This is a genomic window from Janthinobacterium goodfellowi (assembly GCF_051380695.1).
Lineage (GTDB): Bacteria > Pseudomonadota > Gammaproteobacteria > Burkholderiales > Burkholderiaceae_D > Janthinobacterium.
The window spans coordinates 832,810-887,695 of sequence record NZ_JBNYXN010000002.1 but is presented as its reverse complement, the minus strand read 5'-3'; the positions used below and the strand labels follow the sequence as shown (position 1 = coordinate 887,695).

Below are 54,886 nucleotides of genomic sequence, written 5' to 3'. Positions count from 1 at the left end.
TCAAAACGGTGCTGGCCAGCGATGACGATCAATGGAAGTACTTTGTGTTGCAGGGCATCGTGCGCCATTCACGGGAGCTGGCATTCGAATTGGACGGGGAATTGCAACGCTTCGCCCATGCACCGACAAGGGGAGAACTGGAAGAAGGCGTGGCCGAGGTGGCCCGGGAAATTCTGCAATGCCAGATAATCACCGTGGTCGGCCAATAATCAGGGTCATTATTGTAAGAAATCAGTATTGAATGTGCGTGCGTGTGGCCATTCCTGTAATAGATAGGGGACAATCCGGGCCGAATATATTTCGACCTCCGGGTTGTAAAACCCTCCCTACCATTTAACAGGAAGATTACATGGGCAATTTTAGTATCCCGCAAACCAATAAAGCACTCGCCGTGTATTTTCATGGCAAGACGGTGCCTATGCTGTTTGCGGTATTTGCGGCGATCCTGGCGGCAGTTGCAGGTTTTGTGCTGTACCTGAGCACGACCATGTCCCAGAAAACACTGACCGATACGCAGGCCATGACCTTGCGTAACGGCGCCAGGCTGGGCACGCACAGCAATTTGACTATTTTGTACGGCACGGCGGCTTTTCTATTGCTGCTTGCCGTGCTGGTGCTGGTCATGCGCGCGGTAATGCTCAAGCGGCGGAAAAGCCGTTTTGAATTGCATGAAGACGGTGTGGTGCATGAATTGAACGGCATTCGCAGCTACGCCGCCTTTGCCGATATCGAAGACCTGTATCTGTTTGCCGGCGGTTCCACCGCCATGACCGGCATGATCAATAACCTTGCCTACCGCACGGGCGCCGACCACCCCTGGATATGGGCTACCGGAGAACTCAAGCGCTTTGACGAGTTCATGGACGGATTTCGCTCCCGTTACCTGGAATACCGCATGCCCGTCTTGAGGCAGAAGCTGGCGGACGGCGAGCGCGTGACTTTCCGCTACATCAGCAGCGGCGACGTGTACAAGAAGCGCTTGTTCGGTAATTTCCTGAATGTCAAGACACAGGAACTGGCCTTGTCGGCGCAGGGCTTGCATGTGGACGGCGTCACCTGGCCTGGCGCCAGCCTCAAGTGCATGAATCAGAATGACTGGACCGAGAGATTGACGATCAAGGATGCGGCGGGTACGACCGTATTTTCATGCATCGGCACGGGTATCCTGAGTTTCGACCTGTTCGCCAATATGATAGACGACGAGATGACTCAGGCCGGGTAAAAAAATCCGGCGAAAATATTCCTTCCGATACGGGGAGGCTTGCGACCGGGTTATCCCGGTCGGCGGCCAAATTCAGATAAAGAATGAAAACACATTTACTGTCGAATAAGGAATATTAAAAAAACATTTCATGCGCCTATGGCCTGACTTGCCCGCCATTACCCCATCGTCTACACTCGCCGCATGAAAAATTTGGCTATGTCACCGTCAAATGTGGGAATGCTCCCAGTGTTGCCTTCAATAATGTTTCCGGCGAACAGATGCGCCCGGCGTCGAGTATCCAGCGCCAGCCCAGGTAATTCGGCAGGTAGCGCGTCGCCACGCCGTGAAAGGGGCGTAGCCATTCCCGCAGGCGGCTGTGATAGGCATTGACGTTCTGCACATGCACGGCGCCCTGCACCCGGATGCCTGCGCGCAAATTGACGGCCTGGTGGCTGATCCCCGCTTCACGGGCAAAGGCGCGATAGGCGGCATGGCCATCGGTGACCAACAGGATATCCTTGTCGATCATGGGCAACAAATAATGGCGCACCTGCGCCTTCGTCAGCGCCCCTTTTCCCGTGACGAAATCGAGGGTCTGTCCTGTGCGGTCGCGCGCCACCAGGATGCAGACCTGCTCATCGGAAATGCCACGTTTGCTGGCATGACCGCCCCGGCGGCGCGCCGGACGGGTCAGATGTCGCGCTCCCTTTTCCGATTCGAGCACATACAGTTCGTCCGCTTCGGCAATGCCATGCAGGCAATGCGGCCGGTCCGTCTTTGCCAACGATAAAAACCGGTGGCGCCAGCGAAAGGTGGTGTTGCGGTGCACGCCCAGCGCTAACGCCGCCTTGCGCACGGAATCCGATGCCAGCAGGCAATCAGCGTAATCGAGCCACAGTAATTTATGGCGCAAGCGCGCCAGCGGCGTGCCGGTGAGCGCATTGAAAGTGCGGCCGCACGGCACGCAACGGTAGCGCTGCAGTGCGTGCGCATGGCCATGCCGGTGAGCATGATTGCCATTGCAGGCAGGACAGTGCAATCGCTGCCGGGCCACGCTTTCGACTAGTGCCACGGCAGCGTCCTGCGGTGCGCTTCCTCGCAGCAGAGCGATACCCGCCAGGCGCTGGCGACGGTTCAGTGCGGCGAACTGGGCGATGAAGGTGTGCCATTGACCGGTCTGCATGGAAGGCTCCCGTTTGTCTGCGATGCACAGTCAGACAGCAAGGACACAGGAAGATTCCCGGACTTCCCCTACTTAGCGGGGACAGAGCCAAAAATTTTGAAAAGCGGCGCGACCGCTACGACTTGTTCCGCGCGTTTGACAATCCCCTCGTCAACATCAACTTCCAGCTCGACGTGCCGGATTTCCGGCCCTGGTGCAAGGAACGGAACATCCCCGTGTTTCACTTTTTCCTGTTTTGCCTGCTCAATACGGTCAAGGATATCGACAATTTCATGTACCGCATCTGCCAGGGCGAAGTGATCCGTATCGACGATTTCCCCGCGTCCTACACCGTCATCAATGGCGACGAGAACCTCAATTACACGCGTTTTACCATGACGGACCAGCTCGATCTCTTCATCGAACGCAGCCTGGAAGCCAAGCGCCTCGCGGAAGCGAGCACCGCGCTGATCAACACGGGCGAGGGACAAAGCGAACGCGAGCAGCGCAACAATATCTTCATCACCTGCCTGCCATGGCTGGAGCTGGCGGCCATCGAGCACCCGGTCTGCCGCCACCGCGACGCCGACATCCCGACCTTTACCTGGGGTAAATTCGGCCCCGCGCAGGACGATGGCCGCATGCGGATACCGTTTTCCGCGCAGGCCCACCATGGCTTTGTCGACGGCTACCATGTGCAGAAACTGGCGCAGGCACTGGCGCGGCGCATCGCCGCCATCATTTCCTAAGCTAAATAGTCGCTGGGCGCCTGGCCCAGCACGCGGCGGAAGGCGGCCGTAAAAGCGCTGGGACTGGCATAACCGAGATCGAGCGCGACCCGGGTGACGGCTTGCCCCTCGGACAGCCGCGTGATGGCGGCCAGCAGGCACGCTTGCTGGCGCCATTGGGCAAAGGGCAGCCCCGTCTGGGCGCGGAATTGCCGGGTGAACGTGCGCCGGCTCATGCCTGCCTGCGCCGCCATCGCGTCGAGGCCGCTGTCCAGGCTCGGTTGCCGCAGCAATTCCATGCACAGCCGCGCCAGCCTGGCGTCCTGCGGCAGGGGCGCGCTCAGGGGCAGGGGCCTGGCAGCGGCGATCTCGTCAAGCAGCAAGGCCATCAATCGTCCGGCGCGCGATGCCTGCACATACAAGGCATCGACGGTCACGGCCTCGGCCAGCAGCTGGCGCAGCAGCGGCGTGGCATCGAGCACCTGGCAATCGGGCGGCAAATCCATGCCGGCGACGGCGTGCGGATCGATAAACACATTGTGCATGGTGACGGCGCCCTGCATGCGCATGCCGTGGACGAGTCCGGCCGGTACCCAGCAAGCGCGTTGCGGCGGCACCAGCCAGTTGCCTTGCGGCGTGTGCACGCTGATGACGCCGCGCGCGGCATAGGCGAATTGCCCGCGTGCATGGCTGTGACTGGGAAATATCTCGCCGGGAGCATGGTCGCGCGCGGTGGCGATCAGTGTTCGCGGCACTTCTGTATAAAAATCATCCATGGCCCGTACTCTACAGTATTTGACCTTCCATCGAAGGCGGGCCGTTGCCTGTGCCACTACCATGCAGACTTTTCCTTCAAGGATGCATATGCACAATACCTATCATCGCGTGGGCCATGGACCCCACGCCGTCATCGTCCTGCACGGCTGGTTTGGCGACGCGCACGCGTTCGCGCCGATGGAAACGGCCCTCGATGGCGGCGCCTTCAGCTATGTCTTCATGGACAATCGCGGCTATGGCGGCATGCGCGGCGCGGCGGGCGAGTATTCGATGGAAGAGGTCGCCCGTGACGCGCTGGCCTTGGCCGATGCGCTGGGCTTTGCCACGTTCAGCGTGGTCGGTCACTCCATGGGCGGCATGGCGCTGGAACGGCTGGCCTTGCTGGCGCCTTTGCGTTTGCGCAAGCTGGTGGCCGTGGCGCCCGTACCCAGCTGCGGCGTGGCGTTCGATGGGGCGGCCCGGCAACTGTTTCTCGCTGCCGGCGCGAATATCGATGCGCGGCGCGCGATCATCGATCGCAGCACGGGCGGGCGCTTGTCGGGTACCTGGCTGGACTGGAAGGCGCGGTATTCGTGGGAAAGTGCGGATCAGGCCGCGTTTGCCGCCTATTTTCTCGCGTGGAGCGAAACGGATTTCAGCGGCGAAGTGCGGGCAACGGCGTCGAAACTGCCCTTGCTGGCGCTGGTGGGGGAGCACGACCCCCGCTTCGATGCGGACTTAATGCGCCGCACGTATCTGGCGTGGTACCCGCAAGCCCGGCTGGAGGTGCTGGGCAATGCGGGACACTATCCGATGAATGAAACGCCGCTGGCCCTGGCGGCCAGCATCGAGGCGTTTCTATCGGCGCAGTGACCTTATGCTGCCTTGCTGCGCAGGCGCAGCAAGCTCAGGCCCAGCAGCACGAAGGCGCCGCCCGTGATGCGGTTGAACAGCTTGGCGCGGCCCGGCGTGGCCAGCTGGGTTTTCAGCAGCCGCGCCAGGTTGGCGTAAAACAGGTGGGCCAGCATGGCGCAGGCGACAAACGAGGTCGTCAGCACGGTGAACTGGATGGCCACCGGTTCGCCCGGCGTGATGAATTGCGGAAACAGGGCCGAAAAGAACAGGATGGCTTTCGGATTGGTCAGCGCGACCGTCAAGCCCTGGCGGAAGAGTTTCCAGAATGAATTGGGATTCGCCGCGCCTTGCATCACGGGGGCCTCCGCCACGACGCTGGTCTTGCTGCGCCATTGCTTGATGCCCAGGAAGACCAGATACAGGGCGCCGGCCAGTTTCAGCAGCATGAAGGCCGTGGCCGAGGTGGCCAGCACGACGCCCATGCCGGCCATGGCCACGCCGGAAATGATGAACAAGCCAAAACCATTGCCCATGCTGCTGATCATCGCGCGGCGCGGGCCGACGGCGATGGCATTCGAGATGGCCAGCAAGACGGCCGGACCGGGAGAAAACGTGACGAGCAGGGCGACGCTGCAGAAAAGCAGCCAGTTCGAGAGGTGCATGGATGTTCCTGGGTGGGGCCGAAGCCGGATTGGGGAGTCAAAACACCTGTATTGTACGAAGTTTTCGGCTCCCGTGTCAGCGGCCCCGGCCTGAATCAGGCTCAAGGTCAGGCAAACAGGCTGGCGACCACATGGTTGATGGCGGCGCCGCCGGCGATCAGCCAGCAGAACAGCAGGCCGGCCAGCAGCAGGGGCTTGATGCCGGCGCGGCGGATGGCCGACATGTGCGTCGTCAAGCCCAGGGCCGCCATGGCCATGGCCAGCAGGGCCGTGTCGAACTCGGTAATGTTGGCCACGGTGCCGGCTGGCAACAGGCCCAGCGAATTGAAGGCTACCACGCCGATGAAGATGAAGGCGAACCAGGGGATGGCCAGCTTGGCCGCCTTGTCGTGTCCACCGGCCTTGGCCTTGCCGCGCGCCAGCACGGCCGACAGGATGACGAGGAAGGGCGCCAGCATCATCACGCGCACCATCTTGGCGATTACGGCCGCATTCGCCGCCTCTTGCCCGATCGACTTGCCCGCCGCCACCACTTGCGCCACTTCATGCACGGTCGAGCCGATGTACACGCCAAAGGCCGTGGGCGTGGCGCCCAGCACTTGCCAGCCCAGGTTCAGCTGGTACAGCACGGGGTACAAAAAGATGGCGATAGTGCCGAACACGACGACGGTGGAGACGGCGACAGTGACGTCTTCGCTGCGTCCCTTGACGACGGGCTCCGTCGCCATCACGGCCGCCGCGCCGCAGATCGAACTGCCGGCGCCGATCAGAATGGCGCTGTTGCGTTCCAGCTTGAACACCTTGGTGCCGAGGAACATGGCCAGGCCAAACGTGGACGTCAGCACCAGCGCGTCGATGGCGATGCCGGCCAGGCCCACTTGCCCGATATCCTGGAACGTCAATCGGAAGCCATACAGGATGATGCCAAGACGCAATAACGTCTGCTTGGAAAAGGCCACGCCCGCGCCGCAAGTGGGTGCCAGGCGGCCATACACGCTGTTGCCCAGCACAATGCCCAGCATGATGGCCAGGGTCAGCGCGCTCATGCCATGGCTTTGCATCCATTCCAGCTTGCCCAGCACGATGGCGCCCCAGGCGATCACGCCGCTCAGCAGCAGGCCTGGCAAGAGGCGGCCATAGCGGTCGCTGAAACCGGTGGTATTAGTTGTTGAGAGAGAAGACATGCCGTACTCCATGGTTCTTGGTTCGTATGGCATGACTGTACAGTTCGTCGATTAAATGGTAAAACGGATTGTTTTTGTATGTTTAACCTATTAAATGAGTATATGAGATGGCGCTTACGTTACGGCAACTGCAGATTTTCCTGGCCGTGGCGGACACGGGCAGCACCAGCGCAGCCGCCGAACAGATTGCTCTGTCGCAATCGGCCACCAGCGCGGCCCTGAACGAGCTGGAAACCCTGCTCGGCGCGCAACTGTTCGACCGCGTGGGCAAGCGATTGCTGCTCAACGACAATGGCCGCCTGTTGTTGCCGCAGGCGCGGCAGATGCGCGACGCGGCGGCCAGCATCGAGCGCCAGTTCGCGGGCGCCGACCCGTCCGTGCCCGTCAGCCTGCAGATCGGCGCCAGCACGACCATCGGCATCTATCTGCTGCCGCAGATCCTGGCCCAGGCGGCGCAGCAGTACGGGCGCAGCATCCCACAGGTGACGATCGCCAACACGGCCGACATCGCCGCCGCCGTGGCGGAATTCCGTGTCGATATCGGCCTGATCGAAGGGCCGTGCCACGAGCCGGGCTTGCTGGTGGAGCCGTGGCTGACGGACCAGATGCTGATCGTGGCCGCGCCCGCGCATCCGCTGGCGCAGCTGCGCCACCTGCTCAGTTTTGCGGAACTGAACCAGGCGGGCTGGCTGCTGCGCGAGGCGGGCTCGGGCACGCGCGAAGCGGTGGAGCAGGCGCTGGTGCCGTACCTGCACTACCTGCGCGCTGCGGGCGAGTTCAGCAATTCGGAAGCGATCAAGTATGGCGCGGCGGCCGGTCTCGGCATCGCCTGCCTGTCGCGGGTCGTCGTGGCCGATTTGCTGGCCAGCGGGCAACTGGTAGAGTTGGAAACCATGCTGCCGCCCCTGGAGCGCAATTTCTATCTGATCCGCCAATCGAAGAAAATCCTCTCGCCCCGTTTGACGGGTTTCTTGGAATTGTGCCGCCATGCATCGCGCATGGCAGGTTGAGAGGGGAAAACTGCTTGACTGTTTTCCATATGCGGAATAAATTCCCATATATGGAAAATCTAATGCCCGCAGAAAGCGATACGGAACAGCGGCTGTCGACGCGTTTGAGGCAGTTGCGCGTGGAGCGAGGTTGGTCGCTGGACCAGCTGGCCAGCGCCAGCCAGGTCAGCCGCGCGACCTTATCCCGCCTGGAAAATGGCGACGTCAGCCCGACCACGGCCGTGCTGGGCAAGCTGTGCGCCGCTTACGGCCTGGCCATGTCGCGCCTGCTGCGCATGGTCGAGGACGATTTTCCACCCCTGCTGCGGCGGGCTGAGCAAACCGTGTGGACGGATCCGGACACCGGCTTTGTCCGCCGTTCCGTCTCGCCCCCGTCACGCGCGCTGGCCGGCGAGGCGCTCGAATGCGAGCTCGGCGCGGGCGTGACGATCAGCTATGCCGCCTCGCCCCGGCCCGGCATGGAACACCATCTGCTGCTGCAAGACGGCAAGCTCAGCGTGACGGTCGACGGCCGCGCGCACGATTTAATGCCCGGCGATTGCCTGCGCTACCAGTTGCATGGCGCCAGCGCATTTACGACGCCGGCCGACAGCGGCGCCCGCTATTTTTTGTTCATCGTCTGAGGTTGATATGTCCCTGTCGCTACGCCATTTCTCATCCACCGATATTCTCGAACGCCTGCCGGAACTGGGCGCCTTGCTGCAAGACTGTGTGCACGCCGGCGCCAGCATCGGTTTTATCTTGCCCTTCGACACGGCGGCCAGCCAGGCGTTCTGGACGGACAATGTATTGCCCGCCGTGACGCGCGGCGTGCGCCTGCTGCTGGTGGCCGAAGTGGAAGGCAAGGTGGCGGGCGCCGTGCAGCTGGACTGGGATACCAATCCCAACCAGGCGCACCGGGCCGAAGTGCGCAAGCTGCTGGTCGCGCCCGCTTTTCGACGGCACGGCATCGCCCGCCAGCTGATGCGGGCGATGGAAGAGCAGGCGCGCCAGCTGCCGCGCAGCCTGCTGACCCTGGACACGCGCAGCGGCGACCATGCCGAACCGCTGTATTTGTCGCTCGGCTACGTGGTGGCGGGCAGCATCCCCGGCTATGCGCTGGCGCCGGCCGGCGACCAGCTGGACGCCACCACCATTATGTACAAGCAGCTGTAGCATGAGCAATAAGCGGTAAGCGGGAACTCAGGCTTTCAGGCGCGCTCTAACGGCAGGACGGCGCGACCGTGCCGGCGCGGTTCTGTCACGCGTTTTGTCGTGCGCCGCGACAAGGCTGATGGCCGGCGCCGCCTGCCGGGGCGCTGTCTCGTTGCCCAAGGTGAAGATGCCCACCGTGCCTGACAGCAGGGTGGCGCGCTGCTGCATGCTTGCCGCGGCCGTCGATGCCTGTTCCACCAGGGCGGCGTTTTGTTGCGTCACATGTTCCATCTGTACGATGGCGGCATTGACTTGCTCGATGCCCGACAATTGCTCGCCGCTGGCCAGGCTGATCTCGCCCATGATGTCCGTGACGCGGTGCACGCTGGCCACGATGTCGCGCATGGTGGCGCCCGCCGTATCGACCAGGCGCGCGCCCGCGTCGACCCGCTCGACGGAGTCGCCGATCAATTGCTTGATTTCCCTGGCGGCCCCGGCCGAACGCTGGGCCAGGGTACGCACCTCGGACGCCACGACGGCAAAGCCGCGCCCCTGCTCGCCGGCCCGCGCCGCTTCCACGGCCGCATTCAGGGCCAGAATATTCGTCTGGAAGGCGATGGCGTCGATCACGCCGATGATGTCAACGATCTTTTTCGACGACGCATTGATCGAGCTCATGGTATCGATGACTTGCGCCACCACCGTGCCTCCTTTGCCGGCCACTGCCGCCGCCGATTGCGCCAGCTGGTTGGCTTGCCGTGCATTGTCCGCATTTTGCTTGACGGTGCCCGTCAGCTCTTCCATCGCGGCGGCCGTCTGTTCCAGCGAACTGGCTTGCGCCTGCGTACGCTGCGACAAGTCCAGATTGCCGGCGGCGATTTCGCCCGAGGCGCCCGCGATATCCTGCGTGCCGCCGCGCACGTCGCCCACGATATGGATCAAGCTGGCATTCATGTCTTTCAGCGCCTGCAGCAGCTGGCCCACTTCATCGCCGGATTCGACGCGGATATTGCCGCTCAGGTCGCCGCCAGCCACCTTGCGCGCCACCTTGACGGCGTGCCGCAAGGGCCGCACGATGCCGCTGCTGATGAACCAGGCCGTGACCAGGCTCAGCACGCCGCCGACCAGGCCCAGGGCGATGATCAGCACGCTGGTATCGTGCGCGCGGGCCATGGCCGCCTCGGCCGCCGCCCGCATCTGCGCCGATTGCGCCGCGATCTGCCGGTCGATCTCGCGCAGGGCAGGCTGTTCCTGCGTGCTGTTGCGCGTGGCTTGCAATTGCGCGATGCGCGCATAGCGCTGGTTCACGCTGCTGTCGATTTCCCCGCTCACCGTGGCCAGTTGCCACGTGCTGATGCCAACGACGACCGCCAGCAACAGCGATGCCAGCAAAAAGCCTGTGGTCAGGCGTACACCGATGCGTATGTTTGAAATATTCATGTCCCCTCAGCTGTTGTCCCATGGTGGGCGCTACCCATGCGGGCGGCACGGCGCGGCGCTGTTGCCCCTGATGTTGCCGGGGTGAAATGAGTGTAGCAGTGCGGTACTAAGTAATCTATAAATATTTCCATATTGGAATTAGTCACTGCCTGTTTAGCAACGGCAGGCAATGATGTGCTGGCATGGGCATCCTCCCGGGGGATTGTCATTGCCAGATAAAATCACCCGTCTTATTACAGAGTCTTCCTACTTCCATACCCGGTATCGTCCGACTGGCGCGTGCCGGTGCCGCGCCTACACTGTTCCTTGCACAGACCCGGTGGCGGGTCATTCTTCTTATCCAAGGGAGGTTGAGATGGCGAATATCCAGGCAGGATCGGACGGTGCGGCAAAACAGGAAATGACGGCCAAGCGCCTGAACGTGGTCGACTGGATCTCGATGATCCTGTTGATCGTGGGCGGCTTGAACTGGGCGCTGGTGGGCCTGTTCGATATCGATATCGTGGCCCGTATCCTGGGCGCCATGACGACGGCGTCGCGCGGCGTGTACGTGCTGGTGGGGCTGGCGGCGCTGTATTCCATCTATCTGTGCGTGCGCAAGCTGCCAGCCAAGCCCTAGGGGAAGCAGATGCCTGTCGGTGCCAGTCCCAAGCGCGAGCGCGAGTTCAGGAAGCTGGAAAAGGAGTTCAAGCAGGAAGGACGCTATCCGGGCCGCGAGGACGAAGTGGCCGCGCGCATCGTGAACAAGCAAAGGGCGCAAGCGGGCGAAACGCAGGAGGCGGCCGACCGGGAGCGGCCGGGCAAGCCTGCGGCCAAGGCGGCTGCCGCACCGGCGGTACGCGACTTGCCGATTGCCGGCTATCAGCACCTGACGGTGGCGCAGATACGCGACAAACTGGGCGGCCTGTCTGCTGCCCAGCGCAAGCGCCTGCGCGAGTACGAGGCGGCGCACAAGAAGCGCAAGGGCGTGCTCGATGCCCTGGATAGCTAAGCGCCATGCTTCTGTTTTGCTTGTGTCTGGCCAGAAGCCTTGCACTTGCGTTTGACGTTTTTACCTCTGACTGCGACGTCTGACTGCGACGTTTTACTGCGTGCGCAGGTAGGCCAGCAAGTCGGCCACTTGTTGGGCATTGCCGATGCCCCAGAAGCGCATGTTATTGCCGGGAATGAAGTCGCTCGGTGCTTGCAGGAAGCGGGCCAGGTTTTGCTCGGTCCAGATGATATTCGCATTTTTCATGGCCGCCGAGTATTTATAGTCGGTGGTGCTGCCGGCCTTGCGGCCGATGACGCCCGTCAGCTTGGGGCCGAAGCCGCCGCGCGCCGATGGTCCCACCTGGTGGCAGGAGGTGCACTTGCGAAACGCGGCCTTGCCCGCTTCCGCATTGCCTTTCAGGATAGGCGGAGCGGCAGGCGCGGCGGCGTTGGCCATGGCGGCTGGCGCCAGCAGCAGGGCTGCCGCGCTTAGAGAGAAAAGCAAGCGAAAAGGAAATGGGGATGTCATGGGCGAGACGGAAATGGACTGAATGGACTGAATGGACTGTATCGCAAGCGATGACGCATTTTACAACCGGGCATCAAAACCTGCCCGCCAGCTGTGCAGGCATCGCTGCCGGAGGCAGTGACTAGCGCTAGCGCTTGCTGCCCTGGGCGCCGAGCGCCGCCATGGCCGACGCGAAGACGATGCAGGCGATGGCCAGCCACTGAGTCAGGCTCAGCAGTTCTCCCAGCACCGCCATCGCGGCCAGCGCGCTGACGGCCGGTGCCGCGCTGCTGAACATGCCGAACACGCCTTGCGGCAAGCGACGCAGGGCAAAGATTTCCAGCGAATATGGCAGGGCGCTGGACAGCATGGCAATGGCCAGGCCCATCAAGGCAATCGATGGCGCCAGCAGGGCCGTGCCCGAGTACGCAACGCCGATGGGCACCGTCACCATGGCCGCCACCGTCATGCCCCAGGCCACGGCTTGCCCTCCCTGCAAGGTCGAGGCACGCTTGCCGAAGATGATGTACAGCGCCCAGCACAGGGCCGCGCCCAGCGCGTACGCCACGCCGACGGGGTCCAGGCTGCCCGGGCTGCCTTGCAGGGGCAGCAGCAAATATAATCCGAACGCGGCACAGGCGACGGCGAATAAGTCGCGGGGCCGGCGCGACGACAGCATGGCCACGGCCAGCGGCCCCGTCACCTCGATGGCGACCGCGATGCCGATCGGTATCAACGCAAACGCCCGGTAAATCAGCAAGTTCATCAATCCCAGCACGGAACCGTAGACGAGCAAGTTCAGCACATCCTTGCGCGTCAGGCGGTAGCGCCATGGCCGGAAGATGGCCAGCAGGATCAGCGCCGAAAACCCCACGCGATACGCCGTAATCCCCTCCACGCCAATGACAGGAAACAGATTCTTCGCAATCGCCGCCCCCAGATTGACGGAAATCTGCCCTCCCAGTACGGCCAGGGAAGGGAGCAGAATGCTGTCGGGCAGGGGGGAGGTCGAGGCGGGGGAGGTCATGGGGCGCCATTTTAATACGCCACAGTCCGCCCGTCGCTGGCAGATCTGCAACGGACGGCAATTTGGCCGCCCGCATTGACAGGCGATGGAGAGCGGGCACTGTCGAGGTAGTGCAAGTATTTTCTGATAATGCTATTCTGCCTGCACACCCGGAACCGCCGGGCGCCACCCCGATTCTTCATCTTGATGGAGCCGTCCCATGAATTGCAGAAGCATGGCAGTGACCCTCGTTTTGGCGTGTACCGCCGGCATGGCCGGTGCGCAGGCCTTGCCGCCGCAGGCGCAATTGCCGACCTGGGCAACGCAACAGCTCGATAGCCTGGCCAAGCGCGAAGCGATCGAGGTCAGCGCACGGGTAAATCCCTTCGTCCTGCGCGGCGACTTCGATGGCGACGGCAAGGGCGACCTGGCTATCCTGATCAAGAACAAGGACAGCAAGAAAGAGGGCATCGTCTTCCTGTTCCGGCAAAAGACGGCGCCCGTGATCGTGGGGGCGGGGCATGTGTTGTCCAATGGCGGCGACGATTTCGCCTGGCTGGAAGTGTGGCAGGTGGAAGACAAGGGCTCGCTCCAGCGCAGCTACCATGAAAAATCGCTCCGGCTGAAAACGGACGGGATCGTGGTGGCGAAAGAGGGTTCCGCCAGTGCCTTGATCTATATCAAGGGCGGCAAGGCGGTGTGGCAACAGCAGGGCGATTGAATCATTCCACGCGGCTGTCTGCTGGCCGATGGGGGGCGTTCTATCGAGCCGTATAATTAACGCGTCTACAGGAGTAGCAGGGCAATGACTGTGTTCCGTATCGGCGACACCAATTTTGAAGTGGATGTCGCGAAATCACGCATCAGTCTGGCGCCACGTGCCGATGGCATGCGGGAAATCAATCTCAGGATCGAGGCCGACGACGAGGTGTTCATGCGGCTGACGGAAGACGACGATGCGCCCTGGTCGTGGGCGCTGTATCCGCCGTCCTTCCTTTTGCAGGGATTGCTCGTCGCGGGAACGGATGACGGACCCGTGCAGATGCTTGCCGTTGACGCCGGCAATACGGACTGCGAATCCGCGCTCTACATGATGGAATACCACGATGTGGCGGACCTGTGCCTGGTGGAACTGTCGGCGCAACGGTTGGCGCTGACGGGCAAGGTGGATTTTTTTGGCGAAAGCCTGCCCTTGGTCATCGATCTGCCGCGCGCGGCGTAGCGCCTGTCTTTCGCGCGGTGGCAAGGGCGGCCTGTGCGGGCCGCCCCTGTGTCACTAGTCCAGCTTCAACGCCTTCGCCACGTCCCCCCACGCCACATACTTGAAGTTCTGCGGGCCGTCCGGCAAGCGCTTGTAGCCGTCCTGGATCACCAGCATGCCTTGTGCATACGCGCCGCCCAGGTTGGCGGAGGTGACGTCGAGGCCATCCGTTTCCGAGGTGCCGTCTATGCCGGCGGGCAAGTTGAAGCCCACCTTGAAGCGGCCGCGCACTGTATATGGCGCTTGCGCGTCGAGCACCACGTAGCTGCTGTCGCCCTGGCTGGAGACGATCAGATAGCCGGTGTCGGGCTTGGCGCCTGGCTGGCGGTAGATGGCCATGCCTTCCACATCCGCCGTCAGGTGCGCTCCCACGGGCAAGACCATGGTGAGGGCGTCCGGCCTGGCGGCGTCGGCCGAGGTGGTCCAGATGCCGCGCGTTTCTTCGCCGAGGAACAAGCGGGCGTTGGCGTCGTCGGCCACGCAGCCTTCCGGCTGGGTGGCGACCTTGAAGCTGCGCAAGAGGGTGGCGCTGAATTTGTTGCCTTCCAGGCCGATGCTGTATTGCTGGAAGGTGCCGTCCTTGTCGTTGATGAACGCTTGCACGCCGCCGCTGGCCGGCTGGTACAAGCACATGCCGTAGATGCTTTTCAGACCGGTAGGAAAACGGCCCGCTTCCGCCACCTCGCCGCTGGCATTGATGGTAAATAACATCATGCTGTTGTCGTCGCGCTGGGTGGACACGGCCAGGTCGACCTTGCTGCCGCCCAACTGGATGTTTTGCCGCACGTCGACGTTGTTCAGGCGTCCCACTTCCAGCAGCTGCGTCTGCTTGCCTTGCAGATCATAGACCAATAGCCCCTGTTTCTTGTTGGTGCCGAGGATGCGCGCATCGGCTGGATTCCTGGACAGCCAGATGGCCGGGTCGTCGGCCGCGTCGCCCTGGCGCGCCATCGGCTCGGTCTGCGCTTGCGGGGCGATGATGGCCACCGCTGCTTGGGTTTCCGCCTTGCCACTCCATTTCATCGGCCGCGCCTGCCAACCGTTCTTGCCGCGCAGCAGCAAGGCATCCTTGTCCAGCGCCAGCTGGCTGTCGCCCTTGCGCACGTTCAAGGCGACGGTCTGGGCTGGCTGCGCCGTCCACCGGCCGTCCTGGTGGGCAAACAGGTGCAGCTTGTCCGCCTTGCCGTCGAGAACGGCCACGCCGCCCGGCAGCACGGCCAGCGCGCCGGCGCCGCCGTCCAGCTGGCCATACGGCTTGCGCAGGGCCACCACTTCGCGCTTGCCCACGCCTTCGGACTCGGCGTCATACGCCCACACGCCCATGTTGGACTCGCTCACCAGCAGGCGCTGCGCGCCATCGTCGACGCGGCAATGTTTCGCGTGCGGCGGCAGGGCCAGTTTGCGTACCAGGCTGCGCTGCTCGCCCTGCATGACCCATTGTTCGGCTTGGCCATCCTTGCCGATCAAGAACAGGTGATCGAGCTGCTGGGCGTCGCGGTACAGGCAGGACGCTTCCACGGAAAACGCCGGCACGGGAAACGGCGCCAGTTTCACGAGCTTGCCGGCCTGCACATCAACGGAGACGGGCAGCGGGCGCTGCGTGTCCGCTTCCAGGAAGACGGCCAGCACCTTGCTGCCATCGATGCGCGTGTCGAGCTGCTTGGCGCGCACGGCGATGCGGTCCTGTTCCTGGCCGGCCGCATTGAACAAGCGCAAGCCGTGCTTGTCCAAAGTCAGCCAGCCGCCGGGCAGGCGCGCCAGTTCCTCCGCTTCCTGCGTGAATGAAGGCAAAGCGTTGGACGCGACGGGGGCGGCTTGCGCCGTGCCGCTGATGCAGAAGGCAGCCAGCAAAGCGCTGCAGAGTACGGTTTTTTTCATGTTATTGAGAATCATCATCAGAAGGCGCTGGCTTTCAGGCTCACCTTGAAGGTGCGGCCATATTGTTCGTTTTGCACGTTGTATTGCTTCGTGCCCTGGTAGACATAGTATTTCTCGTTGTTCAGGTTGGCTGCCTCGAACGTCACCTGGAACTGCTTGTTGATCTGGTAGGACAGCGAGAAATCGAGCTGTTTCTGGCTGTCCACGATACGGTCCTGGCGTTGGTCGAGGATATCGCCGCCCATTTCCAGCAGGTAGGGCGACTTGTAATTGAGGGCCAGGCGGGCGCTGACGGGCCCCGTTTCATAGCCCAGCATCAGGTTCATGACCTGGTTCGACTGGCCCGGCAGACGGATGTCGCGGTTCATCTGCTGCTTGCTTGCCTTGTCGTAGCGGCCGATTTGCGCGCGCGAGGTGCTCAAGGTACCGTTGACCCCGACGAGGAACTTGTTGAAGGGCGCCGGCAGCATGCGCAGCGGCTGCATGTAAGCCAGTTCGATGCCCTTGACTTTCGCCGCGTCGCCGTTCGCATACGAGGTGGCCGTCGTGTAGCCAGCCCATGCTCCCGTGCCGGCCAGGTTGGTCGTGTACGTGAAATTCTTGATGTCCTTGTAGAAGCCGTAGGCCGACATCACGCCGTCGTTGCCCAGGACTCTTTCGATACCGAGGTCCAGGTTATTCGCTTTCAAGGGTTTCAAGTCCGGGTTGCCGATCACGGCTTCCGTGTTGCTGGCCAGGCTGATGCCGGGCGCCAGCTGGCTGAAGTTGGCGCGCACCACGGCTTGCGTCCAGGCGGCCCGCACGCTGGTTTTTTGATCGACGTCATATCGGGCTTGCAGGTTCGGCAGCCAGTTGGTGTACGAGCGTTCGCGCGTCAAAGGCGTGGCGACGCCGGCGCTGTCCACTTGCGAACCGGCGGCCTCGAAACTGGTGCGTTCGGCGCGCACGCCGCCCAGGATGTGCCAGGCGTCGAAATCATAGCTGTTTTGCACATACATGGCGTTGATGTCTTCATGCATGCGGTAATCGTTGATGACCGATTCCGTGGCCAGGCGCGCCTTGTCGCGGTCCAGGCCGGCGACCCTGGCGCGTATCAGCGCCGGGTCCAGCGCCACGCCGATGTTGCCCAGGTCGTAGTCGAGATTGTGGCCTTGCACGAAGGCGCTCATCGAGGTGGAGCCGGCGCCCCAGTAATTGCCGCTGGAAGCCTTGCTGCTGTTATACGCCCATTGATCCGTGTCATTGGTTTTTTCGCGGCGGCTGACTTTCGCGCCGAATTTCAGGGTGGCGATGTCGAACTTGCGCGCCAGGTCGATGCGCGCATGGTGCTCATTGTCCTTCGAGTAGCGCTTTTGCAGGGTGATGGCGTTGAGGGCGTAGCTGGCCGGGTCGTACAGCGAGGCGGGGCCGCTCAACAATGGTTGCTCGGTGCCATTGAAACTGATGCCGGCGAAATTGCTGATGCCGCGGAAACGGCCGTCGTTCAGCGATTCCGGCGTGTCCTCCGTGGCGCGGCTCAGGCCGCCTTTCACGTCCAGGGTCCAGTCGCCCGATTTCTGCTGCGTGCCCAGCACGAGCGAGCGCACTTGCTGCGTGTACTTGCGCTGGCGGATGCGGCGCTCGGCGCGCGCGCTGGCCGTCTCGCCTTCGGCCAGGCTGCCGCCGGCGATATTGCTGATGGTCAGGCGGTCGCGCACTTCATTGTCGGAAAATTCGCTGACGAACGAGCGCAAGAACCAGCTGTTGCCCGCTTCCGGGCGGTAGTCGAGGTTGACGGCCAGGGCGCCGCGCTTGCGCACGGGCAGGTAGTCGCGCAATTCCAGGCCCGACAATTTGCCCTTGCTCCAGGCGCCGCCCGTTTCCACGTCATCGGAGCCGAACGAGCGCTTTTCCGCGCTCAGGCCGGCGGCCACGCCCAGTTTGCCATCGAGGAAGCGCTGGGCCCACAGGGCGCCGCCGCTGGGGCTGGTCTTGCCCGTCTTTTCATCATGGCTGGCGGCCACGTTGGCCGACAGCAGCTTGCCCGGTAAGTCGAAGGCAGACAGCGATTTGACTTCGATGGTGGCGCCCAGCGAGTTGGCGTCCATTTCCGGGAGCAAGGTCTTCGAGACTTCCAGCGTGCGGATCAGGCCGGCAGGCAGGATATCGAGCGCCACGGCGCGGCGGCCCGCTTCCGGCGACGGCACCAGCGCGCCGTTGATGGTGACCGCGTTCAGGTCAGGCCCCAGACCGCGCACCGTGATGTAGCGGCCTTCGCCCTGGTCGCGCTGCACGGACACGCCAGGCAAGCGGGCCAGCGCCTCGGCTGCGTTTTTATCGGGCAAGCCGCCGATATCGTCGCTGCTGATGACGCTGATGATGTTGTCGGCTTTCTCTTGCGCGGCGATGGCGTTGCGCAGGCTGGCGCGCTGGCCGCTGACGACCACGGTGGCGGCCGGCTGGCCGTCGTCCTGTGCCTGTGCTTGGCTAGCGCCGCTGAAGACGGTCATGATGGCCAGGGACAGGGCCGTCAGGCGCAGCGGGGAGGGGAAGGAAGTGTGCATGGTTTTCATGAAGAGCTCGGTTAGGAAGGAAGGAACCGGGCGGATTCTAGGCAGCAAATATGACGGTTGCGTGACAGGCAAGGGATTGTCACCCTGAAAACAAGGGCGGGGGAACGCTTTCCGACCGGAAATTAACCGTGGTGAGCTGAAATGACCTGCCGGCGCAGGGCGCATGGGCAATGGCTTGCCGCATTTGCATCCGCCGCGTTGGTAATGATGAGCCGTTTGCACCTGCCGCACGGGCTTGGCGCATGTCATCGTGCCGTCATGGGCGGGCGCTATCGTGGCGACAGCACCACTTTTAAAGGTTCCCCACATGCTGCCGTTGCACCGTAACAGCCTGATTGCCGCCGCGCTGGCATTGCCCCTGTTCTTTTTCCTGTACGCTACACTGGGCCACGTTAAACCGTTTGCCATCTGGAAGTGGATGGATATCGTCTGCGAAGGCGGCACGGCCGTCATGGCGGGCATCTGGTTTTTGTTTACCCTCAGCAGCCGTCCACGGGGCCGGGTGACGAGCCTGATCGCCGGCGGCCTGTGCGCCATCATGCTGGGCTCCTGGGCCGATTGCCTGGACGAATTCTTTGCCGTCGACAAGAGCGCCGTGTGGGATAACTGGCTGGAAGCCCTGATTCCGTTTGGCATGCTGGTGCTGACGATCGGCATGTATTACTGGCGCCAGGAACAGTTCCGCCTGAACGAACACCTGCAAAAGCGCGAACGCCTGTTCCGCGACCACCGCGCCTTCGACCGCATCACGCAACTGGCCGACGCCAGCTACCTGCGCACGCAGATGCGCCTGGAGCAGGAACGCCGCCCCGGCTTCGATTGCGCGCTGGTCTTGCTCGACATTGACAGCTTTCACCTGATTAACCGCGAATACGGCCACCGCGAAGGCGATCGCGTGCTGCAAGCCGTGGGCCACATGCTGCTGTTGAACTTGCGCAATGACGATTTGCTGTGCCGCTATGCGGGCGACCGCTTTGCCGTGCTGATGCCGGGCGTGTCGCGCGAGGATGCGGCCGTGAGGGCGCGCCACCTGTGCGTCATGGTGGGGCAGATGCGCCACCACGCCAACGACAACCGCGAAATCCGCCTGAGTCTGCGGCATGCCTGCTCGCTCACCGATGGCGTGCCGGAAGTGGTGTTGGCCGAGCTGAGCCGGGCCGTGGAAACACCGGGCCGCAGCGCCAGTCCCAGGGCCAGCAGCGCCGCGCCCGCCTGATGCCGCTGAACCAGCAGGGCGACCCCAGCATCGCGGCCCATCACCAGCCGGCGCTGGTGCTCGATTACGCGCGCAGCCGCGACCTGGCCACGGCACCGCTGCTCAAGGGAACGGGCCTGGACGGCGGCGCGCTGCCGTCCGCGGAAAGCCAGGTCAGCGCCGCGCAATACCTGCAATTGCTGGCCAACGTGGCGCGCGGCCTCGACAGTGCCGACACCAGCTTCATGCTGGGCCAGCAGATGCTGCCGGGCCATTACGGCGCCGCCAGCCACGCCTTGCTGCAGGCGCAGAATCTGCGCCAGGCCTTGACCATCCTGTGCGACTTTCGTACCTTGCTGTGTCCGCTGCTGCAGCCCCGGCTGCGTGTCGCGGGCGACATGCACGTGCTGTACTGGGTCGATGCCTTCGGCGCACCGAGCCAGCTGCCGTTTCTGGTGGAAATGCACATGACGGCGTTGGCGGCCATGTGCCGCTGGCTGGCGGGAGAGTCTTTGCCATGGCGCTTCTGTTTCAACCGCGCGCGGCCCCGCCACGTGGAGCAGCACGAAGTGCACCTGGGCCAGGCGCTGCGTTTCGATTGCCAGGTGGACGCCATGCTCATCGATTCGAGCTGGCTCGACAAGCCCTGGCCGCGCGGCAATGCCACGGCGGCGGCGCTGGCCCTGCGCGCGGCCGCCCTGGCGCCCTTGCCGGCAGTGAGTCTGCTCGGTGCGCTGTACGACTATCTGCTGGCGAACATCCGCTGCGCGCCCACCCTGGAGCGCACGGCGCAGGAATTCGGCGTCAGTCCGGCCACACTGAAACGCCATTTGGCGCGCCATGGCACGCATTTCCAGGCCGAGCTGGACCAGGTGCGCGCGCACAAGGCGATTTATCTGTTCCAGGCGCATGGCTACGACAACGATGCTGTGGCCGCCTACCTCGGCTTTCATGATGCCACCAACTTTCGCCGCTCGTTCAAGCGCTGGACGGGGCAAACGCCGCAGTTGCTGCGTCATGCTCTGGCTCTGTTTGTTGCGGGATGATCGCCGGCGTTGCGCGCCAGCGCCACGGGCAGTTGTTCCTGAGGGAACAATTGCCCGTTCTGCTACATCCATAGTACACTCGATCAGAGAGCGAACAGACGCGCTTTGAGGCGCTCCGGCACGGCGTCACGCGACGCCGCAATACCGCCATCATGATGGCGGGCCGGCGGCAGACGACCGGTGTGCCGTGCCTTAACCCAGCCTGGAAACTGGCGTCACCAGTGTGGTGCGCCGGAAACCGGGCAACTTGATAATGCTCAATCGTGTATTCACAATCGCAGATCGATCCAGTCGTCAGTTTCCGCAACACCCAGGGTGAGGCGGTGCGTGGCACGATTTTCAACTTGCAGCGCAATTCGCTGGTCATGGAAATCTATAATCCATACTCGATTGTGCAGGTCAGCGAGGTGCTCAATGACGTGACCGTGCGCATGGGGGCGAAAAACGCCTACGTGGGCAAGGCCGTCGTCATCAGCAGCGTCAACACGGGCCTGACCGCCATCGTTTCCGTGACCCTGATCGACGAGTGGCGCGAGCTGAGCGACGTGGTCGTCGTCAAGGGCGCCGTGTTGAAAGAGTCGAGCGCCTTTGTCGCCGGCTGGGGCGAGCGCTTCCGCATCCGCCGCGACTACCAGATCGTCGTCAACGAAATGCGCGCCTTCCTGTCGGAAGTGGCGCGCTGGGTCGAGCAGGTCGACCTGTCGGACTCGCTGCCGAAGGAAAACGGCCGCCTGCGTCCCGATATCTTCGACGAGCTGGCTTTGCCGCTGATGGAGCAGACCCAGCTGTACCTGCGCCAGCTCGAGGTGGAAGCCTCGCTGGTCGAGGAAGAGCGGGCGCCGGCCCACCGCGCGTTCGCCCAGGCGGCGCTGCACCCGCTGATCCTGCGCGCCCCGTTCGTCTTCCGCACGTTTACCAAACCGCTTGGCTATGCGGGCGATTACCAGATGGTCAACCAGCTGCTGGACGATCCGCGCCAGGGCCCGAGCACGTATTTTCAGATCGTCAATGCGGCCTTCCTGCAGGCGGCCGTGGCCACGGCGCACCGCAACCGCATCGATATCCTGACGGAATTTTTGGCGCAAAAGGCGGCCGCCGCGCGCGCCGCCGGGCGGGTGTATAAAGTGCTCAACGTGGGTTGCGGCCCGGCCATCGAGGTGCAGCGTTTCCTCGACACCTGCCCCGATGCGCAATGGCTGGCCTTCGAACTGGTCGACTTCAGCAGCGAGACCCTGGACTGGACGCGCGCGCGCCTGACCACCATCATGCAGCGCACGGGGCGCGTGGTCGAGATCGACTATGTGCACGATTCCGTGCACAACCTGCTCAAGCGCCGCCACGGCTCGGGCGCCACGGGCTTGCCCGGCAGTTTCGACGCCGTGTATTGCGCCGGCCTCTTCGATTACCTGTCCGACAAGGTGTGCGCGCGCCTGCTGATGCACTTCGCTTCGCGCGTGGGCCCCGGTGGGCGTTTGCTGGTGACGAATGTGCATGCGGATAATCCGGGCAAGTTCGGCATGGAGCATTTGCTGGAATGGCATTTGATCTATCGCAATGAAGCGGGCCTGTCGGCCTTGCTGCCCGAGCATGCGACGGACCCGAAAATCTATGTCGACGCCACGGGCGTGAATGTGTTTGCGGAAGTGAGCATTCCTTGATGATGGATACCCCAGGCCTGCACGCCGGCTACACGGCGGTTTTGCGCGATTTCCGCCTGGAATTCAGCCGCGGCGGGGCCTACACGGGCATCGTGCTGATCCTGCTGGGCATGGGCCTCGATTCGGCCCTGTATCCGGACAAGCAGTCGGCGTTTACCAGCGCGCGCATCCTCGTGTCAGTGCTGATCTTTTGCGTCGTGCTGGCGATGCGCACGCGCTGGGCGCAAGACCGCATCCAGGGGCTGACTTTTGTCTGGCTGATCCTGCCGCAAATCATGATCGCCTGGATGATCGCCGTCACGGAAGGCGCCACCTCGATCTATTATGTGGGCATGACCCTGGCCATCTATTCCTCGGGTATCGTGCTGGCCTTCGGCCTGTGGCAAAATATGGTCTTCGGCGCCATTTCCTGCCTGCTGTACGTGGCTGCCTGCGCCTGGCATGCGGGCGGCTTCGACTTGCCGAGCACGTTTGTGGTCAACTGTTTGTTCCTCATCATGTCGGCCAGCATCAGCGCCGTATTTACCTATTTTAACGAACGCGCCCGCTTCATGCTGTTCCAGCTGAAGGCGGAAGTGGCGCAAAAGAACACGCAGCTGGAAGAAACGAACAAAAGCCTGGCCGATATCAAGGGGCAGATGCTGCAGCAAGAGAAAATGGCGGCCATCGGCACCCTGGCCGCAGGGATGTTGCATGAAGTGAATAATCCCGTGAATTTCTGCATGATGGCCATCGAAGTGGCCATCGAAGATCCGGCCGCCAAGCAAAGCGCGCTGGTGAGCGAATGCCTGGCCGACGCCAAGCAGGGCATGCTGCGCGTGCAGCACATCGTGTCCGATTTAAAAACCTTTGCCTACCGCAAGAGCGGCAACCAGCTGGAAACGGGCCACTTCCAGTTTCGCAGCGCGCTCGACGCGGCCATCCGCCTGGTGGGCCACGAAACGAAGAATGTCAGCATCAGCCACGACTTGCCCGTCGACACCCTGGTGCGCGGCGACGAGGCGGCCATCGTGGGCGTGCTGATCAATTTGCTGGGCAATGCCGTGCTGTCCATGCGCAAGGGCAATGCGCCGCCGTTCGAGATCCGCATCACGGCCCACTGGGACGACAACCGCCTGCGCATCAGCGTGCGCGACAACGGCCCCGGCATCGCCCCTGAAAACCTGGCGCGCGTGTTCGAGCCGTTCTTTACCACGCGCGAAGTGGGGCAGGGCCTGGGCCTGGGCCTGAGCATCAGCTATGGCGTGATCGAGCGCCACGGCGGCACCCTGAGCGCTGAAAGCGTGCTCGGCGAATGGGCCAGCATGAATTTCGACTTGCAGCGCTCCGATTGGGAGGGCCGCTAGCATGGACAACGATAGCCGCGCCAGCGTACTGTACGTGGACGACGAAGCGCTCGCCTGCAAGTATTTCGAGCGCGCCGTCGGCCAGCGCTACCGCGTGCTGACGGCGCAGAGCGTCGATGCGGCGCTGGCCTTGCTGGAAGACGAGGCTGGACACATCGACGTGCTCGTCACCGATTACCGCATGCCGGACCGCCTGGGCAGCGAATTGCTGCAGGAAGTGGCGCAGCGCTATCCGCACATCGTCTGCATGCTCGTCACCGCGTATGCGGACAAGGACGTGCTGCTTGAGCTGATCAATGGCGGCACCTTGTTCCGTTTGCTGGAAAAGCCGCTCGATCTGGCCGCCATGCAAACGGCGCTGCAGCTGGCCGTGCAGACGGGGCGCGAGCGCGCCGCGCGCCGCCAGGGCCTGGTGGCGATGGAGGAATCGCTGGCTTTTCTGGCGCATGAATTGAACACGCCGCTGGCGGCCATCGCCAATTTTGCGCGCGGCATCGCGCGCCGCGCGCAGGCGGACGCCGCAGCGCAGGCCGAGATCGGCGAAGCGGCCGCCTTGATGCACGACAATGCGCGCTATTGCCTGTCCGTGCTGGCCAGCTTTATCGACACGGTGCGCCTGGCCAGTGCCGGGCCCGGCATGCAGGGCGGACGCCGCGCCGGCAGCGCGCGCCAGCTGCTGGCCGCCTTGCTCGACAGCTATCCCTTGAGCACAGCCCAGCGCGCCGCCATCGCGGTCGAAGTGGGTGACGATTTCTCCATTGCCGAGTCGCCCAATTGCGTCGCGCTGATTTTGTCGTCCGTGCTGGCCAATGCCTTGCGTTCGTCCGGCGAGCAAGCCCATCCGGCGATCGGCATCCGCATCGATGCGGGCCGCATCTCGGTGCGCGACAATGGCGCCGGCATCGCCCCCGAGATCGTCGAACAGCTGTTGATCGACCCTGTGAGCAGCGGCGGCGAAGGCAAGGGCTGGGGCATGGTGTTTTGCCACCGCATGATGCAGTCGTTCGGCGGCAACCTCGATATCGCCACCGAGTTTGGCAGTTCTACCACGGTAACCCTGAATTTTCCAGTACATATAAGGAACGAGCATGATTGACGCCAATCTGCGTTTACCGGCTCAGCGTGAGCCGGCGCAAGGCTTGCCGACGATACTCTACGTCGATGACGAGGCCAACGCCCTCAAATACTTCCAGCGCGCCATCGCGCCGCTGGCCGAGGTACTGACGGCCACCTCGGTCGAGGAAGGCAAGCGCATCCTCGACGAGCAGGCCGACCGCATCGCCGTGCTGGTATCGGACCAGCGCATGCCTGGCGCCTACGGCAACGAGTTGCTGTCGTATGCCTGGGACCGCCATCCGCACATCGTGCGCATACTCACCACCGCGTATTCCGAGCTGGAGCACACGGTGGAAGCCGTCAACCAGGGGCAGATCCACCGCTACATCCAGAAGCCGTGGGATATCGCGGCGCTGCGCATGGAATTGAAGCAGGCGCTGGAACTGGCGCGCTTGCGCAATGAGCACGCCCAGTTGCTGCGCGAAAAGCTGATGGTGCGCCAGCGGCAAGCCGTCGCCAACCGCATCGGCACCCTGTACGCCCTGTGCGCCAGTCTGGCCGGTCCGGAACAGCAGCTGCCCGTGGAAGCGTATCTGTCGGCGGCCCTGACGGCAGGCGTCACGCCGCCCGAGCCGGACTGGCTGCTGATGGATTATGCCGACCTGGTCAGCTCGGAAGCCTTCCGCGGCACGGCCTTTGCCGCCGCCGTGCGCCAGCAGCTCGACACGCTCGAGCGCGAGCATCCGGGGCGCGGCGTGGAGCAGGCGATCGACATGCTGCTGCCCGTGTTTGGCGCGGCGCTGCAAAACCAGGGCGGCACGGCACTGTTCCTCGATGGCCGGCTGCTGACGGAATTCCTGGAAACGCCGACCACCACGCCCGTCTCGGCCACCCACTCGTTCTGGCTGGCCTGCTTGCTGTGGCTGGCGCGGCGCGGCTGGTCCTTGCAGCTAAGCAAGACGGAACTGGGTTTGCAGGGCAAGCTGGTGCAGGCGGAACCGGCGCTCACGCCCGACCACCTGGCCGCCTGGATCGAACAGTTCTGACGGCACATCCCCTTGCTGCGGATCCAGCCGCAAGGGGGAGCGCCAAATAAAACAGGGCCGCGCGGGCCCTGTTTCTGCTTGCTGCTAGCGGGCTTAGCGTTCCGCCGCCGCCTTCAGGTTGTTCAAGCCTTTTTCAAAATCCTTGCCGATCATCCGGTCCATGCTGACGAAGACCGTCATGACCTTGCTGACGTAAGGGCTGGGGCCCGTCATGGTCCAGTTCACCCTGGTGCCGTCGCCCTCTTGTGTCATGGTAAAGGTGGTGGTGTTGTGGCTTTCGAACGGCTTGAGGAAATCGAGCTTGATGACGGTGCGCTCGGGCTGGGCCGCTTCCGTGATTTCCATGCGGCCCGCGCCCACCTTGTCATTGCCTTGCCACGCATATTGCGCGCCCAGGCCATTGGCCGGGCCCGTAAACGTGCGGCGCATGGCGGGATCGAGCTTTTCCCACGGCGACCAGGCGGCCCAGTAGTGGAAATCCGTGATCAGGGCGGCGATTTTCTCGGGCGGGGCCTTGATGGTGATTTCGCGCTGGACACTGAAGGTGTCGGGCTTGGTGGTGGCATAGCCGAGGATGGCGGCGACGACGACAACGATCAGCAGCAGGGTTTTTTTGATCATATGCTCTCCAAATCTTGAATGGTCGATGCGAACGAATCAAGGCAATCTTAGCAGATATGAATGGCTGTGCGCGACCTGTTGGCCTTTATTTGCATCTGCTTTGCGCGGGGCCGCCCGCAGGCTCGCCTGCATGCCCGTTCACCGCCGCACACGCCAGGCGGGTGCAGGTTTGTGGTGAAGGCCGGCGTCCGCTAGAATGCTGGCCTGCAAAGATTTCAACTAGGGAAATATGATTCAACGATCGATCGCCAGGCTGACCCTGGCGTGCGGCGTGCTGGCTTCCGCCTTTGCCGCGAACCTGGCGCATGCCGATGCCTGTCCTGCCCATTACGTCGATGGCCGTAAGCCGGAAATCACCAACCCCAAGCTCGACGTGGCGACCAAGGAGCTGTGCTACAACGTGTTTGGCGTGATGCACTCGGGTATCACCCGCACGCCCTTGTGGTCGGCCGAGCATTTGACGGCGAACAACCTGGAAGCGGCGCAGGATTTGTCGCGTGAAAATTCCTTCCATGCCGAACGCAAGCTGCCCGCCGCCCAGCGCGCGGAGCTGGCCGATTATGTGCGCAGCGGTTTCGACCGTGGCCACATGGCGCCCAATGGCGACATGCCGGACCGCCAGAGCCAGCGCGACAGCTTTACCCTGGCCAATATGGTGCCGCAAGACTCGCGCAACAACCGCTATGTGTGGGCCGGCATCGAAGGCGCCGTGCGCAAGATGGCGAAGAAAGAGGGCGACCTGTACGTGATCACGGGGCCGGCGTTCATTGGCGGCAACCTGCGCAAGGTGGGAAGAGTCATCGTGCCCAGCCATCTGTACAAGGCCGTGTACAGCCCGCGCCAGCGCGCCGGCGCCGCCTATTTCATTGAAAATGTCGATACCAAGGCGTATGAAGTGCTGAGCATTGCGCAACTGGAAGACAGGATCGGCATCGATCTGTTACCGTCGCTGACGCGGCAGCAGAAACTGCGCATGCTGAGTTTGCCGAAGATCAATAGCAAGTCCAAGAAATAATCGCCTTGAGAGGAAATGCCATGTGCGCAAAGAAATTCGTCCCTTACGCCAATGAAAGCGATGTGCTGGAAATCGGCAGTCTGACCATCGAAAACCGCGTCGACCGCATCAGCATCAGCGGCGACATCGACCTGACCCTGGACAAGCCGGGCCTGGCCCTGGCGAAACAGCTGCAAAAACTGCTGGCCGACGTGGTGGCGCAGCTGGAAAAGCAGGCGTTGCCCGACCAGCTGCCGCCGCCCGAAGTGACGTCGGTGGCCAATCCCTTCGAATAGCGCCCAAAAAAAACGCCTCCCGCAGGAGGCGTTTGCTGTTTGCTTGCGCTTAATTAAAACGTGTAGCGCGCATTGAAGGTGAAATAACGGCCATAGGCGTTGTGCAAGCCTTCGTTGTAGCCGGCTGCCGGGTAGCCCGGGTCATACGGCGCGGCGCGGTCGAACAGATTCTGGATATTGATGCCCAGGCTCAGGTTCTTGAAGCCGGTGTATGTATAGCCGAGGCCCACGGTGGTCCAGCTGGCCACTTTGCAGTCCGGGAAGGCCGCTTCGTAGCCAGGGATCGTGGTATTGCGATCCGGCGCCGCATCGGTCGCCTTCTTCGTGCCGTAGGAGCAGAAAGGCTGGTCGTAGATCTCGGCGCCGTCGCGGTTGCGCTTGAGCGATACGCTGCCAACGAAGTTCAGCGAGGCGTTCACGCTATGGTCGCCACGCGTCCAGTTGGTGGTCAGCGAAGCCTTGACCTTCGGCATGTCGGTGCCGGTGGACAATTGCCAATCGTACAGACCTGGGCGCGTGCCGGTCACATTGCTGACCGTATCGCCTTCGTGCTGCTCCAGCTTGTAGCTGTAGACGTAGGTGCCGCGCAAGGCGGTGCTGAGCGAACCCCATTCGCCGAGCTTGTTACGCAGGCGCGCTTCAAAGTCCACGCCGCGCATTTCGGTCGACCCCTGGTTGGACCATGGCGTCTTGACCGACAGCAAAGTGCCGGTACCCGGGATCGGATTGCCACTGGCATCGGTGAGGAAGCTGCTCGGGTTCTGGTCGCGCACGACGTTTTGCGGTTCGCGGTCTTCGTTCTTCAGCGCTTCGCTGGCCGTGCCCAGTGCCACTTCCTTTTCCTTGCGCACGCGGTACACGTCGACGACCAGGTCGATGTCGGAGGTGGGCGAGTAGATCAGGCCCAGCGAGTAGCTTTTCGACGTTTCCGGCTTCAAGTCCGGATTGGCGCCGCCGACGCCGGAAATCGATTTGCTGCAGTCGGCCGTCACGCCGCCCGGACGCGGGGTGCTTTCATCTTCCTGGCAGCGTTTCGGATCCCACACGCCGGACAGGAAGAATTGCGCGCCGCCTGGCGTCACTTGCGACAGCGCCGGAGCGCGGAAGCCTTCGGCATACGTGCCGCGGAAGGCCAGCGTATCGGTGGCCGTCCACTTGGCGCCCACTTTCGGCACGAAGTTGGTCTTGATGCCAGGATATTTGTCGACCCGGCCGGCAAAATCCATCTCGAAACTCCTGGTGAACGGCGTGCGCAGCTCGACGAAGGCCGACTTGACGTCGCGCTGGCCGTCGATGATGGTGTTGGCCGTGCCGTAGATCTGGCCGGCGGCGACCAACGGGTCAGGATCGATGCGGATTTTTTCACGGCGCAGCTCGAAACCGACGGCCAGGCCCACGGCCCCGCCGCCCAGCTTGCCGAATTCCGTGCTGGCCTTGCCATCGAGCTGGAAGATTTCCGCCACGCCCGTGCTCTGCGTATCGTAGCCGATGGTGGGGTCGGCGGCCAGCTGTGCCAGCGAGGTGCCGGTATTGAGCTTGCGCAAGGTGGGCAGGTACAGGCGGCCATATTGCGTTTCATCGCGCTTCGAGCGGTTCCATAGCAGGCCCGTATCCCAGCTCCAGCCGAAGTGGTCGCCTTGCAGGCCCGTCAGCAGGCGCGTGTTCTGGTTGACCGTTTCCGAGCCGCCGCGCAGGTTTTCAAAGCGGTAGGCGACCGATGCGCGGGCATTTGTCAGCGGGTTGTCCGGATGGCCAATCGGCAGGATGACCTGGAAGGGATCGGCCAGACCCGTTGCCATGTAGTTGGTGACGGAGGTCGTGCCGATGGTGGCCGGCGACCCCGTGTACGAGCGCGCGGAGCGCGTGTAAGCCGCTTCGGCATAGCCGGTGACGGCATTGCTGAGCTTCAAGGTGCCGCGGCTCAGCACGCTGGCATCGCGGCCGTCGCCCTGGCCTTCGAGGAATTGATCGGCGTCATAGTTACAGAACGTACGGCCGATCAGCACGCTCGTTGGCAGCAGGCCATCCTTGACCCCGCCCGTGATCTGTTGCGACGCATCGCAGCCGAGGTTGAACGTCAGGCGCTGCGGGGCGGTTGCCTGGGTGACGCCGAAGTTGCGTGAACCTGGCGCCGATTCGCGGTACACCGCCGCATACTTCGAGATGGAACTCGAGTAGTTGGAGCGGAAGCGGCCGTTCAAGTCCTGGTAGGTCGAGTAGGCGATGTCCTTGACGTCGCGGCGCGCCACGCGGTCGCGTTGCGAGAAGTCGGCGGCGACGAAGACGTTGTAGCCATCGGCGTCCAGGTCGCCCGTGCCGAAGAAGCCATTGACGTTCTTGCGGCGGAACAATCCATCGTCGTTGGCGCCCGCGTTGCCGGCGATTTGCGCGCCGCGGTAGTTCGATTTGGTGATGAAGTTGATGACGCCGCCGATGGCGTCCGAACCGTAGACGGCCGAGGCGCCATCCTTGAGGATTTCGACGCGGTCCAGGGCGGACAGCGGGATGCTGTTCAAGTCATACAGCGTGGAGTTGCCGTTGTTCGGGTCGGCATACGCCGATGGCGTCATGCGCCGGCCGTTCAGCAGGATCAGGGTGGAGCTCGATCCCAGGCCGCGCAGCGAGGCGGTGGCGACGCCTCTGGCAAAGCCCGTGCCGCTGCCCTGGTCCTGGTTGGTGTCCGTGCCCATGGATGGCACCAGTTTCATCAGTTCGGCAACGGTCGATGCGCCGCTGTCCTTGATGTCCTTGGCGGTGATTACATCGACAGGGGAGGTGCCCTCCTTGTCGGCGCGTTTCAGGTTGGACCCGGTAATGAGGATTTTCTGCAGCGCCGGCTCCTGCGGCGCCAGTTGCGCGTAGACCAGCTGCGAGGAAGACAAGGTGAGTGCGACAGCGATAACGCTTTGTTTCAAGACTATTTTTTTAAGCAAAATATTCTCCATCGAATTTCAACTACTGAACACATGGCCGACCATCGTTGTGCGATGTGCGGCTTTCCCGGTCTAGTGGATCGCTTCAGCGATTTTTATTGCAGAACCGTATAAACAGTTTTGCCTAGACCTTTATAAAAACATTTTCATAAAAAGTGCGCCATGCCTTTTTGCAACATTGTCACGCTGACACAACAGTTTATATAGAATATTTTCGCGCTTACATATTTAATTAAAATATGCTGCCATTGAAAGGAATGTGTGTTAATGGCTAGATGTAAAGTGCTAAATATACAATATTTAAAATGCATAAAAATATTCTTAAGTCATTGTTTTATATGATATAAATTGCTGACTGGCTCCGCCTTGCTGCAACTGCCTGCTCTTGCTGTCTATCAGGGCGTGTTTTCGGGATTTATATTTGTAATATCCATATGCGCCGTGGTATTTAGCCGGTGCGATGAGTATCGATAATGGTGCATGGCGCCATTTAATGGGGCGAGATAATCGCCGCGGCTTTTCGGATGCCTTATTTCAGTGCATAAAAAAAGCCGCCAGCATAATGCTGGCGGCCATTCTTGCAATTACTTGGTGCGTCTGTTTTTAATTGGTGCGCTTATGGATGCCCCTTGCTGGTGCGCCTGTTGGCGCCTTCACTTCGCGAACGCCTGCGCCGCCGGCGTCACGGTGACGGCCGCCGGCTGGATGTTCAGCTTCATGGCGCCGATGACCTTGTCTTCATCGAGCAGCGCCTGCGGCTTGTTGCCGTCGTACTTGATGGGAGAAAACGCGTCGCTGACGAGCTTTTCCTTCAAGCCGGCCGCATCCTTGGCGACGATCACCACGGACAGGTTCTTCGCCGACAGATGCTGTTTGATGGCGCAATTGACGTCTTGTAGCGTCAGTTTCGACAAGCCGTCACGCATCAGCTTGGTAAATTCTGGCGTGCCATACCACTGCGAATCGAGCGCATAGCCCAGCTGCTGGTCCTGCGTCGACGTCATGACGAAGACGTTCTTCATCAGGTAGTCGCGCGTGGTGGCGAAATCGTCTTGCGTCAGGCCGTTGTCGATGAGCTTGCCCAATTCCGTCAGGGCCACGCGCAGGGCGAAATGCGCGTTCTCCGGCGCCACGGGGCGGATCCAGATTTCGAACAGCTGCGCCTTGCGGCCCAGGTTCGGGTTCGGGAAGAACTGATACATGCCGCGCGGGAAGGCTTCGATGTACGCGTAATCGCCGTAGTTCATGCCGCGAATCTCACGGATGCGCTGGTACAGATAGGAATTCGAGGCGCGGTGCTCGCCCAGCCAGGTTTTCGCCAGCCACAGCGCGGGGAAGTCCGGGTGCGTGCGGGTCACGTCCAGCGGCAGGCCGAAGGAAATGGCCGTGGCGCGCGTGTTTTTCTCGAGGATTTCCACTTCCAGGCCCTGCGCCTTGCGGCCCACGGGTTTCACGGTGGTCGGCAAGCCGGGGCCGGCCGGCAAGCTTGCCAGCGCCTGCGTCAGCGAGGCCGTCATGGCGTCGGACACGTCGCCGGAAAGGCCCACCTTGACGGCGCCTTGCGCATACGCGCTCTTCCAGAACTGTTTGACGTCGTCGAGCGTGATGGCGTCGATGCCGGCGACCGTGCCCAGCACGGGGTGGCCGTACGGCGTACCCGCGTAGACGTTGGTTTGCAGGCGCTCCTTGGCGAATTCCTCTTCGTTATTGTCCTTCAGGTCCAGCAGCAGCGCATTCTTTTGCGCATCCTTCAGGCGGCGGAAATCGTCTTCGCGGAAGCCGGGCGAGAGCAGCAGGGGCAGGGCGATGGCGTTGAACTGCGTCCAGTTATCCTTGTGAATGGAACCCGTAAACGTCGTCATTTCCTTGTCCGTCTGCTGCGAAAAGCTGCCGGCGAGCGGGAACAGGGCCTGGTTGACTTCGTCGATCTTGCGCTCGGATGAGCCGCCCGACGCCACCATGGCGGCCGTCAGCGCGGCCAGGCCTTCCTTGCCTTGCGGGTCTTGCGCGGAGCCGGCCATAAACAGCAGCTTGTAGCGGATCTGCGGCAGCGCGGACTTTTGCACCAGCACGTCGAACTTCGCGTTCGTGGCGGCCGGCAGCAGGCTGGCCAGCTTCGGCGTCGTGGCGATGGCGGCCGCCATCGGCTGGTGCGACAAGGTGGTCACCACCAGGCCGTCGTCCGTCAGGTATTTGCGCGCGGCGGCCTGCAGGTCGGCCGGCGTGAGCGTGTCGATCAGGCGGTAGTACTGGTTGATGGTGGCATACGAGCGGTCGAAGTGCACGAAGGAGGCAAGGGTACCGGCGATCTGCTCCGTGTTGTCGAGCGAGCGGATCAAGCCGTATTTTTCCGCCGACTTGGCGTCCGCCAGGTCCTTTTCGCTCACCGGCGTGTCGCGCAGCTGCGCCACGGTGGCCAATATCGCGTCGCGCACGTAGACGGCGTCATCGATGTTTTTCACGCGCGCGCCCAGCACGGCCAGCGTCGGATCGACGCGGTCCGGCGTCATCTCGAACAATTGATCGACCTTCTGTTCGTTCTGCACCAGGCGTTTATACAGGGGCGAGGTACGGCCGAACGACAGCGACAGCAAGGTCGCCAGCGCCGCCTGGTCCTTGTCTTTCACGGAAAACGCGGGCGCGTGGAAGCCCACGGCCACCCACGGCAGGGTCGGCGTGGGCCAAGCCACGTGCTTGTAGACGGGGCCATGCGGCGCGGGTTCCACGGGCACGGCCGCCTGCTGCTTGCCGCGCTGCCAGCCACTCCAGTATTTTTCCACCAGCGCGATGGCTTGCTGCGGCTCCACGTCGCCGGCGATGATGATGGTGGTGCGCTCGGGGCGGTACCAGCGGTCGAAGAACAGTTTCGAATACGCGTACTGGTTCGGCATGTCTTCGATGTCCTGAATAAAACCCATCGTCGTATGCTTGTAGGTATGCGTCGTGTAGGCGCTGTCGCGCATCACTTCGAACAGTTTCGACACGGGATTGGCGCTGTTCTTGTTGTATTCGCCCAGCACGGCCCGCGATTCCGTCTTGAACGCGTCTTCCGCATAGTCGAGGTGCTGGAAGCGGTCCGCCTCCACCTTCAGCACGGTTTCCAGGTCCTGCTTGGCAAACGTCGTGTGGTAATTGGTCAGGTCGTCGCTCGTATAGGCATTTTGGCGCGCGCCGGCGCGGGTGATGACTTCCTGGTATTTCTCGGGCGGATACGCCTTGGTGCCGCGGAACATCATGTGCTCGAAGAAGTGGGCAAAACCGGACTTGCCCGGCTCGACTTCATTGCGCGAACCCGTCTGCACGGGAATCTGCAAGGAGACCAGGTTCGGGAAGCCGGTCGGCACGATGATGATTTTTAAACCGTTGGCCAGGGTCTTTTCCGTGGCCTTGAACGGCAGCAGATCGGCCTTGCCTGCGACGGCGGCGGTGCTGGCGGCGGCCGGCTTGACGGGCGCGGCGCCCAGGTTCGAGGCAGCCATGGCCGACAGGGCCAGGGCGAAAGCGGGTAATAAAGCGGGCATGATTCTTGACACGAGGGCTCCTTCTTTTTTGGATGTTATGAAAGTGCAACGCCGCAGCATAGAATATTCATGCCGCCGTGCATAGGGGCAAGGCGTTTTGGCATGAAGGGGCGGCCCCATCAGGGCAGGCAAGGCGTGCCGCAGGGACAGGTGGTCAGGTCAGCGTCGTTTCCGGCAGGCTGATGCGGTTGCGGCCCAGGTGCTTGGCGCGGTACAGGGCGCAGTCGGCTGTATGGATCAACTGCCCCAGTTCCGTGCCGGGGCCGGGCAGGGCCGTGGCGGCGCCGATGCTGACGGTGACGCAGGCGCCATCGGGGCGCTGGCGCGGCAGCTGCAGCCGCTCCACGCGCTGGCGGATACGCTCGGCCACGATGGCCGCGCCCTTGAGCGACTGGTTCGGCAGGATGACGGCGAACTCTTCGCCGCCGTAGCGCGCCACTAGGTCGTTCGTGCGCATTTCGCTGGCCACGGCGCCGGCCACCTTGCGCAGGCACAGGTCGCCACCCTGGTGGCCGTGGCTGTCGTTGTATTCCTTGAAATTGTCGACGTCGACCATCAGCAGCGACAGGGGCTGGCCCTGCCGCTGGGCGCGCTGCCACTCGGCCAGGATGGTGTCGTCGAAGCAGCGCCGGTTTGCCAGCCCCGTCAGGCCGTCGCGCGTGGCCAGGCGTTCCAGTTCCACCTGCGCGCGCTTTTCATCGGTCATGTCGCGCAGGGTTTCGACGACGGCGATCAGTTCGCCGTGATTGCCGTAGATGGGGCTGGCATCGACGGCCAGGTAGCGCCGCCGCCCCGTGCGCGGCATGTCGCACCAGTTTTCCGCGCACAGATTGCTGCCCGTGCTGCTGCGGTATGGTTGCTGGGCATGCAGGGCGCGCATGTCGCCGCCCCGTCCGGCCAGCAGCAGGTCGGCCAGGGTGGGGCGCTCGTCGTTGTAAAAGCAGCGGCCCGGCGCGCACGTGCCCAGCACTTCGGTCGCCGGCACGCCCGTCAGTTGCTCGCAGGCGCGGTTCCAGATCATCACCTTGCCATGCACATCGAGTACAAAGGTGGGCACGACCAGCAATTCCATCATCTTGACGGCGAAACCCTGGGCTTCATCATACGGCGAGGCGCTGGCAGGTGCGTGGCTATCCGGCATGAAAGCATCCTTCTTGGGCGTGAATGGGGGCTGGCTCGTTGGCCATGATGCAGCGTGGCGGGCCGAAGGTGTTGATATTGAGCAATATTTTCAGCGATGGCGCATCGCCTCGTCGTGACAGACCGGCAAGGGCAGCGCGACGCGCAAGGTGGTGCCGGCGCCGCTGCGGCTGTCGATGTGGAGGCTGCCGCCGGCGGCGGCCACGCGCTCATGCATGCCGGACAGGCCGCAACCGAGGCGCGGCGGCGAGCCCGACAGCCCGATGCCATCGTCGCCGATGCGGCACTCCACGCTGGCGCCCGCTTGCTGCAGGCACAGCTGGACATGTGTGGCGCGCGCGTGGCGGGAGATATTGGCCAGCGCTTCCTGTACCACGTGGTACAGCAAGACGTCATGCGCGCGGCCGGCGGCGGCGTCGAGCCGGTAATCGCAGCGGCCATCGATGCCCGTCGTGCGCTTGAAGTCGGCCAGCAGTTCCTCGCATGCCGCCTGCAGGCCGGCGTCGAGGGCGGGCGGGCGCAGGTCATGGATGACGCAGCGCAAGGCCGCGATGCTGAGGTCGACATTGCGCACGATCACGGCCAGCTGCTGCGCCAGATGGGGCGCCGCGCCGTGCGTGCTGGTCTGCAGCATGGACAGGTCGATCTTCAAGGTCAGCAGGTGCTGGCCCAGGTCGTCATGGATGTCGCGCCCGATGCGCAGGCGTTCCTGTTCGCGCGCCTGCTGCTGCCCGCTGGCCAGGCGTGCTTGTTCGTCATCCGCGCGCAGCTGTTCCAGCGCCTGCAGGCGCCACAGCAGCAGCGCCAGTGCAGCAAACAGGATGGCGCAGGCCAGCATCAGCGGGGAGGGCGTGGCCGACTGCAGCAGCGGCACGGCGGTGTATCCGGCATGCAGGGAAGCGAGTGCGCCGGCCGCCAGGCAGGCCAGAATGCTCAGGCGGTACGGCAGACGTAGCCTGCGTTGCATCATTTCCTCGCTCCCTAAATGTTTTCTATCAGGCAATTTTATTACAGAAAATACATTGGCTTGGAGATATTTATATTGTCTAAACGCAAAAGCTGCGCAGTTATGCCTGCCAGTGCCGCTTTCTTGTCCACGGATGGCATGGCCGCAGGTGGCGGGCACGGCATTTGCACGGGAAGTGTCGTGGCGGCATATAATAGAGGGTTGTCAATCGGCTTTTGCGGTGACGGTGCGGTGCGCCGGCCTTAATGCGCTCGCCCTGCGCGATGACGCCAGCCAGCTCTTAGGAAATACAGTGACTTATAGCATCAAAGAGATTTTTTACACCCTGCAGGGCGAAGGTGCGCACGCGGGCCGTCCAGCCGTGTTTTGCCGCTTTTCCGGCTGCAACCTGTGGACGGGCCGCGAAAGCGACCGCGCCACGGCCGTGTGCCAGTTCTGCGACACGGATTTCGTCGGCACTGATGGCGAACTGGGCGGCAAGTTCAAGACGCCGCAGGAATTGGCCGCGCTGATCGACAGCCTGTGGCCGGCCAGCTACGCGCCGAGCAAATACGTGGTGTTTACGGGCGGCGAGCCGCTGCTGCAGCTGGACACGGCCCTGATCGACGCCATGCATGCGGTCGGCTTTACCATCGCCATCGAAACCAACGGCACCTTGCCCGTGCCGCCCGGCGTGGACTGGATCTGCGTCAGCCCGAAGATGGGCTCGACACTGGTCGTCCACAAGGGCAATGAGATCAAGGTCGTCATCCCCCAGTTCCAGCAAGACCTGGCCGCCTACGAACAACTGGACTTCGAGAACTTCTTCGTGCAGGCGATGGACGGCCCCCTGGCCGCGCACAACATGAAGCTGGCCATCGAGACATGCAAAAGCAACCCGAAGTGGAAGCTGAGCCTGCAAACCCATAAACTCCTGCAAATACCTTAATAAAACAATATGCTGACTATCACACGCAAGCTCGAATTCGACGCGGGCCACCGCATTCCCGACCACAAAAGCCAGTGCCGCAACCTGCACGGCCACCGCTACACGGTGGAAATCACCCTGGTCGGCAAGGTCATCGAAGCGGAAGGCAATTCCGACAATGGCATGATCATGGACTTTTCCGACGTCAAGACGCTGGCCAAGCAGCACCTGGTCGATGTCTGGGACCACGCCTTCCTCGTCTACGAGAAAGACACGGCCGTGCGCGACTTCCTGGCCAGCTTGCCCGACCATAAAACCGTCGTCATCGACCGCATCCCGACCGTGGAAAACCTGGCGCGCATCGCCTTCGAGATACTGAAAGCGGCGTTTACCGACCATTTCGGCACGGGTTTGCACCTGCATAAGCTGGTGCTGCATGAGACGCCGAACTGCTGGGCAGAAGTGACCGATGACTGAAACGCACGCTAGCGCGCGCGATGCGGGCTACATGCGGCTGGCCCTGGAACAGGCCCAGCACGCGTGGGACCTGGGCGAAGTGCCCGTCGGCGCCGTCGTCGTCAAGGATGGGGAAGTCATCGCCGTCGGCTACAACCAGCCCATCGGCCGCCATGACCCCACGGCGCACGCGGAAGTGATGGCCCTGCGCGCGGCCGCCGAAAAGCTGGGCAACTACCGCTTGCCCGGCTGCGAGCTGTACGTGACCCTGGAGCCGTGCGTGATGTGCTCGGGCGCCATGCTGCATGCCCGGCTGGCGCGCGTGGTGTATGGCGCGGGGGACCCGAAGACGGGCGCCTGCGGTTCCGTGCTGAACCTGTTCGAACAGCCGGCCCTGAATCACCAGACGGCCATCGCAGGGGGCGTGCTGGCCGACGAGTGCGGCGCCTTCCTCAAGCGTTTCTTTGCCGAGCGCCGCCGCGCGCAGGCGGAAGCGCGCAAGCTGGCCAATCCGGCTGCCTGACGCTTTGCCAGCCACCCCGGCTGGCATTTTTACAATTGTTGCGAAATAACATCTGCCTAGACCAATTGCCATTCTCAAATGAGAATGATTCGTGTTACAGTGCTGTTTTCGCCAGCAAACTTCCCTTACACATCGTTAACACTATCGTTATCGATCCGGGTTCAAGAGCCAGCCTTTACTCTTAGACCGGATCATCATGACTACAGTGCCTACGCAGCGCTCCGCTGCCCCCGTCGTATCCTCAACCCGCCTGCCTGTCCGCCGCCATAACCTGGTGCTGCGCGCCGCCTTGCTGGGCCTGTTCGCGGCGCCCTTGCTGCCCGCGCAGGCGCAAATGGCCGCCATTAATGCGGGCACGGCTGCCCAGGAGCCGGCCAAGCTGCCCGTCTTTCCGGAAATCGTCGTGAACGCCAAGCAGGACTATGAACGCCGCGCCGGCACCAAGACGGTCGTCACGGCGGACGACCTGGAACGCCGCAATGTCACGGAGATGGGCGGCATCGTGCGCTATTTGCCCTTGATCAGCGCGCCAGCGGCGGCATCGGGCAGCGGCAGCGTGTGGGATGGTTCGGGCAATACCGGTTACAACATCCGCGGCCTGGAAGGCAACCGGGTCAGCCTGGAGCTCGACGGCATCTCGCTGCCCGACGCGGCACCCAAGCCGGACGGCAACACCCTCAACGCCTTCGCCACGGGTCGCGATTATTTCGATCCAGAAACCTTCCGTGAAGTGCGCATCGATTCGGGCACGACGGCCGCCAGCGGCGCCAATCCTGGCCTGGGCGGCGGCGTGGCCTTCATCACCAAGTCGCCCGAGGATTACCTGGGCGAGGGGAAAGACCATTACGTGGCCTATAAATACGGCCGCGCCATGGCCGACCGCAGCAATGCGCACACGCTGACGGGCGCCGCCAGGATCGGCGCCAATCTGCAGGGTCTGGCCGTCTATGTGCACCGCGATGGAGAGCAGACGGACAGCCGCGGCAGCACGCCCGTTAACCCGGACGACTGGCATTCGAATGCCTTGCTGTCCAAGCTCGTGTGGACCTTGCCTGGCGAACAAAAGCTGGACTTGACGGTCGACATGTTCGAACGCAAGAACAAGCGCGATCTGCGCAGCAAGGTCAGCACGTATTACCCGACGGGCGTGCAGCAGGATTCCACCACCAAGCGCACGCGCGTGAGCCTGGGTCACGACGTGGTGCTCAAGGATGTCGCCCTGTTCGACCGCCTGACCTCGAAAGTGTATCTGCAGAATGCGAAAACCGACGACAAGACGCAAGGCCTCTACACGTTCGGCAGCCCGGCGCAGCGTGCCATAGACACCAGCTTCAAGAATGACAGCATCGGTTTGACGTCGGAAGCGGTCAAGCAGCTCAATGCGGACAACGCGCTGCTGTACGGCGTGCAGCTGGAACAGCTGAAAACGCGCCGTCCGTGGCGCGAAGACCGCGTCATCGTCGCCACGGGCCAGCACCAGGTCACCAACAAGAACCGCATGGCCGACATGGACACGACCAAGCTGGCCCTGTATGTGCGCGACGATCTCAGTTTCAATCTGGCGGGCAAGAAAGCCGTGCTGACGCCGGGCTTGCGTGCCGATTACCGCAAGAACGAACCGAAAAACCTGCAAACCTATGCGATCGCCGTGCCGAACGCGGCCAAGGAAGTGCGCGAAGAGAGCGACACCTATTTCACGCCCAGCCTGAGCCTGTCCGTGGAAGTGCTGCCGCAGATGAGCGCGTATGCCACCTTCACGCGCGGCACGCGCCTGCCGACGGCGGCCGAGCGCACGGGCACCTACGACTCGTTCAGCTATACGGGCACGGGACAGGGCTATGCCGTGCTGGGCAACGCCAACTTGCGCAAGGAAACCAGCAAGGCCTATGAACTGGGCCTGAAGGGCGACGTCACCAGGGGCTTGAGCATGCACGCGTCCGTCTACCAGACGGAATACACGGACATGGTCGATTACGTGATGCAAAAAGATGATCCGGTGAACTACCCGACCATCACGCGCGGCCTGTTCCGCCCGGAAAACATCGGCAATGCCCGCACCTGGGGCGCCGAACTGAGCCTGCGCGCGGAACTGGGCGCCTGGGCGCCGGCCATGCAGGGCTACCACGTCGACCTGGCCACCGGTGTGGCCAAGGGCCGCTCCTTCAATACCCGGACGGGCGAGAGCGGCGGCCTGAACTCGGTCGCGCCCGCCAAGTCGGCCTTGACCTTCGGCTACGACCATGTAAACGAGCTGTTCGGCCTGGCGCTGACGGCCGTGCATGCGGGCGCCAAGCAGGCGCCGGAAAACCTGCTGATCGGCGATGCCGGTCCCCTGTTTACCGTGCCGTCGTACACCATCTTCGATCTGTCGACGTACTGGAACGTGCACAAGAACGCGAAGCTCGTCGTCGGCGTCTATAACTTAACGGATCGCAAGTACTGGGACTACGCTGCCTCGCGCAGCCTGGCCGCCGGCACCACGGTCGCCAGCCGCGCCGAGATCGAGCGCTATGCCAAGCCGGGCCGCAACGTCGCAGCCAGCCTCAGCGTCAATTTCTGATTTTTACCGGGGAGGGGTGCTTGCCCCTCTTTTTTTCCATGTTTGATTGAATGGTCTCTCTATGAAGTTATCCAAACTCGTTCTATCGCTGCTAGGCAGCCTGCTGATTGCAAACGCATACGCGGCCCCAGCCACCCTGGCGGAACGCTGGTCCACCTTGCGCACGGAACAGCCGAAGCTGCAGATCCGCGACGCGGCGCGCGCGCTGGGCGTATCGGAAGCGCAATTGCTGGCAACCAACATCGGCAAGGGCGTCACCCGCCTGCAGGCCGACGGCAACCAGCCGCGCGAAATCATGCGCGCCGCGCTGGACCTGGGCCTCGTGCAAGCGATCACGCGCAATGAAAACGGCGTCATCGAAACGACGGGCGTGGCCAGCAAGTTCAAGCAGGCAGGCGACAAGTCGGAACAGGCCGACGCGAAACAGGACCCGGAAACGGAGGCGCGCCAGCGCAATATCGCGGGCGGCTACCTGGGCGGGCAGATCGACCTGCGTTTCCACTTTGAAAACTGGAAATATGCATTTGCCGTGGAACAGCCGGGCCGCGACGGCAAGCCGACGCGCAGCCTGCAGTTTTTCGATGCCAACGGCACGGCCGTGCACAAGATTTATGTGCGCAGCGATGCGGGCGTGGCCGTCTACGATAAATTGGTGGCCACCTTCCGCCTGCCCCAGCAAAGCGCGGAACTGAACGTGCTGGCCGTGGCGCCCAAGGCCGCTGAAAAGCCGGACCGCGAGATCGACGTCAAGGAATTCCAGCTGGCCTGGAAAGACATGACGGACGTGCACCAGTTTGCGCAAATCATGCGCGAATTCCACTTGACGCGCGAGCAGGCGCTGCGTCTGGCGCCAGCTGGCGTCGTCGAGCGCGTGACGCCCGCAGCGCTGCGCACCCTGCTGGAAAGCGCGGCCAAGGACAAGGTCGCCATCATGGTGTTCCTGGGTAATGAAGGCTTGACGCAGATCTACAGCGGCAAGATCGAAAAAACCATGGCTGCCGGCGGTTTCTTCAACGTGCTGGACCCGGACTTCAACCTGCACATCCGCGACACGGCCCTGCGCAGCGGCTGGGTCGTCAAGCGCGGCGGCGTCACGTCCGTCGAATTCTTCGACAACGACGGCACGCAAGTGGTCTCCTTCTTCGGCGTGCGCGAGCGCGGCAAACCCCAGCCGCAAGCGTGGGTGGACCTGGCTGATTCCTTGCCTAAGGCCAAGTAGGTAGCAGCAGAGTTGCCGCGCGCCGTACCGGCGCGGCAACACTTCAGTGTGGGTGCCGCGTGCCGGTCTCATGTCTGAAGCACAATAGTGGTATGCTGATTGCAAGGCCGCAGCGATCGTGTCTGCGTGCTGGTTCCTGAAGAGAGGCAATCATGGCAACCATCATGGCGAACGGCCTCAACATAGCTTATGAAAGCCACGGCAACCCGGATGATCCGTGCGTGCTGCTGGTCATGGGCCTGGGCATGCAACTGATTGCCTGGCCGGCGGACTTCGTCGAAGGCATCGTCGAACAAGGCTTTCGCGTCGTGCGTTTCGACAACCGCGACAGCGGCCTGTCGAGCAAGATGGCGCAGGCGGGCAAACCGTATCTGCCGCTGGCCTACGTGAAAAACCTGCTGGGCTGGCCACTGAAAACTTCCTACACCTTGAATGACATGGCGGACGACGCGCTGGGTTTGCTGGCGGCCCTGCGCATTGCCCAGGCGCACGTGATCGGCGTGTCGATGGGCGGCATGATCGCGCAAGTGATGGCGGCGCGCGCGCCGCAGCAAGTGCTCAGCCTGACTTCCATCATGTCGAGCAGCGGCCGGCGCGGCTTGCCCGGCCCCACGCGGGCGGCGCGCAATGCCTTGTTGCAACGCCCGAAGCGCAATGCCAGCCGCGCCGAACTGATGGCGCACATGGCCTCCACCGTGCGCGTGATCGGCAGTCCCGCCTATCCCGTGTCGGAAAAACTGCTGTACCAGCGCATCGAAGCGGCGCTGGAGCGGGGCAGTTGCCCCGAAGGCGTGGCGCGGCAAATGGTCGCCATTGCCGCCTCGGGCGAACGCACGGAGCTATTGCCCAGCATCAGTTGCCCGGCGCTGGTGATCCATGGCGCGGCCGATCCCCTGATCCCCGTTGCCTGCGGCATCGATACGGCGGCGCTGATTCCGGGCGCCACGCTCGAAGTGATCGAAGGCATGGGGCACGACATGCCGCCCCAGCTGATCGAGCGCCTGCTCGCCTTGATCGATGTGCATCTGCAAGGTAAGATGGCGCCCCAGATGCGCTCCCAGCCAGCCTAGGCGCGCCCACCACTTTTGAAGGCACGGGCATTTTGAAGACACCTGAAATTGGCATCGCCATCGTGGCGCCCGGCGGTTGCGCGCCCGATGACGCGGCCGTGGCGCGCGGCATCGCCCGCCTGCAGGCGCAAGGCGCCACCGTCCACACTTACTACGACCCCGAACGCAGCTTCCAGCGCTTCGGCGGCACGGATGCGGGCCGCCTGGCGCAGCTCAATGCGGCAGCCGCCGATCCGGACGTGCAGGTGGTGATCGCCCTGCGCGGCAGCTACGGCATCAGCCGCATCTTGCCCGACATCGATTTCGACCGCATGGCCGCCAGCGGCAAGCTGTTCGTCGGCTACAGCGACTTCACGGCCTTCCACATGGGCTTGATGGCGAAAACGGGCCGCGCCAGCTTTGCCGGCCCCATGATCTGCGACGATTTTACGCGCGACGAGCCCGAGCAATTTACGCTCGATCAGCTGTGGTCATGCCTGGCGGGACCCACGCACACGGTCACGGGCACGGCAGCCGGCAATCCGCGGGCCGAGGCAGTGGGGACTTTGTGGGGCGGCAACCTGGCCATGCTCGTGCACCTGCTGGGCACGCCGTATTTTCCGCAGATCGATGGCGGCATCCTGTTCCTGGAAGACGTCAACGAGCACCCGTACCGGGTCGAGCGCATGCTGCTGCAATTGCTGCATGCAGGCGTGTTCGAACGCCAGCATGCGGTCGTGCTCGGTGACTTTTCCGCCTATAAGCTGAGTCCGATGGACAAGGGCTACGATTTCGACGTCATGCTGGCCTACGTGCGCGAGCGCCTGCCCGTGCCCGTGCTGACGGGACTCGAGTTCGGCCACATCCGCCGACGGGTCACCTTGCCGTTCGGCGGCCAGGCGCGGCTGCAATCGGATGCGTCCGGTTTCAGCCTGCAGATCAGCGATTACCCGACCCTGGCGCGCCCCTGAACTCCATGAGCGCCAGGCCCGGCAGGTTGCTGCAGCTCGACGTGCTGCGCGGCATCGCCGTGTTTGGTATTTTATTGGTAAATATTTGGGGCTTTGCCTGGGGGACGCTGTCCTTGCGCTACGGCACCTTGCCGGCGCAGCCGCCCGTACTCGACCAGCTCGTCATTTTCGGCGTGGCGGCGCTGGCGCAATTCAAGTTCTATCCCGTCTTCGCTTTTTTGTTCGGTGCTGGTTTTGCCCTGCAGACACGTTCCCTGAAACGCCAGCTGGGCGGCTGGGAAGCGGCGCAAGCGGCGTATAAACGCCGGCTGCGCTGGCTGCTCGTGTTCGGCCTGCTGCACGGTTTTCTCATCTGGAGCGGCGACGTGCTGACCTCGTATGCGGTCGCCGGCATGCTGGTCCTGCCCCTGGCAGCTGCCAAACTGAGCCGCATACGCAACCGCGCCTGGCTGGTGGCGGCCGGTTTCCTGTTGTTCATGTGTTTGCTCATTCCCGTGGGGCAGCAGGGCGGCGCGCCGGACACGGCGCATGATTTGCAAAACTTCGCCGCCCGCTACGCGACCTACACGCAAGGCGGCGCGTGGGCCGTGGCCAAACTGCGCGCCAACGATTTCCTCGTCTCGCTGCTGTACGCCGCCGTCATGCTGCCGCATATCATCGTGCTGTTCTTGCTGGGCATCTTGTCCGTGCGCTTAGGCTGGCTGACGCGGCCGCAGCGCCACGAGCGCGTGTGGCGGCGCGTGCGTGCCGTGGGACTGGGCGTGGGCTTGCCGTTCAACCTGCTGGCGGCGGGGGCCGTCGCGTGGCAGGTGGCCGATCCGTATCAAACCGTGTTCGATACGGCCCTGTTCGAAGTGGGCTTGTTTGCCGGCGGTCCGGTGCTGGCGGCCGGCTATGTGGCGGCATTGATGCTGGCCGGTCCCTTCATGCTGCGCTGGCTCGGCGCATGGCTGGCGCCCGTGGGGCGCATGGCGCTGAGCAATTATCTGCTGCAATCCTTGCTCGGCACCTGGCTGCTGCAGGGGCCGGGCCTGGGCTGGGGCGCCACACTGCGTCCCGCCGAAATGCTGGGCCTGGCGGTCATCATCATGGCGGGGCAGGTGCTGCTGAGCCGCTACTGGTTGCGGCACTTCCGCCAGGGACCGATGGAAGCGCTGTGGCGCCGGCTGGCGCGCCTGCCCGGTTGAGCTAGTCGGCGCCCCAGTCGAAGGCGCCTTGCGGCGACGCCGGCGGCGGCGCCTTGGGTTTGGCGGACGGCACGAGGGGATTATCGACGGCATGCCACTCGAACAAGTCCACGTCGAGCATGCAGGTGCGCGCCAGGTGCAGCGCCTGCTCGGGCGTGAGCGCGGGGTCGAGCCAGCGGTGCGCGTCTTCCAGGCTGACGGCGACGGGGCGGCGGTCGTGGATATCGACCATGCCGCCCAGGCTGTCGGCCGTCACCAGCACAAAGCCCGCTTCCTCGCGGTTGAATTTGTACGGGCCGAACTGGGCCAGCGCCAGCAGGAACAGGCGCGCGCGGTCCTTGCGGTGGATGTGCCACGGCTGCTTGCGGCCTTTCTCTCCCGTCCATTCATACCAGCCATCGACGCAGACGATGCCGCGCCCCGCGCGCAGCAAGGGTTTCCAGTAGGCGCTTGCCAATTTTTCCAGCCGGGCATTGATGGCGATGGGAATTTTTTTCTTGCCGGGGGCGGGCACGGCTTGCGCGGCCCAGGCAGGGCGGTAGCCCCAGAAGACATCGTCGACCCGGTGCACGCCATCCTGGATATGCAGCACGGGCCGGTATGTGCCGGGCGAGACGTTCAGGTGCGGCTCGGCCTCGCTGTCGAACACCGCGTCCGTCCAGCCGAAGGATGACGCCAGCACGCGCGCCGTGTCATTTTGATCGAATCGTCCACACATGCTGAAATCATACCTGATCGTCATGTGGTACGAGCGCGGCGTGCGTCCTTTTCGTGAGTGTGATCAAACGTACAGACTGCTGGCAGCATGTGGCGCACAGTGGAATCCTGTCAGATCCCTGACGCTATTTTTGCATCGGAGGAATTATGTCTTTTGAAAACCCCACCATCCACAAAGGCTTTATCATCAGCGCCACGGCCAGCCAGCGCCGCGATGGCCGCTGGGTCGGTTCGTACATCAGCCAGAACCAGGCGTGCGGCGCGTATGCGGACACCTGCGATTACGATGATTGCAGCAACGAAAAAGAAGCGCAGCAATTGGCCTTGTCGGTAGGCTGGCGCCTGGCCGACGGGGTGCATGTGCGCTGAAACAGCCTTAGCGCGACGGTATTAGCGCTTGTGCCGCAGGGCCAGCAGCAAGCCTGCGAGCGGCAGCAGCAGGGCGGTGCCCAGCCGTACGGAGGTCAGCGACGCGGTCTCCGCGCCCAGCACATGGGGCAAGGCCAGCAGCAACAGGGGCGCGGGCACGGCGATCGAGAAGAAAAACAGATACCACGAGTAACCATTTTTCTTGGCCAGCAAGGCGATCAGCGCGCAGCCGACCAGGAAGACGAGCGGTAAATTCACAAATTCCATGGTATTGAGTTTTCATCCGGGAAAGCGCGTCATTATACGCGCGCCCCGGGGTGGCCCGATGCGCTTGCCGGCGTCAGTTGCCGACGAAATCCGGCGGCTGCGGCGCCTGTTTGCCGGCCAGCGGCCCATCGGCCGGCAGCAGCGCCTTGATGGCGCCGTTATAGATGAGTTCCTGGGCATACGCCGACGCCTCGATCAGGGCCGCATGCACGGACTTGAAACTGCTCGGCGTTTCAATCAGCACGGGCTTGGCGTACACCTGCATGGTATCGCCGCGCTTGCTGATCAAGATCATGCCCCGGTAGCGCCCATCCTTCTCCAGCGCCCCCGCCACATGAAATTCATAGCCCCTGATCTGGTGTTTTTGTTCCTGATCCATGTTTGCCGCCTCCAGACCTGATTGTCATGGGCCAGACCATGCCACGCGTATCGAACAGCAGAGTGTTTGATTTGTATCAATACGTCCCTTGAACGCATTCAACTAGCGTATTGACGCTTGTTGCAAGCGTAGCGAGCGGAGGGGATGTGTGGCTGAGAAGCGCAACCGTACATAAGTACGGTGAGCATCGCCAGCCGCAAAGCCCCCCGCGTAGTAGCTTGCGGCAAGCGTCCTCACCCAGCGCGAATGGCGCGGATCTGCTGGGCTGTTTCCTCGATTTCCCGATACGCTTCCTGGATATAACCATTGATCGGGTGCCCGTCCATCCACTCGAAATACGCGCGCTCGTCGTGTTTGATGGCAAAAGGGACATGGTGGTCGCGTATCGACTCGGCCGTTTCGCGTACCATCGAGGCAAAAATCAGCTCCAGCGTTTCCATGGTGGTCACCTTGCGAGACAGGGATGCAGAGTAATGAATGTAGCACAAAGCGCGCTGCCGGCCACGCCGGCGCTTGTGCCGTGCGCGGCCAGGCTTCAGGCCGGGTGGCCGATATGCTCGTACAAGATGACGCAGCCGATGACGATCAGCACGAGGCCGCCCACGAGCTCGGCGCGCCGCCCGGCGATGGTGCCGAGCACGCGGCCCAGCATCACGCCCAGGGTGACCATGACGAAGGTGGAGAAGCCGATGGCGGCGGCCGTGACGACGATGTTGGCGCCCAGCAAGGCCAGGCCCGCGCCCACGACCATGGCGTCGATGCTGGTGGCCAGGCCCGTGACGGCCAGCACCCAGAACGAGTGCGACTGGGCCGGCGCTTCTTCCTCGTCCGCGTCGGACAGGGCATTGCGTATCATCAGCAAGCCGATGATGCCCAGCAGGCTGAAGGCGATCCAGTGATCCCACGCTTCCACGTAGGGCGCGGCGACGCTGCCCAAGGCCCAGCCGATGATGGGCGTGATCGCTTCGATGACGCCAAAGATCAGCCCCGTGCGCAGCGCCTCGCGCCATTGCGGCTTGTGCAGGGCGGCGCCCTTGCCCACGGCGGCCGCGAAGGCATCGGTGGACATGGCTAGGGAGAGGGCGGCGGTGGCGGCAAAATTCATCGTTGGCTTTCAGTAAAACCTGGCTGGGATGGTAGTGACAAACTATAAACCCGGCGATTTTACCCTACGTACAGCACCACCAGCGAGGCCAGCAGGCAATACGCGCCAAAGAAATGCCAGCGGCCCTGTTCCAGCCAGCGCGACAGCCAGCGCAAGGCCAGCAAGCCGGCCAGGAACGAGAGCAGCATGCCCAGCAGGCTGGGACCGAGCAGATGCAGCAGGCTGTTGCCGTGTTCCAGATGGTCCAGGCTGCCATTTGCCACGGCCTGGTAGAAGCGCCAGCCTTCCTTGACCAGCACGGCCGGCGTCAGCACGACGGCCAGGGCAAAGCTGAATTCCTCGGCGCGGCGCTGCGGCACGCCCATGGCGATGCCGGCCGAAATGGTGGCGCCCGAGCGGGAAAAGCCGCGGAAGGGCAGGCACAGGCCTTGCACGGCGCCGATCACCATCGCCTTGCCGATGGACAAGGTCCCATGCTGGCGCGCTTGCAGGCGCGACGAGACAATGATCAGCACGCCGGCGGCGGCCAGCGCGGCGGCCATCAGTTTCGCGTTGCCGAACAGGTGCTCGATTTCAAAACCGGGTGCATCCTTGCTCATGAAGTGGGTGATGCCCTTGAGCAAGCCGAAGCCGACGATGCCCGTCAAGGCCGTGGCGGCCACCAGCAGCAGGACATTGCTGCGGAAGGCGCTGGCCGAACTGAAATACGTGGCGCGCCAGGATTTCCAGAAATACACGATGACGGCGAACATGGTGCCAGTATGCAACATTACCAGCAGCATGGTCAGCTCGGGCGACGTGGGGTCCAGCCCCATCAGTTTTTCCGCCATGATGACGTGGGCGGAGCTGGAGACGGGCAGCAGCTCGGCGAAGCCCTGGACGATGGAAAGGATAAATAATTGCAAAAAGCTCATGGCGGATGGCACTCAGGCGGGAAAAGCAGGGCCGCCGATTTTACCCGTCGTATCATGTGCCTGAGCCGTGCGCGCCATTACAGTTTGTCCATGTTAGCGCAGGCCAGCAGCACGCCGAGGGCCATCAGCAGCGTGCCGATCAGCCGGTCGATGGTCCGCTGGTGGCTGACCATGCGCGAACGAAAGTTAGCTTGCGAGAAAAAGATGGCCACCAGGGCAAACCACGTGAGGTGGATGGCGGACATGCACAGGCCGTAGCCGAACTGCACGCTCAATGGCGTGCCCGGCTGCACCACCTGGGTGTAGGTGCTGATGACAAACAAGGTGGTTTTCGGGTTCAGGGCATTCGTCAGCAAGGCGTTGAGCAAAATCTTATGCCGGGGCACGCGGGCGCCGCCGTGCAGGTCGATGACGAGGCCCGCGCGGTTGCTCCAGGTCTTCCAGCCGATGACGATCAGGTACACGGCGCCGGCAAACTTGATCACCGTAAACAGGGCCGGTGAGCTGGCGATGAGCAGCGCTACGCCAAACATCGTATAGCACACGTGCACCTGCACGCCTAGCGCGATGCCGAGCGCGGCCAGCAAACCGGCACAGCGGCCATGCAGATAGCTGTTGCGCGTGACCATCGCGAAATCGGGGCCGGGGACGATGGCGGCCAGCAGGGTAATCAATGCAACGGCAAGCAATGCAATCATAGGTCTTCCTGACTGCGCCGGGTGCGCAGTTGCGCGATGCCGTCCAGCAGGCGTTCGAACGGCTCGACGCCGCCCTCGATGCGGTGCGCCAGCCGGCGCGTCCGGCGCCGCTGGTGGTGTCATGCGAGCCGACGATCGCCATGAAATGGCTGATTCCGCGCCTCGGCGACTTTTACCAGCGCCATCCGGAAGTGCCGCTGCATCTGTTCGCCTCGGGCGGGCCGGTGGCGTTCCAGCGCGATGCGGTGGACGTGGCGCTGCGCCGCAACGATTTTGCATGGGATGGGGGATTGCATGTGGAAAAGGTGTGCGACGAATGGATCGCGCCCGTGTGCGCGCCGGCCCTGCTGCGGCAAGGCAAGCTGGATCTGTCCGCGCAACGCCTGCTGCACACGGCGTCGCGCCCGGCCGCCTGGGCGCACTGGCGCGCCGCCGGCACGGACGACGGCAACGGCGGCCACGGCGACAGCCAGACCTACGAGCATTTCTATCTGAGCCTGCAAGCTGCCTGCGCCGGCCTGGGCGTGGCGATCGGCTCCGTCTTCATGGCGCGGGAAGACCTCGACAGCGGGCGCCTCGTCGCGCCCCTGGGTTTCCGGCGCGACGGCAGCGGCTATTTCCTGCTGTCGCCGCTGCCGTTCGACGGCGATGCGCGCCGCACCGCCTTGCTGCACTGGCTGCGCGAGCAGATGGGGCAGGCGCTGCCGGCGCCCTAACTTTCCGCTTACTGGGGCGCGGCGGCCGGCTTGAACACGGCGCGGAACGCCTTTAACGCTGCCGGTTGATAGATCGTGCCATGGCTTTCTTCCGGCATCTTCTCTACATGCCATTGCAAGCCGGACGGCGCCTGCTTTTGCAGCACGTCGGCCAGGCGCTGCACTTCCACGGCGATGCCCGCTTCGCTGCTGGAGGCCAGGTACAGGCTGCGCTTGCCCGGCTTGCCCTTGGCCAGCAGGTCCGCCGCCTGACGGGGCAGGGCGCCCTGGTTCCACCACAGGCTGGGGTCGAAGGCCAGGTAATGGTCGAACAGCTGTGGTTCCAGCAGGTATGTTTCCACCACGAACAGGCCCGCCAGCGATTCTCCGACGATGGCCGTCTCGCCCGTCGTGCGGTAGCGACGTTTGACTTCCGGCATCAGTTCATCGCGGAGGAAGGCCCGGTAGGCTTGCGAACCGCCCACGACGGGGGCGATCTTGCGGTCTTCCGCGCTGTCCGTCGGCCCCGTCAGGTCGCGCCGGCGCTGCGTATTTTGCATGCCGACCAGCATGAACGGGCGCATGGTGCCGTTGGCTACCGACACTTGCAGCAAGCCGGCCACGTGCAAAAAGTCTTCGGCCACGCCGCCGTCCGGCATGTACAGCACGGGCAGCGGCGCGTCGGGCGGCGTATCCCAGGCGCGCGCCACATACACATTGATGTGGCGCTGTTCCTTCAGCGCCTGTGAGTCGATCGTGAAACTTTCGCCGATGACGAGCGGCGTGGCCGCGCTGGCGGCAGCGTTGGCCGTAGGGGCGGGCGCGGCAGCGGCGAGGTGGAAGGGGCTGGACAGCAGCAGGGCGGCGGTGAGGTGCAGTGCAAGGCAAGAGCGGCGCATGTTTTCCCGTGATAAATAAGTTGGATGGATGGCATGTACTCGTATAGACATGCCACCAAGCAATTCTATCTTATCTTTGAGGCAGTCTTACTTGATCGTTAATAGCTTGCGCTCGCGCACGATCCCCGCCTTGTCGATCGAGTAGGCGACCAGCAGCGCGCCATCGGCGGCACAGGCGTGGCAGGTGGCCAGGGATGTGGAAAACAGCAGGCGCTGGCCGCCATCGGCGGTCGCCGTGCTGCCAACAAAGTCGGCGGGGGCGAACGGCACGGCGTCCGGGTGGGCGGCGGCAAACGCGCGCCAGGCCGGTGTGGCGCGGTCTTCCTCGCGCACGGCATCTTCGTCGACATCGATGGCCGCGCCATCACTGCCGATCAGCAGACTGCCTTCATTCGTGTTGGCGCGAAACGGATAGGTGACGGTGGCCAGGGCCGCCTTGCCCAGCGGGCGCCAGGCCGAGATGAAGCCCGCCTTGTTCGCCTTCACCAGCATTTTGGCGGCGGCGATGGCTTGCGGGCGGGCGCCCGAGCGCTGCATGGTGCGCAGCAGGCAGACGTCGGGCGCGGTCGGCGATTGTTCGCTGCGGCAGGCCGACAGCGAGCGTTCCTGCCACACGGCGCGCGCGTCGATGGGGCCCGTTTCCCGGGCATGGGCCGCCTGCATGGCGGCCAGGCCGCAGATGGCAAGGATGGCGCAGCCGGCTGCGTGGCGGGAAAAACGTGTGGGCATGGGGAGTCCTTTCAGTGCGGGAAACAATGTATCGTCACCGATTATAAAAGGAGGGCAGTTCCCATCCACGCACCGCAGACCCGTTCAGCGCTTTTTTGCCGCCGCCTGGCGCAGCGCCTTGGCTTCCTGCTTGTTGGGGATGTGCGGCCGCGTGGCCAGCTCCGCCTTGACGGCGGCGATGGCGGCGCCGAACTGCTGTTCGGCCTGCTCGACGCTGGCGCCCGCATAATCCTGCTGATTGGATTGCGCGGCACGCAGCCGGCGCAGCAGCGCCAGCAATTGCCTGGCGTGCAGGGCAGGCAAATCTTGCGCCAGCGCTTGCGCGACCACCGCGCCTTCCACATGGTCGGGGTCGATCAAGCGCAGCAAGGCCAGGCCTGCGGGCTGTGGTACTGGTGTCAATTTGTCCATCCAGCCATTCTAAACGAGGCGAGGATTACAGGTATTCCCAGATTTCATCGAAGGTTTCGCGGGCAAAATCGTTGCGCCAGGCTTCCGAATCCTTTTCGCGGCTGACGGCAAACACGGCGCGCCACGCCTGTTTCGGCGAACTCGTGTAGGTGGCGGCGATCTTTTGCAGGCCGGCCGTGCATTGCTCGACCTTGCAGCCGCTCTTCGCCAGTTGCTGGGCGGCAGGCGCCCATGCCACGGGCACCTTGACGACCTGGCATTCGAAGCTGACGGCAGCCGTCTGGATGCCGTTTTCCACCGTCACCGGGGCCGCCTTCGTGGCCCGGCATAGGGCGCCATTCTTGGCGGCGATGACATTGGCGGCCAACTGTTCGGCGGCAGGCGTGACGGCCGCGCGCATGGCGGCGGGGAACAGGTCGGCGATCAGCTTGCCGGTTTCCGTCGGAAACCTGGCATCGGCCGCCTTCAGGTCGCTGTACGACGCGTATTCGGCGCTCTGCTTGCCCGCCAGGCGGGTGGGGCGCAGGTAGGCGTTGAGCCTGGCGACGCTCGCTTCATCCTGGTTGATGATGGTCTTGATGTACAGGTTGGCCACGTCGACGGGTGCCAGTTCGGCGGCGGTTTCCGCGGCGATGGCGGGCTGGGCCAGTGCCACGGCGGCGGCCAAGGCTGCCGCCAGCAGGGCAGTGCGCGATGTTTCTTGTGTTTGGTGCATGTATTTTCTCCACGATTCAATGTCAGGCGCCAAAAAATGCTTTATAGCAACTTTGGCGCCCGCATTATAAATGGTGAAACTCATAACGTTGCACACATTAGGCGTGCGTCTTGCTGGCCGCTTCCAGCAAGGCCAGCAGCAGCTCCTTGCGCCGTCCGTCCGCCTTGCGCGCCAGGGTGGCCAGTTTTTCCAGCTTGCCCCAGATGGGATACAGCATGTGCTCGACCAGATAACCTTCCAGCCCTTGCAGTTGCTGGCAGAACAGCTCCAGTTTCTCCACCTCTTCCAGTTCCGCCTGGATCTTTACCTTGGCGTTGTCCGTGCAGGCGCGCAGGCACGCGGCCAGCACGGGAGCGGAATCGCGCGTCACGCCATGCTTTTCGGCAAAGGCCGCCGTGAACTGGTCCTGCACGGACTGGTGTTCCTCGTCGACGTTGGCCATGTAGTGCTGCACCAGCGGGAAATAGCGCGCATCGAGCAAGCCCAGGCCGAACGTGGCATAGCTGCCGGGCATGCAATTCTTTTCGCCTTCCGTGTCGGCATAGAATTCGAATTGTTCGATGGCGGCGCGCGCATACGCTTCCAGTTGCGGCTGCAGCGCGGGATAGGCGAGGGCGTTGGCAAAGAAGCGGTGCGTATCGGATTTCGCCAGTCCCTTGATCGGCAGGTATGCCTTGACCTTGGACTTGAGTTTGATCTGGCAGCTTTTCGGGAAGCCGTTGTTGAGCAAATGCGTGATGAAGGCCAGCGCCTGCGCATACGCCTCTTCCTCTTCCCGGACAATCGCGATGCTGATCGTGGCAAACACATCGTTGGCGCGGCATTCCAACTGCGCATTTTTCAGGTGGACGGCGTCGGGCGCGAAGGTGCCGCTGCCTTCCTTGAGCATGCGCACGGCCCGTTCGCTGCCCAGCTCGCGCGCGATGTCGAGGAATTTGACGCCCGTCGACTTGGCGTAGCTTGGTTCGTGGCGCAAGATCATCACGGCGCCATACAGCAGCAGGTCGATGGGCGCCAGCGCCTGCGTGTCAAGCGCCGCGCCCTCTTTCAAGGTGTATTCGGTGGCGCGGTAGCTTGATTGCTGCACGTCATAGAACTGCGGCAGGAACTGCTTTTCCGCCCACGCCGACACGGCCTGGATGATATCGCTGCGGTGTTCGGCCAGCGCTTGCGGGCGCGACTTGTTCAGCTGCTCGATGCGCTCGAATTGGGCGATCGTCCAGGCGATATCGGGTTGGGGAAACAGGTGGGGATCGAGCAGGTGGCGCGCCAGGAAGAAGGTTTCCAGCTTTTTCGTCGGCCGGCTGCCATGCTCGAGCTTTTGCGTGACGTAGCTGTGTATGTGCTCGAGCAAGCTTGTGCGCTTGCCTGCGTTGACATACTCGAGCAGGTTCAGGTGCAGCATGCCCTGCGCCGTCTGGAATTTGCCGCGAAAGCTGAAGCGGTAGTCGATCAGGGGCGTGTCGGCCAGTGTTTCGAGCTTCGCCTGCACGAGGGCTGCCAGCCGGGGCGCGATGGTGTCGCGCACGACGGCTTCGTCGAGGCGCGAAGGCGTCCTCGGTGCGACATCATCGGCATCGGCCAGATGGAAATCGTCGGCCGTGGTGCGCCCCGGCTTGTAGTCGAGCCGGAAATCGTTAAAAACGCCCATTTGCAAGGTGGTCCGCTTCACGGCGGCTTCCAGGTCGGTACGCTTGAGGCGCTCGGCAAACCACGCTTCTATTGCCGCCGTCATTTCTTGTGTTGCCTGCTCTACAAGATTGCTCATCTGTATCGTCGTCTTTCCCTGCATTGCGCGTGATGGTGCCACCGGCTGTCGTCACGATCATGTTTAATATAAAGCACTATTTTAGGTGGTCGGGCCTGGCTGCAACAAGGGCCGCACGGTTGTCACGAGGGGGCGGTGAGGAAGCGCGCGTCGATGTCGTCGGACTGCGGTCCCACGGTGATCGTGGTGTGCCAGCCGGAAGGCTTGTCGTTGCCAT

At 63.1% G+C, this 54,886-nt stretch carries 56 protein-coding genes (2 of these 56 running past the window's edge); 29 read left to right on the top strand and 27 right to left on the bottom strand.

Annotated features, from left to right (window positions below; genetic code table 11):
- Together ACQ4WQ_RS12080 and ACQ4WQ_RS12075 are read left to right on the top strand one after the other, a co-directional pair.
- Positions 1–209, top strand: partial view of a DUF5071 domain-containing protein gene (locus ACQ4WQ_RS12080; protein WP_436497279.1) — the 3' portion only. 187 nt of this gene lie to the left of the window's left edge; 209 of the gene's 396 nt are visible here — the last part of the coding sequence; the start codon falls outside the window, past its left edge; its stop codon occupies positions 207–209.
- Positions 210–349: 140 nt separating this feature from the next.
- Complete coding sequence (locus ACQ4WQ_RS12075; RefSeq protein WP_436497277.1) at positions 350–1,222, top strand: hypothetical protein; 873 nt, start codon at positions 350–352, stop codon at positions 1,220–1,222.
- Between the two features lie 196 nt (positions 1,223–1,418).
- Here ACQ4WQ_RS12075 and ACQ4WQ_RS12070 read toward each other — a convergent pair whose 3' ends face one another.
- Entirely contained in the window at positions 1,419–2,387 is a 969-nt protein-coding gene (locus ACQ4WQ_RS12070) for an IS1595 family transposase (protein ID WP_436497275.1), read from the bottom strand.
- A 53-nt stretch (positions 2,388–2,440) separates the two neighbouring features.
- Here ACQ4WQ_RS12070 and ACQ4WQ_RS12065 point away from each other — a divergent pair, with 53 nt between their 5' ends.
- Positions 2,441–3,115, top strand: a complete 675-nt coding sequence (locus tag ACQ4WQ_RS12065; protein WP_436497421.1) for a CatA-like O-acetyltransferase — start codon at positions 2,441–2,443, stop codon at positions 3,113–3,115.
- Here ACQ4WQ_RS12065 and ACQ4WQ_RS12060 read toward each other — a convergent pair.
- On the bottom strand, positions 3,112–3,870 hold the full coding sequence (locus tag ACQ4WQ_RS12060) for an AraC family transcriptional regulator (RefSeq protein ID WP_436497273.1): 759 nt from the start codon (positions 3,868–3,870) through the stop codon (positions 3,112–3,114). The genes ACQ4WQ_RS12065 and ACQ4WQ_RS12060 overlap by 4 nt on opposite strands.
- A gap of 88 nt (positions 3,871–3,958) precedes the next feature.
- Between ACQ4WQ_RS12060 and ACQ4WQ_RS12055 the strand changes: the two genes are divergently transcribed.
- Complete coding sequence (locus ACQ4WQ_RS12055; protein WP_436497271.1) at positions 3,959–4,723, top strand: alpha/beta fold hydrolase; 765 nt, start codon at positions 3,959–3,961, stop codon at positions 4,721–4,723.
- Between the two features lie 2 nt (positions 4,724–4,725).
- On the opposite strand, the gene ACQ4WQ_RS12050 is transcribed toward ACQ4WQ_RS12055, so the two are convergent.
- Positions 4,726–5,367, bottom strand: coding sequence for a LysE family translocator (locus ACQ4WQ_RS12050; RefSeq protein ID WP_436497269.1), 642 nt, complete (start codon positions 5,365–5,367; stop codon positions 4,726–4,728).
- Between the two features lie 107 nt (positions 5,368–5,474).
- Positions 5,475–6,551, bottom strand: coding sequence for a YeiH family protein (locus tag ACQ4WQ_RS12045; RefSeq protein ID WP_436497267.1), 1,077 nt, complete (start codon positions 6,549–6,551; stop codon positions 5,475–5,477).
- Positions 6,552–6,658: 107 nt separating this feature from the next.
- Here ACQ4WQ_RS12045 and ACQ4WQ_RS12040 point away from each other — a divergent pair, with 107 nt between their 5' ends.
- Genes ACQ4WQ_RS12040 through ACQ4WQ_RS12030 form a run of 3 tightly spaced genes read left to right on the top strand, consistent with a single transcriptional unit; the run spans position 6,659 to position 8,716 of the window.
- Complete coding sequence (locus ACQ4WQ_RS12040; protein ID WP_436497265.1) at positions 6,659–7,561, top strand: LysR family transcriptional regulator; 903 nt, start codon at positions 6,659–6,661, stop codon at positions 7,559–7,561.
- Between the two features lie 50 nt (positions 7,562–7,611).
- On the top strand, positions 7,612–8,184 hold the full coding sequence (locus ACQ4WQ_RS12035; RefSeq protein WP_436497263.1) for a helix-turn-helix domain-containing protein: 573 nt from the start codon (positions 7,612–7,614) through the stop codon (positions 8,182–8,184).
- Between the two features lie 7 nt (positions 8,185–8,191).
- Positions 8,192–8,716: a GNAT family N-acetyltransferase gene (locus ACQ4WQ_RS12030; protein ID WP_436497261.1), complete on the top strand. Its 525-nt coding sequence runs from the start codon at positions 8,192–8,194 to the stop codon at positions 8,714–8,716.
- 27 nt (positions 8,717–8,743) lie between these two features.
- On the opposite strand, the gene ACQ4WQ_RS12025 is transcribed toward ACQ4WQ_RS12030, so the two are convergent.
- The gene (locus tag ACQ4WQ_RS12025) at positions 8,744–10,135 is read right to left on the bottom strand and encodes a methyl-accepting chemotaxis protein (protein ID WP_436497259.1); all 1,392 of its coding nucleotides are present in this window, start codon (positions 10,133–10,135) and stop codon (positions 8,744–8,746) included.
- A gap of 355 nt (positions 10,136–10,490) precedes the next feature.
- Between ACQ4WQ_RS12025 and ACQ4WQ_RS12020 the strand changes: the two genes are divergently transcribed.
- Positions 10,491–10,754: a DUF378 domain-containing protein gene (locus ACQ4WQ_RS12020; RefSeq protein WP_326456128.1), complete on the top strand. Its 264-nt coding sequence runs from the start codon at positions 10,491–10,493 to the stop codon at positions 10,752–10,754.
- Between the two features lie 9 nt (positions 10,755–10,763).
- Complete coding sequence (locus ACQ4WQ_RS12015) at positions 10,764–11,126, top strand: hypothetical protein (protein WP_436497257.1); 363 nt, start codon at positions 10,764–10,766, stop codon at positions 11,124–11,126.
- Between the two features lie 93 nt (positions 11,127–11,219).
- On the opposite strand, the gene ACQ4WQ_RS12010 is transcribed toward ACQ4WQ_RS12015, so the two are convergent.
- Positions 11,220–11,564 carry a c-type cytochrome gene (locus ACQ4WQ_RS12010; protein WP_436497419.1) on the bottom strand — a complete coding sequence of 115 codons (345 nt, stop codon included), beginning with the start codon at positions 11,562–11,564 and terminating at the stop codon, positions 11,220–11,222.
- Between the two features lie 199 nt (positions 11,565–11,763).
- On the bottom strand, positions 11,764–12,642 hold the full coding sequence (locus tag ACQ4WQ_RS12005; protein ID WP_436497255.1) for an EamA family transporter: 879 nt from the start codon (positions 12,640–12,642) through the stop codon (positions 11,764–11,766).
- Between the two features lie 214 nt (positions 12,643–12,856).
- On the opposite strand from ACQ4WQ_RS12005, the gene ACQ4WQ_RS12000 reads away from it, so the two are divergent.
- Both ACQ4WQ_RS12000 and ACQ4WQ_RS11995 read left to right on the top strand, forming a co-directional pair.
- A complete protein-coding gene (locus tag ACQ4WQ_RS12000) occupies positions 12,857–13,342 on the top strand; it encodes a hypothetical protein (RefSeq protein WP_436497253.1) in 486 nt (161 codons plus the stop codon).
- Positions 13,343–13,426: 84 nt separating this feature from the next.
- Positions 13,427–13,843, top strand: coding sequence for a hypothetical protein (locus ACQ4WQ_RS11995; protein ID WP_436497251.1), 417 nt, complete (start codon positions 13,427–13,429; stop codon positions 13,841–13,843).
- A 54-nt stretch (positions 13,844–13,897) separates the two neighbouring features.
- Here ACQ4WQ_RS11995 and ACQ4WQ_RS11990 read toward each other — a convergent pair whose 3' ends face one another.
- A complete protein-coding gene (locus ACQ4WQ_RS11990) occupies positions 13,898–15,760 on the bottom strand; it encodes a phytase (protein WP_436497249.1) in 1,863 nt (620 codons plus the stop codon).
- A 17-nt stretch (positions 15,761–15,777) separates the two neighbouring features.
- Entirely contained in the window at positions 15,778–18,303 is a 2,526-nt protein-coding gene (locus ACQ4WQ_RS11985) for a TonB-dependent receptor (protein ID WP_436497247.1), read from the bottom strand.
- A gap of 316 nt (positions 18,304–18,619) precedes the next feature.
- Here ACQ4WQ_RS11985 and ACQ4WQ_RS11980 point away from each other — a divergent pair, with 316 nt between their 5' ends.
- The 6 genes from ACQ4WQ_RS11980 to ACQ4WQ_RS11955 all read left to right on the top strand — a co-directional run bounded on the left by ACQ4WQ_RS11980 (position 18,620) and on the right by ACQ4WQ_RS11955 (position 25,659).
- The gene (locus ACQ4WQ_RS11980) at positions 18,620–19,528 is read left to right on the top strand and encodes a GGDEF domain-containing protein (RefSeq protein ID WP_326459651.1); all 909 of its coding nucleotides are present in this window, start codon (positions 18,620–18,622) and stop codon (positions 19,526–19,528) included.
- Positions 19,528–20,553 (top strand): AraC family transcriptional regulator, encoded by a 1,026-nt coding sequence (locus ACQ4WQ_RS11975; RefSeq protein WP_436497244.1) that lies wholly within the window; start codon positions 19,528–19,530, stop codon positions 20,551–20,553. The genes ACQ4WQ_RS11980 and ACQ4WQ_RS11975 overlap by 1 nt, the downstream gene beginning before the upstream one ends.
- A 263-nt stretch (positions 20,554–20,816) precedes the next feature.
- Positions 20,817–22,211 carry a class I SAM-dependent methyltransferase gene (locus ACQ4WQ_RS11970; RefSeq protein WP_326459653.1) on the top strand — a complete coding sequence of 465 codons (1,395 nt, stop codon included), beginning with the start codon at positions 20,817–20,819 and terminating at the stop codon, positions 22,209–22,211.
- 2 nt (positions 22,212–22,213) lie between these two features.
- The gene (locus ACQ4WQ_RS11965) at positions 22,214–23,557 is read left to right on the top strand and encodes a sensor histidine kinase (protein ID WP_436497417.1); all 1,344 of its coding nucleotides are present in this window, start codon (positions 22,214–22,216) and stop codon (positions 23,555–23,557) included.
- 1 nt (position 23,558) lies between these two features.
- Positions 23,559–24,653 (top strand): hybrid sensor histidine kinase/response regulator, encoded by a 1,095-nt coding sequence (locus tag ACQ4WQ_RS11960; RefSeq protein WP_436497242.1) that lies wholly within the window; start codon positions 23,559–23,561, stop codon positions 24,651–24,653.
- On the top strand, positions 24,646–25,659 hold the full coding sequence (locus ACQ4WQ_RS11955) for a response regulator (protein WP_326459655.1): 1,014 nt from the start codon (positions 24,646–24,648) through the stop codon (positions 25,657–25,659). Before ACQ4WQ_RS11960 ends, ACQ4WQ_RS11955 begins: the two co-directional genes overlap by 8 nt.
- A gap of 93 nt (positions 25,660–25,752) precedes the next feature.
- On the opposite strand, the gene ACQ4WQ_RS11950 is transcribed toward ACQ4WQ_RS11955, so the two are convergent.
- Positions 25,753–26,280 carry an SRPBCC family protein gene (locus tag ACQ4WQ_RS11950; protein WP_326459656.1) on the bottom strand — a complete coding sequence of 176 codons (528 nt, stop codon included), beginning with the start codon at positions 26,278–26,280 and terminating at the stop codon, positions 25,753–25,755.
- 229 nt (positions 26,281–26,509) lie between these two features.
- Between ACQ4WQ_RS11950 and ACQ4WQ_RS11945 the strand changes: the two genes are divergently transcribed.
- Both ACQ4WQ_RS11945 and ACQ4WQ_RS11940 read left to right on the top strand, forming a co-directional pair.
- A complete protein-coding gene (locus ACQ4WQ_RS11945; RefSeq protein WP_436497239.1) occupies positions 26,510–27,295 on the top strand; it encodes a DNA/RNA non-specific endonuclease in 786 nt (261 codons plus the stop codon).
- Positions 27,296–27,315: 20 nt separating this feature from the next.
- Positions 27,316–27,570, top strand: a complete 255-nt coding sequence (locus ACQ4WQ_RS11940) for a hypothetical protein (RefSeq protein WP_436497237.1) — start codon at positions 27,316–27,318, stop codon at positions 27,568–27,570.
- A 53-nt stretch (positions 27,571–27,623) separates the two neighbouring features.
- Here the strand turns inward: ACQ4WQ_RS11940 and ACQ4WQ_RS11935 are convergent, their stop codons facing one another.
- The 4 genes from ACQ4WQ_RS11935 to ACQ4WQ_RS11920 form a co-directional block, all read right to left on the bottom strand.
- Entirely contained in the window at positions 27,624–30,485 is a 2,862-nt protein-coding gene (locus ACQ4WQ_RS11935) for a TonB-dependent receptor plug domain-containing protein (RefSeq protein ID WP_436497235.1), read from the bottom strand.
- A 671-nt stretch (positions 30,486–31,156) separates the two neighbouring features.
- The gene (locus ACQ4WQ_RS11930) at positions 31,157–34,024 is read right to left on the bottom strand and encodes a M16 family metallopeptidase (RefSeq protein WP_436497233.1); all 2,868 of its coding nucleotides are present in this window, start codon (positions 34,022–34,024) and stop codon (positions 31,157–31,159) included.
- Between the two features lie 154 nt (positions 34,025–34,178).
- A complete protein-coding gene (locus tag ACQ4WQ_RS11925) occupies positions 34,179–35,165 on the bottom strand; it encodes a sensor domain-containing diguanylate cyclase (protein WP_436497231.1) in 987 nt (328 codons plus the stop codon).
- 90 nt (positions 35,166–35,255) lie between these two features.
- Complete coding sequence (locus tag ACQ4WQ_RS11920) at positions 35,256–36,134, bottom strand: sensor histidine kinase (RefSeq protein ID WP_436497229.1); 879 nt, start codon at positions 36,132–36,134, stop codon at positions 35,256–35,258.
- 289 nt (positions 36,135–36,423) lie between these two features.
- On the opposite strand from ACQ4WQ_RS11920, the gene queE reads away from it, so the two are divergent.
- The 8 genes from queE to ACQ4WQ_RS11880 all read left to right on the top strand — a co-directional run bounded on the left by queE (position 36,424) and on the right by ACQ4WQ_RS11880 (position 45,003).
- On the top strand, positions 36,424–37,059 hold the full coding sequence (gene queE / locus ACQ4WQ_RS11915) for a 7-carboxy-7-deazaguanine synthase (RefSeq protein WP_326459663.1): 636 nt from the start codon (positions 36,424–36,426) through the stop codon (positions 37,057–37,059).
- A 9-nt stretch (positions 37,060–37,068) separates the two neighbouring features.
- Positions 37,069–37,515 (top strand): 6-carboxytetrahydropterin synthase QueD, encoded by a 447-nt coding sequence (gene queD / locus ACQ4WQ_RS11910; protein WP_035819191.1) that lies wholly within the window; start codon positions 37,069–37,071, stop codon positions 37,513–37,515.
- A complete protein-coding gene (gene tadA / locus ACQ4WQ_RS11905) occupies positions 37,508–38,017 on the top strand; it encodes a tRNA adenosine(34) deaminase TadA (RefSeq protein WP_326459664.1) in 510 nt (169 codons plus the stop codon). The genes queD and tadA overlap by 8 nt, the downstream gene beginning before the upstream one ends.
- Positions 38,018–38,213: 196 nt before the next feature.
- Positions 38,214–40,577, top strand: a complete 2,364-nt coding sequence (locus ACQ4WQ_RS11900) for a TonB-dependent hemoglobin/transferrin/lactoferrin family receptor (protein WP_436497226.1) — start codon at positions 38,214–38,216, stop codon at positions 40,575–40,577.
- Positions 40,578–40,638: 61 nt separating this feature from the next.
- Positions 40,639–41,796: a hemin-degrading factor gene (locus ACQ4WQ_RS11895; RefSeq protein ID WP_436497224.1), complete on the top strand. Its 1,158-nt coding sequence runs from the start codon at positions 40,639–40,641 to the stop codon at positions 41,794–41,796.
- 152 nt (positions 41,797–41,948) lie between these two features.
- Positions 41,949–42,866: an alpha/beta fold hydrolase gene (locus tag ACQ4WQ_RS11890; protein ID WP_326459667.1), complete on the top strand. Its 918-nt coding sequence runs from the start codon at positions 41,949–41,951 to the stop codon at positions 42,864–42,866.
- Between the two features lie 32 nt (positions 42,867–42,898).
- Positions 42,899–43,816: a muramoyltetrapeptide carboxypeptidase gene (ldcA, locus tag ACQ4WQ_RS11885; RefSeq protein ID WP_436497222.1), complete on the top strand. Its 918-nt coding sequence runs from the start codon at positions 42,899–42,901 to the stop codon at positions 43,814–43,816.
- A gap of 5 nt (positions 43,817–43,821) precedes the next feature.
- Positions 43,822–45,003 carry a DUF418 domain-containing protein gene (locus ACQ4WQ_RS11880; protein WP_436497220.1) on the top strand — a complete coding sequence of 394 codons (1,182 nt, stop codon included), beginning with the start codon at positions 43,822–43,824 and terminating at the stop codon, positions 45,001–45,003.
- Between the two features lies 1 nt (position 45,004).
- Here the strand turns inward: ACQ4WQ_RS11880 and ACQ4WQ_RS11875 are convergent, their stop codons facing one another.
- On the bottom strand, positions 45,005–45,721 hold the full coding sequence (locus ACQ4WQ_RS11875; RefSeq protein WP_436497218.1) for an SOS response-associated peptidase: 717 nt from the start codon (positions 45,719–45,721) through the stop codon (positions 45,005–45,007).
- A 146-nt stretch (positions 45,722–45,867) separates the two neighbouring features.
- Between ACQ4WQ_RS11875 and ACQ4WQ_RS11870 the strand changes: the two genes are divergently transcribed.
- Positions 45,868–46,089 (top strand): hypothetical protein, encoded by a 222-nt coding sequence (locus ACQ4WQ_RS11870; protein WP_436497216.1) that lies wholly within the window; start codon positions 45,868–45,870, stop codon positions 46,087–46,089.
- Positions 46,090–46,110: 21 nt separating this feature from the next.
- Here ACQ4WQ_RS11870 and ACQ4WQ_RS11865 read toward each other — a convergent pair whose 3' ends face one another.
- The 6 genes from ACQ4WQ_RS11865 to ACQ4WQ_RS11840 form a co-directional block, all read right to left on the bottom strand.
- Complete coding sequence (locus ACQ4WQ_RS11865; RefSeq protein ID WP_436497214.1) at positions 46,111–46,356, bottom strand: hypothetical protein; 246 nt, start codon at positions 46,354–46,356, stop codon at positions 46,111–46,113.
- A gap of 73 nt (positions 46,357–46,429) precedes the next feature.
- Positions 46,430–46,735: a hypothetical protein gene (locus ACQ4WQ_RS11860; RefSeq protein ID WP_326459673.1), complete on the bottom strand. Its 306-nt coding sequence runs from the start codon at positions 46,733–46,735 to the stop codon at positions 46,430–46,432.
- Positions 46,736–46,968: 233 nt separating this feature from the next.
- On the bottom strand, positions 46,969–47,175 hold the full coding sequence (locus ACQ4WQ_RS11855) for a hypothetical protein (protein WP_326459674.1): 207 nt from the start codon (positions 47,173–47,175) through the stop codon (positions 46,969–46,971).
- 95 nt (positions 47,176–47,270) lie between these two features.
- The gene (gene mntP / locus ACQ4WQ_RS11850; RefSeq protein WP_099411820.1) at positions 47,271–47,840 is read right to left on the bottom strand and encodes a manganese efflux pump MntP; all 570 of its coding nucleotides are present in this window, start codon (positions 47,838–47,840) and stop codon (positions 47,271–47,273) included.
- 59 nt (positions 47,841–47,899) lie between these two features.
- A complete protein-coding gene (locus ACQ4WQ_RS11845; protein ID WP_436497211.1) occupies positions 47,900–48,754 on the bottom strand; it encodes an undecaprenyl-diphosphate phosphatase in 855 nt (284 codons plus the stop codon).
- A 77-nt stretch (positions 48,755–48,831) separates the two neighbouring features.
- Positions 48,832–49,452 carry a LysE family translocator gene (locus tag ACQ4WQ_RS11840; protein ID WP_436497209.1) on the bottom strand — a complete coding sequence of 207 codons (621 nt, stop codon included), beginning with the start codon at positions 49,450–49,452 and terminating at the stop codon, positions 48,832–48,834.
- Positions 49,453–49,481: 29 nt separating this feature from the next.
- Here ACQ4WQ_RS11840 and ACQ4WQ_RS11835 point away from each other — a divergent pair, with 29 nt between their 5' ends.
- The gene (locus ACQ4WQ_RS11835) at positions 49,482–50,168 is read left to right on the top strand and encodes a LysR substrate-binding domain-containing protein (protein ID WP_436497207.1); all 687 of its coding nucleotides are present in this window, start codon (positions 49,482–49,484) and stop codon (positions 50,166–50,168) included.
- 8 nt (positions 50,169–50,176) lie between these two features.
- Here ACQ4WQ_RS11835 and ACQ4WQ_RS11830 read toward each other — a convergent pair whose 3' ends face one another.
- From ACQ4WQ_RS11830 to ACQ4WQ_RS11805, 6 genes are all read right to left on the bottom strand, one after another.
- Positions 50,177–51,046: an alpha/beta hydrolase gene (locus ACQ4WQ_RS11830; protein WP_436497205.1), complete on the bottom strand. Its 870-nt coding sequence runs from the start codon at positions 51,044–51,046 to the stop codon at positions 50,177–50,179.
- Between the two features lie 87 nt (positions 51,047–51,133).
- On the bottom strand, positions 51,134–51,775 hold the full coding sequence (locus ACQ4WQ_RS11825; RefSeq protein WP_436497203.1) for a hypothetical protein: 642 nt from the start codon (positions 51,773–51,775) through the stop codon (positions 51,134–51,136).
- 84 nt (positions 51,776–51,859) lie between these two features.
- Positions 51,860–52,177 (bottom strand): hypothetical protein, encoded by a 318-nt coding sequence (locus ACQ4WQ_RS11820; RefSeq protein ID WP_436497201.1) that lies wholly within the window; start codon positions 52,175–52,177, stop codon positions 51,860–51,862.
- Between the two features lie 34 nt (positions 52,178–52,211).
- The gene (locus ACQ4WQ_RS11815; RefSeq protein ID WP_436497199.1) at positions 52,212–52,901 is read right to left on the bottom strand and encodes a hypothetical protein; all 690 of its coding nucleotides are present in this window, start codon (positions 52,899–52,901) and stop codon (positions 52,212–52,214) included.
- Between the two features lie 97 nt (positions 52,902–52,998).
- Positions 52,999–54,669: a DUF6138 family protein gene (locus ACQ4WQ_RS11810; RefSeq protein WP_436497197.1), complete on the bottom strand. Its 1,671-nt coding sequence runs from the start codon at positions 54,667–54,669 to the stop codon at positions 52,999–53,001.
- 122 nt (positions 54,670–54,791) lie between these two features.
- A protein-coding gene (locus ACQ4WQ_RS11805) for a hypothetical protein (protein ID WP_436497195.1) crosses the window boundary here: on the bottom strand, positions 54,792–54,886 show its final stretch. It continues 223 nt past the right edge of the window; 95 of the gene's 318 nt are visible here — the last part of the coding sequence; the start codon falls outside the window, past its right edge; the stop codon is at positions 54,792–54,794.

Bases quoted from the DNA above. Each gene is read 5' to 3' on its own strand.
- ACQ4WQ_RS12075 (WP_436497277.1), top strand. From the start codon at position 350: ATGGGCAATTTTAGTATCCCGCAAACCAATAAAGCACTCGCCGTGTAT.
- ACQ4WQ_RS12070 (WP_436497275.1), bottom strand. From the start codon at position 2,387: ATGCAGACCGGTCAATGGCACACCTTCATCGCCCAGTTCGCCGCACTG.
- ACQ4WQ_RS12060 (WP_436497273.1), bottom strand. From the start codon at position 3,870: ATGGATGATTTTTATACAGAAGTGCCGCGAACACTGATCGCCACCGCG.
- ACQ4WQ_RS12055 (WP_436497271.1), top strand. From the start codon at position 3,959: ATGCACAATACCTATCATCGCGTGGGCCATGGACCCCACGCCGTCATC.
- ACQ4WQ_RS12050 (WP_436497269.1), bottom strand. From the start codon at position 5,367: ATGCACCTCTCGAACTGGCTGCTTTTCTGCAGCGTCGCCCTGCTCGTC.
- ACQ4WQ_RS12045 (WP_436497267.1), bottom strand. From the start codon at position 6,551: ATGTCTTCTCTCTCAACAACTAATACCACCGGTTTCAGCGACCGCTAT.
- ACQ4WQ_RS12040 (WP_436497265.1), top strand. From the start codon at position 6,659: ATGGCGCTTACGTTACGGCAACTGCAGATTTTCCTGGCCGTGGCGGAC.
- ACQ4WQ_RS12035 (WP_436497263.1), top strand. From the start codon at position 7,612: ATGGAAAATCTAATGCCCGCAGAAAGCGATACGGAACAGCGGCTGTCG.
- ACQ4WQ_RS12030 (WP_436497261.1), top strand. From the start codon at position 8,192: ATGTCCCTGTCGCTACGCCATTTCTCATCCACCGATATTCTCGAACGC.
- ACQ4WQ_RS12025 (WP_436497259.1), bottom strand. From the start codon at position 10,135: ATGAATATTTCAAACATACGCATCGGTGTACGCCTGACCACAGGCTTT.
- ACQ4WQ_RS12020 (WP_326456128.1), top strand. From the start codon at position 10,491: ATGGCGAATATCCAGGCAGGATCGGACGGTGCGGCAAAACAGGAAATG.
- ACQ4WQ_RS12015 (WP_436497257.1), top strand. From the start codon at position 10,764: ATGCCTGTCGGTGCCAGTCCCAAGCGCGAGCGCGAGTTCAGGAAGCTG.
- ACQ4WQ_RS12010 (WP_436497419.1), bottom strand. From the start codon at position 11,564: ATGGCCAACGCCGCCGCGCCTGCCGCTCCGCCTATCCTGAAAGGCAAT.
- ACQ4WQ_RS12005 (WP_436497255.1), bottom strand. From the start codon at position 12,642: ATGACCTCCCCCGCCTCGACCTCCCCCCTGCCCGACAGCATTCTGCTC.
- ACQ4WQ_RS12000 (WP_436497253.1), top strand. From the start codon at position 12,857: ATGGCAGTGACCCTCGTTTTGGCGTGTACCGCCGGCATGGCCGGTGCG.
- ACQ4WQ_RS11995 (WP_436497251.1), top strand. From the start codon at position 13,427: ATGACTGTGTTCCGTATCGGCGACACCAATTTTGAAGTGGATGTCGCG.
- ACQ4WQ_RS11990 (WP_436497249.1), bottom strand. From the start codon at position 15,760: ATGAAAAAAACCGTACTCTGCAGCGCTTTGCTGGCTGCCTTCTGCATC.
- ACQ4WQ_RS11985 (WP_436497247.1), bottom strand. From the start codon at position 18,303: ATGCACACTTCCTTCCCCTCCCCGCTGCGCCTGACGGCCCTGTCCCTG.
- ACQ4WQ_RS11980 (WP_326459651.1), top strand. From the start codon at position 18,620: ATGCTGCCGTTGCACCGTAACAGCCTGATTGCCGCCGCGCTGGCATTG.
- ACQ4WQ_RS11975 (WP_436497244.1), top strand. From the start codon at position 19,528: ATGCCGCTGAACCAGCAGGGCGACCCCAGCATCGCGGCCCATCACCAG.
- ACQ4WQ_RS11965 (WP_436497417.1), top strand. From the start codon at position 22,214: ATGGATACCCCAGGCCTGCACGCCGGCTACACGGCGGTTTTGCGCGAT.
- ACQ4WQ_RS11960 (WP_436497242.1), top strand. From the start codon at position 23,559: ATGGACAACGATAGCCGCGCCAGCGTACTGTACGTGGACGACGAAGCG.
- ACQ4WQ_RS11955 (WP_326459655.1), top strand. From the start codon at position 24,646: ATGATTGACGCCAATCTGCGTTTACCGGCTCAGCGTGAGCCGGCGCAA.
- ACQ4WQ_RS11950 (WP_326459656.1), bottom strand. From the start codon at position 26,280: ATGATCAAAAAAACCCTGCTGCTGATCGTTGTCGTCGTCGCCGCCATC.
- ACQ4WQ_RS11945 (WP_436497239.1), top strand. From the start codon at position 26,510: ATGATTCAACGATCGATCGCCAGGCTGACCCTGGCGTGCGGCGTGCTG.
- ACQ4WQ_RS11940 (WP_436497237.1), top strand. From the start codon at position 27,316: ATGTGCGCAAAGAAATTCGTCCCTTACGCCAATGAAAGCGATGTGCTG.
- ACQ4WQ_RS11930 (WP_436497233.1), bottom strand. From the start codon at position 34,024: ATGCCCGCTTTATTACCCGCTTTCGCCCTGGCCCTGTCGGCCATGGCT.
- ACQ4WQ_RS11925 (WP_436497231.1), bottom strand. From the start codon at position 35,165: ATGCCGGATAGCCACGCACCTGCCAGCGCCTCGCCGTATGATGAAGCC.
- ACQ4WQ_RS11920 (WP_436497229.1), bottom strand. From the start codon at position 36,134: ATGATGCAACGCAGGCTACGTCTGCCGTACCGCCTGAGCATTCTGGCC.
- queD (WP_035819191.1), top strand. From the start codon at position 37,069: ATGCTGACTATCACACGCAAGCTCGAATTCGACGCGGGCCACCGCATT.
- tadA (WP_326459664.1), top strand. From the start codon at position 37,508: ATGACTGAAACGCACGCTAGCGCGCGCGATGCGGGCTACATGCGGCTG.
- ACQ4WQ_RS11900 (WP_436497226.1), top strand. From the start codon at position 38,214: ATGACTACAGTGCCTACGCAGCGCTCCGCTGCCCCCGTCGTATCCTCA.
- ACQ4WQ_RS11895 (WP_436497224.1), top strand. From the start codon at position 40,639: ATGAAGTTATCCAAACTCGTTCTATCGCTGCTAGGCAGCCTGCTGATT.
- ACQ4WQ_RS11890 (WP_326459667.1), top strand. From the start codon at position 41,949: ATGGCAACCATCATGGCGAACGGCCTCAACATAGCTTATGAAAGCCAC.
- ACQ4WQ_RS11880 (WP_436497220.1), top strand. From the start codon at position 43,822: ATGAGCGCCAGGCCCGGCAGGTTGCTGCAGCTCGACGTGCTGCGCGGC.
- ACQ4WQ_RS11875 (WP_436497218.1), bottom strand. From the start codon at position 45,721: ATGTGTGGACGATTCGATCAAAATGACACGGCGCGCGTGCTGGCGTCA.
- ACQ4WQ_RS11870 (WP_436497216.1), top strand. From the start codon at position 45,868: ATGTCTTTTGAAAACCCCACCATCCACAAAGGCTTTATCATCAGCGCC.
- ACQ4WQ_RS11865 (WP_436497214.1), bottom strand. From the start codon at position 46,356: ATGGAATTTGTGAATTTACCGCTCGTCTTCCTGGTCGGCTGCGCGCTG.
- ACQ4WQ_RS11860 (WP_326459673.1), bottom strand. From the start codon at position 46,735: ATGGATCAGGAACAAAAACACCAGATCAGGGGCTATGAATTTCATGTG.
- ACQ4WQ_RS11855 (WP_326459674.1), bottom strand. From the start codon at position 47,175: ATGGAAACGCTGGAGCTGATTTTTGCCTCGATGGTACGCGAAACGGCC.
- mntP (WP_099411820.1), bottom strand. From the start codon at position 47,840: ATGAATTTTGCCGCCACCGCCGCCCTCTCCCTAGCCATGTCCACCGAT.
- ACQ4WQ_RS11845 (WP_436497211.1), bottom strand. From the start codon at position 48,754: ATGAGCTTTTTGCAATTATTTATCCTTTCCATCGTCCAGGGCTTCGCC.
- ACQ4WQ_RS11840 (WP_436497209.1), bottom strand. From the start codon at position 49,452: ATGATTGCATTGCTTGCCGTTGCATTGATTACCCTGCTGGCCGCCATC.
- ACQ4WQ_RS11830 (WP_436497205.1), bottom strand. From the start codon at position 51,046: ATGCGCCGCTCTTGCCTTGCACTGCACCTCACCGCCGCCCTGCTGCTG.
- ACQ4WQ_RS11825 (WP_436497203.1), bottom strand. From the start codon at position 51,775: ATGCCCACACGTTTTTCCCGCCACGCAGCCGGCTGCGCCATCCTTGCC.
- ACQ4WQ_RS11815 (WP_436497199.1), bottom strand. From the start codon at position 52,901: ATGCACCAAACACAAGAAACATCGCGCACTGCCCTGCTGGCGGCAGCC.
- ACQ4WQ_RS11810 (WP_436497197.1), bottom strand. From the start codon at position 54,669: ATGAGCAATCTTGTAGAGCAGGCAACACAAGAAATGACGGCGGCAATA.